Raw genomic sequence first — 56,747 nt, 5'->3', positions numbered from 1 at the left:
ATTGTGATTCGAGAAGAAGCCCAAGTGGTGCTTTTTGATCATGCCTTATCTCCTTCCCAAGAGCGAAATCTAGAAAGCGTTTTAAATTGTCGAGTACTTGATCGTACTGGGTTGATTCTTGACATCTTTGCCCAGCGTGCACGTACCCATGAGGGTAAGTTGCAGGTAGAGCTTGCTCAGCTACAACACATGTCAACACGACTGATTCGCGGTTGGACCCACCTTGAGCGCCAAAAAGGCGGTATTGGTATGCGTGGTCCGGGTGAAACTCAGTTAGAAACCGACCGTCGTTTGTTACGCGAGCGAATTAAATCGATCCAAAAACGTCTTGAGAAAGTAAACTCTCAACGAGATCAAAGTCGTCGTGCTCGTTCTCGATCGGACGTACCAACCATTTCTTTGGTAGGTTACACCAACGCCGGCAAGTCGACCTTGTTCAACCGTGCCACTGGGGCCGAAGTGTATGCGGCAGACCAACTGTTTGCGACCTTGGATCCAACCCTGCGTCGACTTGAGCTTGATGAGGTGGGCACCGTGGTGTTGGCCGATACGGTAGGGTTTATCCGTAAACTACCGCACCGTTTGGTAAAGGCTTTCCAGGCGACCTTAAAAGAGTCGGCGGAGTCGGACTTGCTGTTGCATGTTGTCGATGCGGCGGATATCAGTCGTGATGAAAACATTGCTGCGGTAGAAGATGTGTTGGAAGAAATCGGCGCCAATGAGTTGCCGACGTTAAAGGTATTTAACAAAATTGATGCTCTGCCAACGGCTGAACCGCGCATTGATCGTGACGAGCACGGGAACCCTGTGCGAGTTTGGTTGTCTGCTCGTGAAGGGATTGGTATTGAATTACTAGAGCAAGCCATTGCGGAATTGTTGTCCGAAGATATTGTCAAAGAAACCATTGTGGTGCCAGTCAATCAAGGTCGTTTCAGAGCGATGTTGTTTGAGCAGGGAGCTGTAAAAGGTGAAACTTACGATGAACTAGGGCAATCTGTGCTTGAATTATGCTTACCTCGTAAGGATTATTTACAGATTCTTGCTAGAGTGGGAATGTCTGAAGATCAAATTCAGGCAGCCTAAGTCACCGGATTATCATTACAAGAAAGTGGAGATGTAGTATGGCCTGGAATGAACCGGGTAATAACGACAACGACCCTTGGAATACGGATAAGAGCCGTAATAACAATGGGGGACGTGATCAAGAACCCAATAATGACCCTTGGGGCCGTCAAGGTCAAAATGGTGGTAAAGATCAAGCACCACCTGACTTGGATGAAGCCTTCAACAAGCTGATGGACATGCTTGGTGTTAAAAAGAAACGCGGTGGCAATGGTGGTTCCGGCTCAAATGGCGGTCCAGGTATGGGCGGTAAATTTAGCAGCGGTCTACTAGGTGTTGTCGTTGTAGGTTTGTTCGCGCTGTGGGCGGCGACGGGTATTTATCAGGTGGACCAACAGGAACGCGGTGTCGTGTTGCGTCTTGGTAAATTCCATGAAACCGTTATGCCAGGTCTGCACTGGAATCCACCGTTGATTGACTCTGTGACCCGAGTGAATGTGACTAAGGTGCGTTCACATGACCACAAGGCACTGATGTTGACGGTAGACGAAGCGATCGTTGAGGTGAGTGTGTCGGTGCAATATTTGATCGAAACACCGCGTGACTTTGTGATCAACGTTCGAGCTCCGGAAGATTCCTTAGCTCAAGCGGTAGAGAGTTCTCTACGTCACGTTGTCGGTACTACTGAGATGGACCAAATCTTGACGGAAGGTCGTGAGGTGTTGGCGGCAGATGTGAAAGAGCGTTTGCAGTCCTACATCAACAGTTACGGAACTGGTCTTCTGATTTCGAAAGTCAACGTTGAGAATACGCAGGCACCTAACCAAGTTCAGGAAGCATTTGACGATGTAATCAAGGCGAAAGAGGATGAGCAGCGTGTTCGTAACGAGGCAGAATCTTACGCTAACGGTATCATCCCAGAAGCTCGTGGTCGTGCGCAGCGTATTCGTGAGGAAGCGGAAGCTTACCGCTCTGAAATCGTAGCCCGAGCGCAAGGTCAAGCAGATCGTTTTGATCGCTTGTACCAAGAGTATGCTAAGGCTCCTGCAGTGACCAAACAGCGTTTGTACTTGGAAACAATTGAGACCATCTACAAAGACGCTAATAAAGTCATTATTGATACTAAAGACGGTAACAACATGATGTACCTACCGCTGGATCAAATTATGAAGCAGCGTCCAACATCTTCTAACACTAGCGGTATCAGCTCATCTTCGATCAGTTCATTGACTGATCAAGTGATTGCTGAGATCCGTAACCGTCAGTCGGCTAATTCGGTACGTGAGGGGAGAAACTAATGAAAAACCTATCTTTTGCGATTATGTTTATCGTATTGGCTGCGGTTTTAGTGGCTTCTCAAACCCTGTTCGTCGTCAAAGAGACTGAGCGTGCTGTGGTGCTGAAGTTCGGTGAGATTGTGCGCGATGATGTTAAGCCTGGTTTGCACTTTAAACTGCCGATCATGAACGATGTTAAGAAATTTGACGCGCGTATTTTGACCATGGATTCCCGCCCACAGCGTTACCTAACGCTAGAGAAAAAAGCGGTAATCGTGGACTCTTACGTGAAATGGAAGATTTCCAACGTTGCACGTTTCTACCAGTCTACTTCTGGTGATGAGTTTGTCGCTAACCGAGTGCTTTCTTCGCGTGTGGACACAGGTCTTCGTAACCAATTTGGTGAGCGTACCATGCACGAAGTGGTGTCTGGTGAGCGTGAAGAGCTAATGACGGAGTTGCGTGATCGTATTGACGGTGTGGCTCAATCTGAACTAGGTATTACGATCGTCGATATTCGTGTGAAGCGAATCGATCTGCCGCCAGATGTTAGTGAGTCGGTATACCAGCGTATGCGTACTGAGCGTGAGCGTGAAGCGCGTGAGCACCGTTCTAAAGGTCTTGAGTTGGCTGAGGGTATTCGTGCCGATGCGGATCGTCAGCGTGTTGTGCTAGAGGCGGAAGCCCAGCGTGATGCGGAAATGATTCGTGGTGATGGTGATGCTCAGGCGGCTGCTATCTATGCCGAAGCTTACCAACAAGATCCAGAATTCTTTGATTTTTACCGTAGCCTGCAGGCTTACCGAGAAAGCTTCGCCAACAGTGGTGATGTGTTTGTCTTGGATCCAGAGGGTGAATTCTTTAAGTACTTTAAAGAAACCAACTAAAGAGACGGTTTTTGGCTGACTTGTAGGTGGATATGCCTGTAAGTCAGCCGTATAATCGTGATAGAATCAGCAAAACCGGGTTAAGCCCGGTTTTTTAATGGTCAAAATATAGAGAGTCTATGCAGGAATTGTTGCATTCGCTTCTAGTCGGCTTCAGTTTGCTACTGATTGCTGAAGGGGTTTTACCATTTTTGAAGCCAAAGTTATGGCGCGAAATGATGGTAAGAGCGATCGCGAGTTCGGATAAAAACTTGCGAGTGCTTGGGGCGGTGAGTATGTTTCTTGGATTAATGCTCCTATTACTGGCCCGAAGCTAAGAGGATACAGTTTAATGACGCTAGCAGATCGCTGGTTGCTTCCAGATGGTGTTGATGAGGCCCTTCCGAAACAGGCCGCTAAAATTGAACATCTAAGAAGAACACTGCTTAATCTCCACGAAAGTTGGGGTTACCAATTGGTCATTCCCCCTCTAATCGAGTACCTAGATTCTTTACTCATTGGCGCAGGCTCTGATCTAGAGATCGAAACCTTTAAGGTAATTGATCAATTGACCGGCCGATTAATGGGAATTCGAGCAGACTTCACATCACAAGTGGCGCGCATTGATGCCCACTGTCTAAAAAATGATGGCGTACAGCGCCTAAGCTACTGTGGTAGTGTGCTCCGCACGACACCTGCAGGGCTAGATGGCACCCGCAGCCCAATTCAGTTAGGTGCGGAGCTTTACGGTCACAGCGGCATTGAGAGTGATCTTGAAATCCTGTCTCTAATGTTGGACACCTTAACGCAAGCTGGTTTAAACAAACTGGTGTTAGACGTTGGTCATATTGATGTTGTACGTGGTGTCATGGCAGCATCCGGTTTGTCGAGTGAGCAAGAAGCGAAGTTGGCCGACCTGTACCGTGCCAAAGGCTTGCCAGAGTTAGAAGCTTTCCTAGCGACGACAGACTTAGATGAGACGGCCAAGCAGTGGCTGTCAGCTTTGCCACGTCTATGTGGTGGGGTGGAAGTACTGGAGCGTGCCGAAGCGGCTCTATCAGGTGTGAGTGATTCTGTTTCCGCTGCTTTGGCACAAATTCGTGCCGTTGCCGAGGTGGTATCGACTCGTTTCACGTCAGTAGGCTTGCATTTTGACCTATCTGATATGGAGTCTTACAGCTACCACACTGGTTTGGTGTTCGCGGCCTATGTACCAGGTCATGGCAACGCGGTAGCTCGAGGTGGACGCTACAACTTCATCGGTGAAGTGTTTGGTCGTTCTCGCCCAGCTACAGGCTTTAGTACAGATGTTAAGACATTGGTATCTTTAGCAGATGTCACCGTCACTGAGCGTTCGAGTGTGTTGGCACCTGCTGCACATAATGATGCGCTTTGGCAGAAGATCTCCTCTTTGCGCCAAGAAGGTTACCGTGTCATTCAGCAGCTGGATGAGCACGCCAATGAATCAGATTTTGATTTCCAGTTAGTTGCCGAGGGCGATGACTGGAAGTTAGTAACAGTTAAATAATCGAATATCGGTTTAGAACAATCTTAAGCGAGACCATAAAATGGGTAAGAACGTTGTTATTCTAGGCACTCAATGGGGTGACGAAGGTAAAGGTAAGGTCGTTGACCTTCTAACAGAAGACGTAGCTGCGGTAGTACGTTTCCAAGGTGGTCACAACGCTGGCCACACATTGGTAATCGACGGTAAGAAGACCGTATTGCATTTGATTCCTTCTGGTATTCTTCGTGATGGTGTTCAGTGCATCATCGGTAACGGTGTTGTGTTGTCTCCTGCAGCATTGCAAAAAGAAGTGGCCGAGCTTGAAGAGCAAGGTGTGCCAGCTGTTGAGCGCCTAAAAGTGAGCCCAGCATGTCCTTTGATCCTGTCCTACCACATTGCTATGGACCAAGCTCGCGAAGTAGCGAAAGGTGATAAGAAGATCGGTACAACAGGTCGTGGTATCGGTCCTGCTTACGAAGACAAAGTAGCACGTCGTGCGATTCGTGTGGCGGACATCTTAGATAAAGAGCGCTTTGCAGAAAAACTAAAAGAAGTGTTGGCTTACTACAACTTCATGTTAGAAAACTTCTACAAAGTTGAGCCGGTATCGTTTGACGAAGTATACGAAGAAGGTCTGAAAATGGCTGAATTCCTACGTCCAATGGTGGCTGATACGATCAACCTACTGCACGATCTGCGTAAGGCAGGCAAGAACATCATGTTCGAAGGTGCACAAGGTTCACTACTAGACGTAGACCACGGTACTTACCCATACGTTACCTCTTCAAACACGACTGCCGGTGGTGCGCCAGCAGGTACAGGTTTTGGTCCTCTATACCTTGACTACGTACTAGGTATCACTAAAGCATACACCACTCGTGTCGGTGCCGGCCCATTCCCAACAGAGCTATTCTGTGATGATGGTCAGCGTCTAGGTGAGCGTGGTCACGAGTTCGGTGCGACAACGGGTCGTCAGCGTCGTTGTGGTTGGTTTGATGCGATGGTGCTGCGCCATGCGGTACAAATCAACTCGATTTCTGGTATCTGTCTAACAAAACTTGACGTACTAGACGGTTCTGAAGTGATCAAAGTATGTGTTGGTTACGAAGATGCAAACGGCAACCCAATGTCTGGCTCTATGGTTGATAGCGAGAGCTACGAGCAAGCGAAGCCAGTTTACGAAGAGCTGCCAGGTTGGTCTGAATCAACTGTTGGTGCGCCGAGCTTTGACGCGCTGCCAGCAAACGCTCAGGCTTACATCAAGTTCATCGAAGAGAAGATTGGTGTGCCAGTAGACATCATCTCTACCGGTCCTGATCGTAACGAAACCATCGTTCTTCGCGACCCATTCAAGTCGTAATTGATATTGAAATAAAAAAAAGCCGAGTCAATGACTCGGCTTTTTTGTGTCTCGCTTCAATTGGCTTCGCTAGCGAATAGAGTAAGGTGATTAGAATAAATCGATGTCGCCGTGTGTTACTTCGTTGGATTTTGCTAAGCCTGCCGCGACGATCTCTTCATAGAAGGTGACACGGTTTCGGCCGTTTTGCTTACTGTAATACAGTGCTTGATCCGCTTGGTCCATTAGCGTGACATGGAAGGTGTCTTTTTGGAACTCACACACACCGGCACTTAACGTAATCGGATCTAGGTTGTTCATAACGATGGACTGTACGTTGCTGAGCAGCTCATCGAGCATCTGCTTGCATTCTTCGCGGGTTAGATCGCGCATCATCACCACAAACTCTTCACCACCAAATCGGAACAGCATGTCGTCTTGACGGAAAGTCTGCTGCAGCACACGCGAGATATGGATCAAGACTTCATCACCGTATAGATGGCCAGCGCTATCGTTAATAAGCTTAAAGTTATCAATATCAATGATAGCGATCCAGTTCGCGCGATTGTCGTTCTCATCGGTAAAGGCGGTCCCTTGATACAGCTTAACAATCGATTCTTCGAATGTTTTGCGGTTCATTAGGCCCGTCAGTTCGTCTGTTTGTGCCTCGGCCAACAGGGAGCTGAAATTACTGTAGATACTGAGCATGCCCTTGATGATGTAGCTCTCAGAGCGGCTCGGTTTATTGTCCAATGTGATGATCAAGTACTGGTTTTGCTGGCGACTCTGTTGCAAAACGTGAAAAGAAGTATATTGATCGTCATGGGCTTTCATTAACTCATCAAGGTGCCAAGTATTGATATAGTCCAAAGACGCACGAGTACTTTCTGGTACACGAATGTCCTGATAGCGGTATTCGCATGACTCACTGTTGCTCAGTGATATCTCCATGGTCGGCTCGTCCTGGCCGTTCAAGGTAAGAATAGAAGTGCGAATAGGGTTTAGAATATCGCGGATGCTCTTAAGCAGGCTGAAAGCAAGCAGTTCCTTGTCGCGTTGCGAAGTAAAGTTTTCAATATGGTGCAGGATATTGTTGGAAATGCTCAAACCTGATCCCCTAGGTGTTTACATATGTTTCACTATGGCTCAAGTCATTATAAACCTTATGGATATGTATAGCGATATGGATCTAATGAACTCTCCTAATTCAGCTTATGCTGGCCTGCAGAGTATGGTAGAGTCCGCGCCCCAATCATATTTCTAAGAGGTCGCCCAAGTGTATTGTGGATTTGATTACGGTACGTCTAACTGTGCTTTAGGTATTTTACAAGATGGCAAGCCAGTGTTAGCGGAATTAGAGCAGAACCACCGTTATCTACCCTCAACTGTTTACGCATTGAGTCGCGATTTTATCACTGAGGCCGTCGCAAAAGGCTTGTCGGACTCAATGCGTGCCGAGTTTATTGAAAGCCGCAAAGGCGTTTTGAGTCGCGCACGTCGCTTCCGTGTCGAAGAAGATTACGAGGCGAATGATCAAGTCTTGTTTTATGGTCGTGAGGCCTTTGCCGAATATTATCAGTTTCCTGATGAGGGCTATTTTGTTAAATCGCCTAAATCCTTTTTAGGGGGCGCCGGGCTTCGAGCGGAGCATATACAGTTTTTCGAAGATGTGGTGGCGGTGATGATGATGAATGTTAAGCGTCGCTCAGAAAAACATTTTCAACAAGAAATGAAGCACACTGTGATTGGTCGTCCGGTTAACTTTCAAGGTATTAATGCCGAAGAGAGCAACCAGCAAGCATTGCAGATCCTAACCGTTGCGGCGCGTCGTGCGGGCTTTGAAAGTGTTGAATTTCAATACGAACCCATTGCGGCAGGTTTGGATTTCGAACGTAACCTCGAGCAAGATCAAACGGTACTAGTCGTTGATATCGGTGGTGGTACCAGTGACTGCGCCATGGTGCGTATGGGGCCAAGCTACCGTGATTGTCTCGATCGTAGCCACGACTTCTTGGCTTATACCGGTGAGCGAGTGGGTGGTAACGATCTGGATATTCAATTGGCAGGGCGTCAGATGATGCCGCTATTGGGTATGGGGGCAGAGCTGAAAACCGGTTTGCCGATGCCGACACAGTTGTACTGGAATGCGGTCACCACCAATGATGTCACGGCACAAGCCACCTTCAACAGTCTGGAAACCAAATTGCAGATGGATCACTTACGTTTGGATATGGTGCAACCATTGTTGATGGATCGTTTTAGAACCATGCGTGAACACAAGCATAACTTCCATATCGTCAAGGATGCGGAAGAGGCGAAGATTCAGTTGTCGGATGCGATGAAAATGCATGTGGATTTAAGTTATATCGAAGCGGGTTTACAATTGGATCTAGAGCGTGAGCAATTGGCACAAGCCATCATTCATCCAGTTGAGAAAATGATTAGCTTAATGCAGGCTGCTATTGATCAGGCGGGTGAGCGCCCTGATGTGATCTATATGACCGGAGGTTCGGCTAAATCGCCAGTGATTCAAGCGGCGGTACGAGAGCAGATCGGTGACATCCCGTTGCTCGATGGTGACCACTTCGGCAGTGTCGCAAGTGGTCTGACAGTATGGGCTGACCGAATCTTCCGTTAACCTGCAGTGATAGGATTAAGCGATGGGCAGTTCGCTTAATCCTTTCCAGCGTGCGTACAGCATGCCTAAACAAAATAAGCCCGCACCCAATATTGCCTCACTCATGCCAATTGGCCACAGCATCGGATGGAACCAGTGAGTCACCCCTGAGGTAAAGTAAAACAAGCTGATAAAGCACACCCCAATCGCGCCTTTGTAGCTGCCGTTGATGCTGCCCCAAAGTGACAGAGCCAGCGGTAATAGTATGGCGCTAAGCAGCACCAGCGGGTGGTTTAATTGAATGTCTGACAGCATAAGATGCCACCAAGCGATAACCACCATTAAAGCAAGATGATTGAGAATTAGAATAGGGCGGTAAGTGCTGCACAGGTTGCTGTAGTGTCGCTGCTCGGCTGTTGAGATGGAAAAACGTTTCGCCATAACTTGCTTCTGCTGAATGGTTCGCCAATGAAAGAGGGAGCTATAATACCTGCTAATAGCTCCCTCATCATTGATCTAGGTCGCATTGCTCTGAATTGCAGGGCTAAGCTTTCTTTAGCTTAGTTGCGAGTTCGGCAATGCGTTGACCTTGTGCTTCACACAAATTGATTTCTTCGTCACTCAGACCTGTGTATTGCGTATGGGGAGCAAAGTGCGTGACGCCATAAGGTGTGCCGCCAGTAGCGGTGGCGATCAGGTCACGGTTCTTATACGGCAGTCCAGCCCAAATCATGCCGTGATGCAACAGTGGGATCATCATGGATTGAATGGTCATTTCATGGCCGCCGTGCATAGTGCTGGCACTGGCAAAGCCGCAGGCGGGTTTGTCGGCCAGTTGGCCACTCATCCAGATTGGGCTGGTCTGATCTAGCATCAGCTTCACTGGCGCAGCCATGCTGCCAAAATAGGAGGGGGAGCCAATGGCAAGGCCATCACAGTTAACGAAATCATCCAGCTCGCAATAGGGGTAGCCATCATCAGGGATGGCTGCACTGGTTTGCTCGTGGCTAAAGGAGGCTTCCGCTAGCTGACGTACGACGACATTCGTGTTCGGAACACGCTGCGCTCCGCGCGCGATGTGTTTTGCCATGGCGGCGACAGAGCCGTGGCGCGAATAAAACACAACAAGGATATTGGTGGCGCTCATTAGAACAACTCAAGTACGGCTTCTGGTGGGCGACCGATCTTGGCTTGGTCGTTATGAATCACGATAGGGCGCTCAATTAGCTTAGGGTTATTAACCATGGCATCGATTAAGGCGTCTTCGTTTTGCTCTTGTTTAAGATTTAACTCTTTATAGATAGCTTCTTTGGTACGCATTAACTCGCGCGCAGAAGACATGTCTAGCTGTGCTAGCAGAGTTTTAATGGTGTCCGCTGTTGGTGGTGTTTGCAGGTATAAAATCACTTCAGGAGAAATGTTGTTTTGTTCAAGAAGTGCTAGGGTTTCGCGGGATTTAGAGCAGCGAGGGTTGTGATAAATAACAGTCATACTTGGCCTCAATAATGGATGTAATATAGCTGGAAGTATGGCGTCTTATGCTAACTAAGACGCAAATAAAAAAGCAGAATGAGGTCGGCTCATTCTGCTTTTTTAGGATTAGCTTACGCTAGTTTTTCTAGCAAGAAAGCCACGGCATCGGCGACAGCGATGTCTTCGCCTTCACCGGTTGCACGACTCTTGTATTCAAGCGTGCCTTCTTTCAAACCGCGGTCACCGACGACGATGCGGTGTGGGATGCCTAGTAGCTCACAGTCAGAGAATTTCACCCCTGGGCGCTCTTTACGATCATCCAGCATCACGTCTATGCCTTTCGCTTGCAGTTCAGTGTAAAGCACTTCACACGCTTCACGTACCGCTTCAGATTTTTCGTAGTTCATGCCGACGATGGCTAGTTCAAATGGTGCGATTGCTTGTGGCCACTTGATGCCTTGCTCATCGAAGTTTTGCTCAATCGCTGCAGCGACGACACGTGAAACACCGATACCGTAACAGCCCATGTGCATTACTTGCGCTTTGCCGTTTTCATCAAGCACGGTCGCTTTCATGGATTCTGAGTAGGTTTGACCTAGTTGGAAGATGTGACCTACTTCGATACCGCGCTTGATCACAATAGAGCCTTGACCGTCTGGAGAAGGGTCGCCTTCGACAACGTTACGGATATCGGCCACTTCGAACTCATCACAGTCACGTGCCCAGTTTAGGCCAGTCACGTGGTAATCGTCTTTGTTAGCACCCGCACAGAAGTCAGATAGTACGGCGGCAGAGCGGTCAACGACAACGCGAATGCCTGCGGCTTTCAGCCCTTGTGGGCCGATCGAACCTGGCTGACAGCCAATTTTGGCGATGATGTCAGTTTCGGAAGCGAACTCAAATGGTGCCACGGCGCCTTTGATCTTCTCAACTTTGATTTCGTTGATGTTGTGGTCACCACGCAGGACAAGGGCGATGATGTTTGGCTCGCCATCTTCGTCCACACCTTTAATCAACATAGTCTTGATGGTCTTTTCAACCGGAAGGTTTAGGAACTCTGCTACCGCTGCAATGGTTTTACAGTTCGGTGTGTAGACTTCTTTAAGTTCTTCGGTTGGTGCGTCAGCGGCTTGTTTCGCACAAAGAGCCTCAGCAAGTTCTACGTTGGCTGCGAAATCAGAGGAATCGCTGAAGGCGATGTCGTCTTCACCAGAATCCGCTAGTACGTGGAACTCGTGCGAGTAGGCGCCACCGATAGAGCCGGTGTCAGCTTGTACTGGACGGTAGTCTAGACCGATGCGGTCGAACACTTTGCAGTAGGCTGCGTGCATTGCATCGTAGGTTTCTTGTAGCGACTCAGTCGTTGCGTGGAACGAGTAAGCATCTTTCATCAAGAATTCGCGTGAGCGCATCACACCAAAGCGTGGACGAACTTCGTCACGGAATTTAGTTTGGATCTGGAACACATTAAGTGGCAGTTGTTTGTAGCTGCTTAGTTCGTTACGTGCGATGTCTGTGATCACTTCTTCGTGGGTTGGGCCTAGGCAGTAATCACGGTCATGGCGGTCTTTTAAGCGCAATAGCTCAGGACCGTATTTTTGCCAACGGCCTGTTTCTTCCCAAAGTTCTGCTGGCTGTACGCCTGGCATGATCACTTCAAGAGCGCCTGCCTTTTGCATTTCTTCACGAACGATGCCTTCTACTTTTTTAAGGACTTTTACGCCTGTTGGTAGCCAAGTGTACAGGCCTTTTGATACTTGACGGATCATACCGGCACGGATCATTAACTGGTGGCTGGCTACGACGGCATCTGATGGAGCGTCACGTAGGGTAGAAAAAAGATAGTTGCTTGCGCGCATAATAGGTCGTCTTTCTATAAATAAGTGATTAAATTAACCCGCAAAGCGGAATTCAATTTGGCCTTCGGTTTCAACATCTAAGGCGAAGATGCCGCCAGCTTGAGGGAATTGCTCAAGTTCGGCGTCTGTTTGTGCCGCACGGCAAGTGGATACGAATAGGGTTTTCATATCACTACCGCCAAAGGCCACCATGGTTGGGTACGTTGCCGGTACTGGGTACTCTGCAAGAATTTCCCCAGCAGGGCTGATCTTAACCACTCGTTGCCCTTGGTACAGAGCAGACCAGTAGTTGCCCTCGGCATCGACTGCTGCGCCATCTGGTCGGCCGTTGCCACGTGGGAACTCAATAAAAGTACGTTTATTGGTTGCCGCGCCCGTGGTCACATCGTAATCAAATTGGTAGACAATGTGGTTTGGTGTATCAGAGTAGTACATGGTTTTTTGGTCTGGTGAGAATGCCAAACCATTAGATGTCCATGCAGCCTGATCTAGTAAACGTTGTTCACTTTTTTCAAACTGATATAAGCCACCTAGGAAAGCGTCTTTTGGCGCGTACATGGTGCCCGCCAAGAAGCGTCCAGCGGGATCGCAGCGTCCGTCATTAAAACGGGTGGTTTTCTGATCGTAATCTGCTTGCCAGTAAGGCGTGAGCGGGGCATTTAAGTCTGAAAAGGTGTAGACACCGGAGCGAAAGGCTGCGATAAAACCGCCGTTTTCTGCTAAGGAAAAACAGCCGATTTCTTCGTCAAATTGGCGTACAGAATGGTCGCCAGAGACGGTGTTAAAGGCGTGCAATTCGAAAGAATCGATGTCAACAAAGTAAAGGGTCTGAGTTTGTTCATCCCAGCGAGGACACTCTGCGAGTTTGGCTTGTGCGTCTAGGACACAACGCATTTCCGTCATGGGAACTCCAAGTCGTAGGGTAGAATTAAAAATAGAATGCTATAGTGCTTATGTAAGGCCACAAAGTAAATAGGAAGTCAGTTACATGTTTGAATTAGATGCAGTTTTAGAAAGAGATTCGGTGTGGATCGGCGATTTTCCCCTTTGTCAGTTGCGCCTCATCAATAATCGCAAGGCACCATGGTTTATTTTGGTCCCTAAACGAGAGGAAGTGGAAGAGATCCATCACCTTGAACCGGAAGATCGGATGCAGCTGATGGCAGAAAGTTGCCTCGTTGCGGAAACCGTACAGGACATATTCTCTCCGGATAAATTAAATGTTGCCGCCATTGGTAATAAAGTACGCCAGTTACACCTACATCACGTGGCGCGTTTCGAGCAAGATGAGTGCTGGCCTGAGCCAGTCTGGGGGAAAATCTCTCAAGAGGCTTACTCAGACGAAGAGTTGGCCGGCATTTTGCAGAAAGTAACCAGTCTGCTTGCAGATGATTTAGTGTCAGCGTACAAAGAGTAGTCAGTTAGCTTCAGGCAAACGTTGAGTGGGTAGGGGCTTGAAGCGATTCATGGATGCAGTGGAAAAAGACAACAAAAGGGCGCCATAAGAATGAGTATCAGACGAAGAAAAAAAGCGATTGGCAAAGTGGTTAAGCTTCTGAACCTAGCAACGTCTACCAATTCAAGTGAATCGTCTATGGCGCTGCGCCATGCGGAGTCCATTATTTTTCAAAATGGCTTGTCGCAGGGTGAAATTCCAATGTATCAGCTGTGCGATCGCGCCATGCTGTTTAAAGTGAGTTGGAACGGCACCCCCCGACATGCCAAAGTTGAGCGCCCGACGGCCCATGCTGAGTCCTATGCACAGCGCCGTTTCAGTGAAAAGCCGACCGACAGTAGCCGCACTTACGCCAATGCTCGTACCATTCTTGATGACTTAGACGAAGAGTTTGCGCAAGCCGCTGAGCACTGTTCAGCTGACGGCGAAGCGTCTATGGGCTCATCGGAGGACATTCATGCCGAGGCCGCTTACTCTGGCCCAGACCAGACAGAAGAAGCGCCGGTTAAAGAACATGGCTCGCTCCAAGATGAAGGCGATACAGGGGACGATGTGGTAAGCGAAGCGCCATACGCGGACGATGAAGCGTTTAGTGAGACCATGGCGGAGCAAGAGGAATCGCCGTTCGCGGGCCCCGAGACAGAAGCCTGCAGTGAACAACCATCCACGGATTTTTCAGAGAACACCATGAACGCAGCCGACGAGAATCTGCAAACCAGCGAAGAGCGTGTATACAGCTACGATAACGTGATCAACGCGGCCAATGCGTTTCGCCCAACGGGAGAGCAATTCAAAGAAACGCTGCGTAATCAATATTCATCCAGTAACCCAGATGTACCTTTTGAGCAGGACTCCTACTGGAATAAGGTGCACAGCATGTTGGTCGATTTTGATGAGTCCGATGTGTTGGTGGAAATCGATGGCCTAGAAAGCCAGCTGGAGCTGGCGCAGCAAGCATTGCAGGCTAAGCGGAGTGAGCGCGCATCGGTTGAGCAGGAAGAATTGCGTGAGCGTACTGAGCGCGCGCGCATTGAACAGAGTTTTGAGGAAGCGATTGAGCGAGCATTTCAGGCTCGAGCTCGAGCCTATGAAGCGTGGGAATCAAAGCGTGCTCAGATGCGAGTCGATTCCATGCGTGCCGAGCAAGATGCGCAACAAGGTTATTCTGAGTTATCGGATCGTTTGCAAAACTGTAAAGAGCAATATGCGCAACATTTGCAGCTCAAGGAAGATTACCGTGCGGCGAAAATTATGCACGAACTGCGACGTCATCTAACTTTGGCGGCCCGTGGGGATGAGCAAGCGTCGGCCTCCTATGAAACGGTGATTAGTATCATGCAGGACAGTGGTTTGAGTCTGCGCGACCTAGAGTTTTCCGACATTCGCAATAAGAGTCTCTTTATCCGCTTGCTGGAGCGTGAGAGTGCGCTCATTGCAGACGTGCATCAGCGTGAGCTGTATACCGAAGAAATGTTGGATAAATTCTTAATGATGTCTCGCCAAGAGCAGCAGTCAAAACCTTCTGAGAACCCGATTGAGCGTGTTGAGCGCTTGCTAAAAAGCATTGAAGGGGTCGGCCACTTTGAAAGCCAGAAGGTCATCGAACAAGTGTTAAAGCTGATGGAACACCATCAAGTGAGTGTGCGCGACCTAGACTACGGCTGCATTAATAAATACTCGGTGTTTATCTGTCTGATTAATTGGGAGGCGGAGCAAATTCACTCTCTAACCGAGCGTGAGAAATTCACTTCCTCCATCTTAGAGGAGTATGTTCAGTACTCTGTTATGAATCCTCGATCTTCGCAAAAAGCCTAATCATCTGGCTTGGCAAGTTGAAAAAATTCACTAATGGGGCGGTTCGCAACGAATTTGCTCCATTGATATTGTGAATGTGCGGTATATTTACTGAAAATTTTGCTTTTGCCTTTTAAAGCCTCGGCGCATCTTTTAACATTCTGCTTCCCCATAAAAGCATAATTCTCAGCAGGAGAGGCGCATGAGCATTATTAAACAGGACGATCTGATCGATAGCGTTGCAGATTCCCTTCAGTTTATTTCTTACTATCATCCCCTAGATTTTGTTAAAGCTGTTCATGAAGCGTATGAGCGGGAAGAGAGTCAGGCAGCAAAAGACTCTATGGCTCAGATTCTGATCAACTCACGTATGTGTGCCGAAGGTAAGCGTCCAATCTGTCAGGACACGGGTATCGTAACTGTGTTTGTTAAAGTGGGTATGAATGTTCAGTGGGAAGGCTCAATGAGCGTCACGGACATGATCAACGAAGGTGTGCGCCGCGCTTATCTTCACCCTGACAACGTATTGCGTGCGTCGATTCTTGACGATCCTGCTGGTGCCCGTAAAAACACCAAAGACAACACGCCAGCCGTGATCCACATGGAGATCGTGCCAGGTGACACGGTGGAAGTGCACGTGGCCGCAAAAGGTGGCGGTTCTGAGAATAAATCTAAGCTAGCGATGCTAAACCCGTCTGACTCAATTGTAGAGTGGGTGAAGAAAACAGTGCCAACGATGGGGGCGGGCTGGTGTCCACCAGGTATGTTGGGTATCGGTATTGGCGGTACTGCTGAGAAAGCCATGGTGATGGCGAAAGAATCACTCATGGAGCCAATCGATGTTCATGAGCTAAAAGCTCGTGGCCCTCAAAACCGTGTCGAAGAGCTGCGTCTTGAAATCTTTGAAGCGGTAAACAATCTAGGCATTGGTGCCCAAGGTTTGGGTGGTCTAACGACAGTTCTTGATGTGAAAATCATGGATTACCCAACGCACGCAGCGTCTTTGCCGGTGGCAATGATCCCGAACTGTGCGGCAACACGTCACGCGCATTTTGTACTGGATGGTTCTGGTCCAGCGGATCTTGTGCCACCATCACTTGATGACTGGCCAGATATTACTTGGGAAGTAGGCGACAACGTTCGTCGTGTGAACCTAAACGAAGTAACGCCTGAAATGGTGAAAGAGTGGAAGCCTGGCGAAACGGTTCTGCTAAACGGCAAAATGCTAACTGGTCGTGATGCAGCGCATAAGAAGATGGTCGAGATGATGGCGAATGGCGAAGAGTTGCCAGTCGACCTTAAAGGCCGTTTTATTTACTACGTAGGTCCAGTAGATCCTGTGAAAGATGAAGCGGTAGGTCCTGCTGGTCCAACCACATCGACACGTATGGATAAATTTACCCACACCATGCTTGAGAAAACGGGTCTACTTGGCATGATCGGTAAAGCTGAACGTGGTCCAGTGGCAATCGAGGCGATCAAAGAGTTTGGTGCGGTCTACCTGATGGCAGTCGGCGGTGCGGCTTACCTTGTTTCTAAGGCGATCAAGAATGCCGAAGTGGTGGCTTTCCCTGAAATGGGGATGGAAGCAATCTACGAATTCGATGTGGTCGATATGCCGGTAACCGTTGCTGTTGATGCAGCTGGTACCTCAGTTCATTTGACTGGTCCTGCTGAGTGGAAAGCGAAAATCGAAGCGCAAGTTGTTGAAGTGAAGTAACTTTTACGCGACTTTGTTTCCTAAACGCCCTGTTGGCATTGTCAGCAGGGCGTTTTTTATTGCGCAAATAGTCAGCCCCATTGCAAAAATTGTCAGTTCTTTGAAAAGAGGGGTTTTTTTGTTCGCTTACTACCATACTATGAATCTGTCAAACAACTTTACAGTTTAAGGGTTGATTATGGTTAAGATGCTGTTAGCAGACGATGATGCTCGTCTATCGGATTTGGTGAAGGAATATTTTGACGGCGAAGGCTATGAGGTCACTCATGCTTGGAATGGTCAAGAAGCGCTGGATTACATGGAACAAGATCGCCCTGATATCGTTATTTTGGATGTCATGATGCCGGTACTGGATGGCTTTGAAACCTTGAAGCAGATTCGTAACAAGAGTGCCATTCCAGTGATCATGCTGACTGCCAAAGGCGACGATATTGATCGTATTCTAGGCTTGGAAATGGGCGCGGATGATTACTTGTCCAAGCCATTTAATCCGCGCGAATTGCTGGCTCGAATTAAGGCCATCTTGCGTCGCTCGTCACAGGAGCGTGAAGACGATCCGATGTCGGATTTGCACTTGTCGGATGTGTTGTTGCGCCGTCGTGATCGCACGGTTTACCTGCACAATGATGCGATTGAGTTGACCACGTCTGAGTATTCATTGCTGGAATGTATGATGATGGTGCCAGGGCAGGTGATGACCAAGCAAGAGCTGTCTGAAAAAGCCTTGGGTCGCAAGTTGACCATGTACGATCGCAGTTTGGATATGCATATTAGTAACCTGCGTAAGAAAGTGGGTAACTTTGAAAACGGCGAGCCGCGCATTAAAACGGTTCGAGGTGTCGGCTACATCTTTGTTGATGGAGCAGAAAACTAGGTGCGAGTCGCTGGTTGCCTGAGTCTATGAAAAATACCTTTTTACGAGTGTTCTTGGTTGTATTGTTTTCCAATATGGTGGTGGTGGCGATCGGTCTTGGGGTGGTCGATTTTGTCGAGGATCGCAATCAAGTCTCGGCTGACGTGCTCGGTGATATCGGTGTCAGCTTAGTTTCTACCTATGAGAAAAGTGGCACCAGTGCGTTGCAAGAGCAGGCTAGGCGTTTTGAAAAGCAGCTGCAAGGTAGCATTTTTATCTATCAAGAAAATGGGCGCCCACTGTTGCGCCCATTACCGCGTAATTTTCGTGATTCGACCAATTTAAGTGATCCTGTTGGGGCGGAAGAGGCGCAAGCCTCGGCAGATGCTCGTCGCAGCCAGTTTATCCAAGTGATTGGTGCCAGTAATACACAGTATCTGTTGGTCTTTAGGCCGCAGGACAAGAGTGATGCCATCAGTCCTTGGGCCATTGCTTTGCTGTCATTGCTCGGTTTGCTTGTCTCCAGTGGGATCTTGGCGTATTGGCTGATGGGCCCGCTGCTTAAGTTGCAAAAAATCACTCGTTCTTTTGGTCAGGGTGAGATGTCTGCCCGTGTCGATCACCGTCTGGTGCAGCGAAACGATGCGATCGGTAATCTGGCGCGTGAGTTCAATGAGATGGCGGGTCGTATTGAGACCTTGTTAAGTTCCAAAGAGCGCCTGTTGCGTGATGTGTCCCATGAATTGCGTACGCCTTTGGCGCGTATTGAAGTGGCCTTAACCATTGCTGAAGACAAGCATGGGCAGCCGGCACAGCAGAACTACCTAGTGCGTATCCGTAACGAATTGCATGAGTTAGATGAGCTGATTGGTCAGGTGTTGACCTTGTCGCGCCTAGAAGCCGCGTCTATGCAAAAAGGGACGATAGAGTTGCAGCCCTGGCTGACCGATATTGTCGATGATGTGCAATTTGAATCGCAGCTTAGGGGAATTGCCATCACCAAAACAGGGGATTTACCGAAAGCCTTGCATGGTGATCCGGTGCAGTTGCGCCATGCGGTGGAAAACGTATTGCGTAATGCCTGCTTTTACTCGGGTGAAGGTGGGGCGGTTGAAGTCAGCTCTTCGGAAGTGGATAAACAAGCCATCATTTCGATCAAAGATAATGGGCCTGGGGTGGCGGATGATATGTTGGAAAAGATCTTTCATGCATTCTTTCGTTCATCCTCTGCGCGGGAGTCTAACAGTGGCGGCTTTGGTGTAGGGCTGACCATCGCCAAGCGTATCGTGCAAGCGCACAATGGTGAGATACAGGCTTTTAATCGCCCAGAAGGGGGCTTGGAAGTGAGGTTTTGTCTGCCTTTGGCATGAATATTAGGGTGAAAGTGCTTTTTTGCTTGCAATTAGCGCTTCACCCTGTAGTATGCCCCACCGCAAGTTGGCCAGACAGTCGCCGCTTTGATTTTGTCAAAGGGGAGGAAAGTCCGGGCTTCGCAGGGTAAAGTGCCAGGTAACGCCTGGGGGGCGTGAGCCTACGGAAAGTGCAGCAGAAAATACACCGCCTAAGCAGTTTACTGCCGGTAAGGTTGAAATGGTGCGGTAAGAGCGCACCGCGCACCTGGTAACAGTGTGTGGCATGGTAAACCCCACTTGAAGCAAGACCAAATAGGAACTCATTGGTGTGACCCGCACTGAGTTCGGGTAGGTTGCTCGAGCTGTGCAGTGATGTACAGCCTAGATGAATGACTGTCCACGACAGAACCCGGCTTATCGGCCAACTTGCTCATTCTCCTCTCTGATTGACTCCCAATCTTCATGGTTTCGTAAGTTCTTCCCTGTGGACGCATAAATAATTCGCTTTTGGCGAATTTTTTTTTGTATTTTTTTAACTAATACTAAAATAAGTGTTAAATTGTGGGAGAAAGTGTCGATAAGTGGGATATGGGCATGTTTAGAGGAATTCATCAGGTCAGTGTGGATGCTAAGGGACGTTTGTCTCTGCCGGCACGCTTACGCGATGAGTTTCTGCAATACGATGACGCAGGTGTGGTGATCACCATTGATCCGCAGGCCCGTTGTTTGTTGCTCTACCCTCTGTCTGAGTGGGAGCAAATCCAAGAAAAATTAGACCGCCTACCATCTTTTCAGCCGCAAGCCAGAAGGCTGCAGCGTTTATTGGTAGGTCATGCGACCGATTTGGAGTTTGATAGCGCAGGGCGCTTGTTGTTGCCGGCTCCGCTACGTGAATACGCCAAGATCGACCGCAAATCGACCCTGTTAGGTCAGGGTAAAAAACTCGAAATTTGGGGCTTGGAAGAGTGGGAATCTCAACGTGAGGAGTACCTGTCCGAAGTCAGCCTAGATAACTTAGAACTCGATACATTAATGGATATCTCTCTATGACAGATGCAACGCCAGAACATATCAGTGTCATGCTGAACGAATCGGTCGATATGTTGGTGACCGATCCGGCTGGGACCTACGTGGATGGAACGTTTGGTCGCGGTGGGCACACACGATTGGTGTTGTCACGCCTAACAACGGGCACCATGTTGGGCTTTGATAAAGACCCTGTGGCGATTGGCCACGGTAAAGCACTTGAGCAAGAAGACGCGCGTTTTACCATTGTACAAGACAGTTTCGCCAACATGGCAGAACATATCCCTAGTGTGTTTGGTGTCGACAAGGTTGATGGCGTGATGATGGATCTAGGGGTGTCATCACCACAGTTGGACGATGCTAGCCGCGGTTTTAGTTTTATGAATGATGGCCCGCTAGATATGCGTATGAACCCCAATGCGGGCATGAGTGCTGCGGATTGGATCGCGGTCGCGGCGGAAAAAGAAATCGCCGATGTCATGTATCAATATGGTGAAGAACGCTATTCGCGACGTATTGCCCGCGCGATTGTGGAATACCGCAACCACACACCGATTACCACGACCAAACAGTTGGCCAAAATTGTCGCCGAAGCGCACCCCAATTGGGAAAAGGGAAAAAACCCGGCTACCCGAGCCTTCCAAGGTATTCGCATCCATATCAATAACGAGTTGGGTGACTTAGAAACCGGCCTAGAGGCGGCGACTAAGGCTTTGAAAGTCGGTGGCCGCTTAGTGGTGATCAGCTTCCACTCTTTGGAAGACCGCATTGTGAAGCAGTTTATGAAGAAGATGTGCAAAGGGCCGGATTTGCCGCGCCACTTGCCGATTCAAAATGCGCACTTGGACATTCACTTCAAAACCGTTGGTAAAGCGATCAAGCCTTCCAAAGGAGAGGTGAGTGATAACGTTCGTTCACGCAGTGCTGTGTTGCGTGTGATGGAGCGCATCAGTGAATAACCAGGCTCCCCGCCTGGTGCCATTCGCCGCGGCTTTACTATTGCTCGGCGTGATGGCGATTGTGTTGGTTATTCAGGTGTTCGACTTTCGTCGTGATTTCGCCTATCTACAACAGTTAAAGAAAGATGAAGTGAACTATGAGGTGGTTTGGGGGCAGCTATTGCTGGAGCAAAGCGCCCTGACCCAACCAAGTCGATTGGAACAAGCAGCAATAAGGGATTTAAATATGCGTGCTCCGACCCCGGAAGAATTGGTCATTGTGAAGCCATGAACACAAACGAACGTAGTTTTTCACCCAGTCGCTGGCGCCTGTACTTAGTGTACAGTATTGCTTTCATTTTGTTCGCTGTTGCCGCGGGACGCTTGTTCTACCTCACGGTACTCGATAAAGAGTTTTTGCAGAACCAAGGGGAGATGCGTGCAGTGCGCACCGAGTCGATTCCGGCGACTCGTGGCATGATTTTGGATCGCAATGGTGAGCCATTGGCGGTCAGCACGCCCACTTGGACAGTGATTGCTAACCCGAGAGACCTTTGGGGGTTGTCGGAAGACCCAGTTAACCTAGCCAAGCCAATCGGCGAGCGAAAAATACCGGAGCAGGAGATTGCCCGTTTAGCGGAAGCCATGGGGGTTGGATCTGCGCTGTTGAAAGAGCGCTTTGAGATCAACCGCAACAAAGGTTTCATGTACCTAAAGCGTCAAATTCCACCCCATGAAGCCGAAGCCATTCTTGATGCTGATGTCGTGGGTGTTAGCAAAATTAAAGAGTACAAGCGCTTCTATCCAGCCGGAGAAGTGACCTCTCAGGTGGTAGGTTTTACCAATATCGATGACAAAGGCCAAGAAGGTCTTGAGCTCGCCTACGATCAAGCTCTGCAAGGTAAGCCTGGTAAGTTCTCTTACATGAAAGACCTAAAGGGCAACATCATTCGTACCCTAGGTCAGGAAGTGCCAGAGCAAGCGGGTGAAAACATCGAGCTGAGTATCGATATGCGTTTGCAGTATCTTGCTTATCGTGAACTGAAAGCGGTGGTGACTGAGCAACGCGCCAGTTCCGCCTCAGCGGTAATCTTGGATGTGCGCACCGGTGAAATTTTAGCCATGGTGAATCAACCGTCCTTTAACCCGAATGATCGTTCTGACCTTGAGCCTGAAGAACTGCGTAACCGCGCCGTGATCGATTTATTTGAGCCGGGTTCTACTATGAAACCCTTCTCTGTGACGGCCGCGATGCGCTCGGGTCAATACAACACCGAGTCGATTATAGACACCAACCCTGGTTATTTGCGCTTTGGTCGTTACACCATTCGAGATTTTCGAAACTATGGTGAGATCGATCTAGAGACGGTGCTGGTGAAGTCAAGTAACGTCGCCACCTCACGCATTGCCTTATCCTTGCCTCAAGACACCATCTGGAACATGTTCTATGAGTTGGGCATCGGTTCACCTGTGGGTCTAGGCTTTCCGGGGGAAACCACTGGTAAGCTGCCAATGCATCCAAAATGGCACCCATCGGAAATTGCGACCTTGTCCTATGGTTATGGTCTAGCGGTCTCGACGTTGCAATTGGCACAGGCCTACATGGTCTTAGCAAACCATGGCTACAAGGTGCCTGTGACCCTGTTCAAGCAAGACATTCCACCTCAGGGTGAGCAAGTCATTCCGGCCGATATCGCGCGCGATGTGGTGCATATGCTACAGGCGGTGGTAACGGAAGGCTCTGGCAAGAAAGCTCAAATTCCAGGCTATAACGTAGCGGGTAAAACCGGTACGGTGCACAAAGTCGGTGAAGGTGGTTATGCATACGACCAATATATTTCGTTGTTTGCTGGGGTGGTGCCCGCTACGAACCCGCGTTTGGCCATGGTGGTCATGGTCAACGATCCGAAAGGACGTAAGTACTACGGCGGTGAGGTGTCAGCGCCAGTGTTTTCGCGTGTCATGGAAGGTGCATTGACGACATTGAATATTCCGCCTGATCGTCCGGAAGGATTGCGTGAAGTGCGTCTAGAAGAAACCAATAAGGCGCCTTATCGAATCGTACAAGGAAACTAATATGTTCAGCTTCGAGCAGCTTCTACAATGGCTACATCTCGAGAATCGTTGGAAAATTGAGCAAGGTGAGTATCGGTCTTTAGAGACCGATTCTCGTTTAGTGGACGCTGAAACCGTTTTTATAGCGCTGCCAGGCGTATCCAGTAATGGTTGGGATTATCTCGAGCAAGTGGCCGAAAAAGGCTGTCGAGTCGCCATTGTGCCGCAGGGGCTTGGGTTGCACAGCGACCGTATGGTGTTGCTAGAGGTGGCTCACATTGAGTTGGTGTTAGCGCAATTGGCGCGTCAGATTTACGGTCCAGTGCCAGAGCATATCGTCGCGGTGACGGGCACCAACGGTAAGTCCAGTATCTGTTATTACATTGCCCAGCTGGCGCAGGCGTTGGGGCTGAAAAGCGCCATGATAGGTACCTTTGGTATTGGTGTATTGGGAAACCTACAAGACGCCAAGCAGACTACCCCTGATCTCCTCACATTACACAAACTTTTGTCTTCTTTTGCGCAGCAGGGTGTTGCCTTGGTGGCTTTCGAGGCCTCTTCCCATGCGTTAGATCAACAACGCCTCGCTGGTGTGCCAGTGTCAACGGCGGTTTTCTCAAACCTTACTCGCGATCATCTTGATTATCATGGCTCAATGGAGAATTATGCGTGCGCCAAGCGACGCTTATTTGAATTTGACGCATTACAGCGCGCCATTGTTTGTGCCGATTCCGATTATGCCGACTTTATGGTGGCGCATACGCAAGCCCCTGTATGGCGCTATTCGGCGCTAGAGTCGCAGGCAGCGGATTTTGCTGTGCTGGAGAAATCCTTTGAACAAACGGGTGTGCGGCTAACGATACAAGTATTGGGGCAGGAATTTGCGGTATTTTTGCCGCTGCTTGGTGAGTTTAATGTACAAAATGCCTTGGCCGCATTAGCGGCAGTGTTGTCCTCGGTGGACGAGCCTGCCAGAGCGGTACAGGCGTTGTCATCCCTGCAAGGCGCGCCTGGTAGGATGGAAGCCTGTAAGCGGCCTGAAGCGCCTTTAGTGCTGGTCGATTATGCGCACACCTCTGATGCCTTAGAGGTGGCGTTAAAAGCCATCCACGCTCATGCCAGTGGCCGTGTTATTTGTGTGTTTGGTTGCGGTGGTGATCGTGACACCGGCAAACGTCCTATGATGCTGGCTGTGGCACAGCAGCATGCCGATTATGTCTGGTTGACATCGGACAATCCGCGAACGGAGTCACCGCAAAGCATCATTAAGGATGCTTTAGCGGCTTTGGATGACACCTTGGCTGAGGTGCGAGTAGAAGTGGATCGCCATCAGGCGATTGCACAAGCCGTTGCCATGGCAAGACCTGAAGATATTGTCTTAATTGCTGGTAAAGGGCATGAGACGTACCAAGAAGTAAACGGTGTTCGACACCACTTTGATGATCGAGAGGATGCGCGAGAAGCGCTAAAGGCCTATGTTGCACAAGCTTAAACTGTCTGACATCGCTAAAGAAGTGGGTGGTCGATTAGTCGGCCAAGACCAACTGGTGTCAGATGTTTCAACCGATTCTCGCGAAGCCCTGGAGCAGAAACTGTTTGTGGCGCTGGTAGGCGAGCGTTTTAATGGCCATCAATTTGCAGAGCAAGTGATGCAGCAAGGTGCCGTAGCGGTCTTAGTCAGTGAGCCTGTTGCAATCGAACCCCGTATCGAAGTTGCGGACACTACGCAAGCTTATGCGCAGATCGGTCGCATGATGCGACGCTTATTTAATAGGCCGGTAGTGGCCATCACTGGCAGTAATGGTAAAACCAGTGTCAAAGATTGGTTGGCCAGAGTGTTGTCAGAACACGGCCAGGTGCTGAAAACCCAAAGCAATCTTAATAATCAAATAGGCGTACCCAAAACGCTGTTGAATTTATCTGTTGCAGATCAATACGCGGTGATCGAAGCGGGTACCAGCTTTCCAGGAGAGATTGAAAAGTTAGGGCAAACCATTGAGGCGGATGTGGTGGTATTGACCAATGCCAGTGGCAGTCACTTGCTTGGCTTTGGTTCTATCCATGGTGTTGCTGTTGAGAAAGGCATGTTATTTGAAACGGCCAAAGCAGACGCCACAGTCGTGTTAAATGCCGATGATGCCTCCTATGGCTATTGGTTAGAGCGTGTGGGCAATCGTGCAGTCCGTTCGTTCTCCTTCACTGATCCTATGGCAAGCCTATATGCGAGTGATGTGCAAGAGTCTGTCTCAGGTTCCACAACCACCTTGCAGTATCAAGGGCAGACTTATTGCCTAGTGCTCGATCGCCCGGGGAAACATCATATCGCCAATGCCATGGCGGTTGCTCTAGCGATGACCGCTTTGGGTTTTGCGATGATCGATGTGATAGCCCAGTTAAAGCATCCTGAACAGGTGCCGGGGCGCATGGAAGTGCTGGCGTCAAAAAGAGAAGCCGTGGTCATTAATGATTGTTACAATGCTAGCCCAAAATCTGTCGAAGCGGCCATGGATGTGTTGGCGTTGTATGCACAACAGACAAAATGGATGGTACTTGGCGCATTGGGCGAATTGGGGGATCAAGAGGCGGCGATTCATTACGGTCTTGGTCAATACGCGGCCAAGTTAGGCCTTGAGCATTTGATTACCATTGGTCCCATTGCGGCCGAAGCCGCGCACGGATTTACCGCCATACAAACGTCTGGGCAACAAGCGCACCCTTGCCAGACGAAGGATGACGCGTTGGCACTGTTGGCCACGCTCAATTCAGAACATGTCATTTTGGTGAAAGGTTCTCGTTCAGCCAAAATGGAAGATATAGTTAACGCTCTGAAAAATTAGGAATTAGCCTAACCATGCTACTGCTTTTAACGGCCTACCTTAGTAAATATTTTACTTTCTTTACGGTGTTCAACTACCTGTCGCTGCGGGCGATTTTGGGTGTGTTGACGGCACTTTTTATCTCCCTGTTAATCGGTGGCAAAGTGATTCGTTTGCTGCAGCGCCTGCAAATTGGTCAGGCAGTACGCGATGACGGCCCACAATCGCATCTAAGTAAAGCGGGTACACCGACCATGGGCGGTGTGATGATTTTATTTTCTATCGCCATCAGTACGCTACTGTGGGGCGATTTGACCAACCCATATGTCTGGGTAACCTTGCTGACCATGATTGCCTTTGGTGCTGTCGGTTGGGTGGATGACTATCGTAAGGTAGTGGAAAAGAACTCTCGTGGTTTGCCAGCAAAATGGAAGTACTTTTGGCAAAGCGTGTTTGGTCTGTCGGCGGCCATTTATCTATATACCTTGGCGTCGACTCCGGCCGAAACAGAGTTGCTGATTCCGTTATTCAAAGATGCCGCGATTCCATTGGGTATGTTCTTTGTGGTGTTTACCTACTTCGTGATTGTCGGCACCAGTAATGCGGTCAATCTGACCGATGGTCTGGATGGTTTGGCGATTTTGCCAACCGTATTAGTCGGTGGTGCACTGGGTCTGTTTGCGTACCTAACCGGTAACGTCAAGTTTGCTGACTACTTATTGATTCCTTATGTGCAGGGCACCGGTGAGTTGATCGTGTTCTGTTCGGCCTTGGTTGGCGCGGGCTTGGGTTTCTTATGGTTTAACACTTACCCAGCCCAAGTCTTTATGGGAGATGTGGGAGCACTGGCATTAGGTGCTGCATTGGGCGTGATTGCGGTCATTGTACGCCAAGAGTTGGTACTGTTTATTATGGGCGGTGTGTTTGTGATGGAGACAGTGTCCGTGATCTTGCAGGTGGCGTCTTATAAGTTGACCAAGCGTCGTATTTTCCGCATGGCACCGATTCACCATCACTTTGAGTTAAAAGGCTGGGCCGAGCCAAAGGTTATTGTCCGTTTTTGGATCATTACCGTATGTTTGGTTCTGATTGGTTTGGCGACACTTAAGGTTAGGTAATCCATCATGTCTTTGATTTCTTCAGATCGTGTGCGTGCGGTAGTAGGTTTAGGGGTGAGTGGCGTGTCCACGGCGACGTTCTTGGCCAAACAAGGCTTGGACTTCTTTGTTGTCGATTCCCGTGATAATCCACCTGGACTGGATCAGGTAAAGCAACTTTGTCCCGAAGAACGCATTTTTACGGGGTCTCTTGAGGTGCTCAGAACCTTGGGGGTGACCGAGCTGTTTGTCAGCCCTGGTATTGCCTTGGCCGCCCCGATTTTGAAGGAACTGGCGCAAGCTGGTGTGCAGATGCGTGGTGATATTGACCTCTTCTGTGATTACGCCAATGCGCCATTTATTGCCATTACCGGCTCCAACGCGAAGAGCACCGTCACCACCTTGGTCAACGAATTGTTGCTGGCGCTAGGTAAACGTTCTATTGCGGGCGGCAATCTAGGTTTGCCAGCACTGGATTGTCTTGCTGATGGCATGGATTACTATGTCTTGGAGTTGTCCAGCTTCCAGCTTGAAACAACCCATGCTCTGAAGGCAGATGTGGCGTGTTTGCTCAACGTCTCAGAAGATCATATGGATCGTTATGACGATCTGTATGGTTACCAACGTGCCAAGCAGCGCATCTACCGCGGTTGTAAAGCAGCGGTATGCAACAAGCAAGATATCCTAACGGCCCCTTTGCTGGCCCAGGATACCCCCGTGCGAGCCTTTACCAAGGGCAGCCCTGATCTGAAAGAATTTGGCTTATTAAAAGACGCTGAGGGTGTTTGGCTTTGTAAGGGGGTGAAACGCCTTTTTAATAGCCAAGACATTAAGCTAAAAGGTGAGCACAACTACGCTAATATTTTGGCAGCGCTGGCGGTTCTAGACGTGTTGGCGCTACCTATTGATGCCCCGGAAGTGGCCACTGTATTGGCGACCTTTGCTGGCTTACCTCATCGCTGTGAGACGGTACGTGAACAGGATGGCGTTACCTACATCAATGACTCAAAAGGTACCAATGTTGGGGCGACCTTAGCGGCATTAGAAGGGCTTGGGAATAAGCAGGCGAAGACCATTCATTTATTGGCCGGTGGTGTGGGCAAGGGCGCTGATTTCTCTCCTTTGGCGCCAGCCTTAGCAAAATTCGTCAAGCATCTTTATGTTTTTGGTAAAGATGCGAGCAAGATCATCGACATTGTCCCGCAAGGCACGTCATACTCCGAGCATGTTACGCTGGATGAGCTGATGGAAGTTGTAAAATCTCAAGTAAAACAAGGTGATATCGTATTGTTTTCACCTGCTTGTGCGAGTTTCGATCAGTATAAGAATTTCGAAGCGCGTGGCGATCACTTTGTCGAGTTGGTCAATAAACTATGAATATCCGCGCGATTCTAGAGCCCATTTCGTATAAAGAATTTCGTCAAATTGACCCAATGTTTATGGCGTCCGTGGCGTGTGTACTAGTGCTTGGAATCGTGATGGTGTCCAGTGCTTCGATTTTCCTTTCGGAAACCAAGTATGGGCACCCGTTTTATTTTATGGCGCGGCAAACGGCCTATTTGATCATCGGCTTGATCTTTGGCTACTTCATGATGTCGATTCCCACTGAGACGTTGCATAAGTGGGGCGTACCTTTAATGATGTTTTCACTGTTGCTGTTAATACTGGTGTTAGTGCCCGGTATCGGTAAAACCGTCAATGGTAGTCGGCGCTGGATTAATTTGGTGGTCTTTAACTTACAGGCCTCCGAGGTTGCTAAGGTCTGCATGGTGGTTTATGTGTCAGGCTATCTGGTGCGGCGCGCCGATCGTGTGCGACAACAGTTGATAGGTTCGGGGATGCCGATGGTGGTGTCCTTTTTGTTTTTAATCTGTTTGCTACTGGAGCCGGATTTTGGTGCTTCGGTGGTATTGATCGGTACCGTGATTGCCTTATTGTTTATTGCCGGGGCACCGATTTATCAATTTATTGGTCTGGTGATTGCGGTCATCGGGGCCTTAGGTGTGGTGGCGATTTCGGAAAGCTATCGTGTCAAACGTCTCATGAACTTTGTTGACCCTTGGGCCGATCCCTACAACGAAGGGTACCAGCTATCGCAGGCTTTGATCGCTTACGGTCGCGGTGAATGGTTTGGCCTAGGGCTTGGCAATAGTGTGCAGAAATTGGCCTACCTGCCGGAGGCCCATACGGATTTTGTATTCTCGATCTGGGTCGAGGAGACCGGTATGTTTGGTGGCATGTTGTTATTGGCCGTGTTTGCAGTAATGTTGTCGCGCGTCTTTAAAATTGGCCAAACAGCGATGCGCCAAGAGCGTTTCTTTCAAGGTTACATGTGCTTTGGTTTTGCCATCTTGATTTTGGCTCAGGTGATTATCAACGTAGGTGTGAACACGGGCTTCCTGCCGACTAAGGGTTTAACGCTGCCTTTGATCAGTTACGGCGGGAGTAGTTTAATTATTACTTTGGCCAGCTTGTTCGTGGTAGGGCGTGTGGATCTTGAAAACCGTCGCTTACAACCTATTGAAGATGAAGAAGAGAAATCTGCCGCTGGGCGCAAAGCCAAAGCAGTCACAGATGTAGGGGAAGTGTAAGGTGTCAAAGCCGAAAAAAGTAATGCTGATGGCGGGCGGAACCGGCGGACATATTTATCCCGCGCTGGCGTGCGCTGAAAAATTTGCGCAACTGGGTATGGATGTCTGCTGGATGGGCTCTGCCGGCGGTATGGAAGAAACCTTAGTCGCTCAGCATGATATCCCACTGCACACAGTATCGATCAAAGGGGTGCGTGGTAAAGGGGCGTTAGGGTTGTTGTTGGCGCCGTGGCGTATTGCCCACTCTATTGGTCAGGCGGTGGCGATTATGCGTCGCGAAAAACCGGATTTAGTGCTCGGTATGGGTGGCTTTGTCGCTGGTCCTGGTGGGGTGGCAGCCAAATTATTGGGGGTGCCGCTGGCCATTCATGAGCAAAACGCTGTCGCGGGCACGACCAATACATTATTAGCCAAGATTGCCAAGCTCAAACTGCAGGCGTTTGAAGGGGCGTTGCCAAACGGTTTAACCGTCGGAAACCCAGTACGGGGGGCAATTTTATCCCAGAAAACTCGAGCGCTGCGCGATGAACCATCTAGACCGCTGCGCTTATTGGTAGTGGGGGGCAGTCTTGGTGCCAAAGCGATTAATGATGTGGTGCCACAACTGTTGGCTCAGTGGCAGCATGGCACACGTTTAGATGTTTGGCATCAAACTGGGGCCAAAAACCATCAAACGGTACAAGCAGATTACGAGCAGTTAGGTGTGTCGGCTCGTATTGATGCTTACATTGATGACATGAGTCAGGCGTATTATTGGGCGGATGTGGTGTTATGCCGCGCTGGGGCGATGACCGTGAGCGAGCTGGCGATTGCCGGCTTGCCGTCTATTTTGGTGCCGTACCCGCACGCGATTGATGATCATCAGACCGCTAACGCTCGCTCTTTATCACAGGTGGGGGCCGCCTATTTGATGCCTCAGCCTGAACTGAATCTGGCCAGTTTAGAACAATGTCTTGTCCAGTTGGCAGACGATACAAATAAATTACGAACAATGGCTGAGCAAGCAAAACTGGCTGCTCATCCTGACGCCACCCAGACGGTGGTTTCTCAGTGTATAAGGTTAATGAAGAAATGATGGAAGCTAAATTTCGCTACGATATCCCGACCATGCGCCGTATTCAAAATATCCATTTTATTGGTGTGGGTGGTGTCGGAATGTCGGGTATTGCTGAGGTGTTGTGTAACCAAGGTTACAATGTCAGTGGATCGGACATGAAAGCTTCCGCAACGACCGAGCGTTTGGCGCAATTGGGTGTTGAAATCTTTATTGGTCACCAAGAAGACAATGTGAAAAATGCCCACGTGATTGTGGTGTCGAGTGCAATCGACAAGAGCAATCCTGAAATCAAATGGGGCAAAGAAAACCGCATTCCAATCGTACGTCGTGCGGAAATGTTGGCAGAGCTAATGCGTTACCGTCATGGTATCGCGGTGGCGGGTACCCATGGTAAAACCACCACGACAAGCTTGATGGCGTCTATTTTGGCTGCCACAGACGAATCGCCAACCTTTGTGATTGGTGGTCGCTTGACCAGTGCCGGCGCCAATGCGCAGCTTGGCAGCAGTAAGTACCTGGTCGCGGAAGCGGATGAAAGTGATGCCTCCTTCCTGCATTTACAGCCGCAAACTGTGATTGTTACCAATATCGATGAAGATCATATGGACACCTATAACGGTGACTTCGAGCAAGTGAAGCGTACCTTTATTGAGTTCATTCATAACCTGCCGTTTTACGGTTTGGCGGTGCTGTGTGTCGACGATGAAAACGTGCGTGAGATCATGCCTGAGTTGAGTCGACCAGTACTGACGTATGGGATTGATCATGAGGCGGACTTCTACGCTACGGACATTTCGCAAAAAGGCCGTTTCTGTGAGTTCTTAGCGCACCGCCCTGAAGGGGAGCCGTTGCGTATTCGTCTGCCAATGCCTGGCCGTCACAACATTTTGAATGCCTTGGCGACCATTGCTGTGGCCACCGATTTAGGGGTGGACGCCAGTGCCATTCAAGCAGGCTTGATGGGCTTTGAAGGGGTGGGTCGTCGCTTCCAAGAGCAAGGCGATTTGAGCTTGCCGGAAGGTGGCAATGTCATGTTTATCGATGACTATGGTCATCACCCAAGCGAAGTGAACGCGACTATTAAATCTATCCGTGCGGGTTGGCCAGAGAAACGCTTAGTGATGGTGTATCAGCCGCACCGTTACTCACGTACTCGTGACCTGTATGAGGACTTTGTAAAAGTCTTATCGGAAGTCGATGTGTTGCTGTTGTTGGATGTGTATGCCGCTGGGGAAGTCGCCATTAATGGTGCTGACAGTAAGTCTATGTGTGGCAGTATCCGTCAACGTGGCGCGGTGGATCCCGTGCATGTCAGCAGTGAGGATGATTTGCGTTCGATCTTGGCAAATGTTTTACGCCCGAATGACTTGCTGATCACTCAAGGAGCTGGTGATATTGGGGCAATTTCGAAAAAGCTAGCGGCAGAGGGTATTTAATATGACAGCGTTGAAAGATAAAACCGTTGCCGTTATCTATGGTGGGCGCTCTGCGGAACGCGATGTGTCACTTGAAAGTGGCACACGCGTCGCTCAAGCCCTGGCCAATAAAGGTTACCAAGTGGTGAAAGTGGACTTGTACGGCGAAGGGGCTCAGCAAGATCCGGTGAAGCAGCTAATGGAAGCCAACTTCGATATGGCGTTCATTGCCCTGCACGGTGGTGAAGGGGAAGACGGTCGTGTGCAAGCCTTGTTGGACATGTTAGAGAAACCTTACACCGGCAGCTTGCCGTTGGCATCAGGGTTTGCCATGGACAAAGCGCTGACCAAGCGTTATTGGCAGGGGATTGGTATTCCGACGCCAAACTACTTGTGCTTTAGTGAAGCCCCAAACGTGGCGCAGATTAATGATGAAATGAACTACCCACTGATCATCAAACCATCTCGTGAGGGCTCCACCATTGGCATCAGCAAGGTGAATGATCCATCTGAGTTGGAGCAAGCGTTGCTGGATGCGAAGCGCTATGACTCAGATATCTTGGTTGAGGAGTTTGTGTCTGGTCCTGAGTTCACGGTGGCGATCATTGATGATGTGGCGTACGCGCCCATCGGTTTGAAACCGGCCCAAGGCCATGCTCTATATGACTATGAGGCAAAGTACCTCGCTGACGACACCGAGTATTTGTTGCCATGTGGTTTGTCAGAAGATTTGGGACTGGAAATTCAAGCCTTGGCGCTGGACGCATACCGCTCTCTTAACTGTCGCGGTTGGGGGCGAGTGGACATCATGCAAACAGCAGAAGGGCAGTTTACGGTGTTAGAGGTGAATACCTCGCCAGGTATGACGTCCCATAGTTTGGTGCCGATGGCGGCTGCTTATGCTGGCATAGGCTATGACGATTTAGTAGATGCGATCCTTGTCAAGGCTTGGCAAGACGCACTAGAGGCCCAATAATCCAATGCGCACGGCAGCGTTACTGGGCGCAATTTTGCTGATTTTATTTGCCTTGTTTCAGGATAATCCTGATCAAGTGGCCTCTGACGTGCCAATGTTCGATATTCGTAAGGTTGAGGTGGTAGGTGATTTAACGTATGCCGATCGAGCCGCCTTACAGCGAAGCTACAATCAGTTGCTCGGGCGTGGTTTGTTTAATGAGCCAATGGCTGCACTGAAATACATTGGTGAACAGCCTGCTTGGGTGGAGTCAGCAAAGATACGTCGCGTCTGGCCGCATACCTTGCGTATCGAGGTGCATGAACATAAGCCGGTGGCTTTTTGGAATAATGGGAAAGTCATTACCGCAGATGGGAAAATTATTGCGCCCGCAACAAGACCGAACTTGCCGCTAACGCGGTTGTCTGGGCCTGCGGATACGGAAGCGGCGGTACTTGATCAGTTTACCCTGATCAGCCAGTTATTATCTACCACCTCACTTCGTGTGGCTGGATTAGAGTTGGAGGACCGTGGCGCATGGAATATCTCGTTTGCAAATGGTGTGAGTGTAAAACTCGGTCGTGATGCGGTTTTAGAGCGATTACAGCGGTTTGTAGCAGTGTATAAAAGTGATTTATCGGGTAGAATAGATCGAATTGCCTCGGTCGATGCCCGCTATCCTCATGGGGTAGCGGTGAAATGGAAAGCAGAACAGTAAAAGTTGGTCTGATTGTTGCTTTTTTAAGCAATAATGTATTGGTTGTAGGAAGCTAGGATTTTTATGATTGTTGGATTAGACGTTGGCACTTCAAAAATTACCTGTGTAGTCGGGGAAAAGAGTGTTGACGGTGTAATGGAAGTGGTTGGTGTTGGCACGCATGCTGCGAAAGGCATGAAGCGTGGTGTCGTCATTAATATCGAGTCCACTGTGCAGTCTATCCAGCGAGCAGTAGAAGAAGCTGAACTGATGGCAGGCTGCAATATACACTCGGTTTACGTGAGTGTGGCAGGCAGTCATATTCGCAGTCAGAACTCTCACGGTATCGTGGCAGTAAAAGATGGCGAAGTTCAGGTTGAAGATATTGAGCGGGTTATAGATGCTGCCCAAGCGGTGCCGATTTCATCGGACCAGCGCTTGCTGCATGTGCTGCCGCAAGAGTTCAATATTGACTCTCAAGAAGGGATTCGTGATCCACTAGGCATGTCTGGTGTTCGTCTAGAAGCGAATGTGCACCTTATTTCTGGTGCCGCCAATGCAGTGATGAATGTTGAGAAATGCATTCGTCGTTGCGGCCTTGAAGTGGATGGCGTAATTCTGTCACAGCTGGCTTCAAGCCAAGTGTGTTTGAGTGAAGATGAAAAAGATTTGGGTGTCTGTCTGGTCGATATCGGCGCAGGAACATCTGACATTGCTGTCTGGCTGGACGGTGCCATGCACCATACAGCGGTAGTGCCAGTTGCCGGAGATCAGGTGACCAATGATATTTCAATGGCGTTACGTACGCCGACGCTGCACGCTGAAAACATTAAAATCAAGTACGCTTGTGCGATGTCGAGTTTAGCGTCTGCTGATCAGCGCATCGAAGTGCCGAGTGTTGGTGATCGTAAGCCAAGATCAATCTCTCGCCATGCGTTAGCCGAAGTCGTTGAGGCGCGTTATGAAGAGATTTACAAGATGGTGTTGGATGAGTTGAATCGTAGCGGCTATGCCGAGCGTATTCCGGCTGGCATCGTCATTACTGGTGGCACTTCCTTGATGGAGGGTGCTGAAGCCTTAGCAGAGCGTATCTTTGATATGCCAGTTCGAATAGCGTCTCCGCACCTTTCTAATGGGGTGGCAGAGATGGTGGATAATCCAAGTTATTCAACCAGCGTAGGTTTGTTAGAATACGCCGGAGCAGGTGTGCCGGTTCCTGATGTAGCAGAGTCGTTTGCTCAGGAAAAAGCACCAAAGAAAAAGTTTCTGCCCGAAGTGGCGAGCGGTGAAACCAAGCCTGCTTTCAGTCCAGCGAAGGCGTGGCACAAGGTAAAAGACTGGTTTCAGAGTTATATTTAGTCAGGAATGACAGCAGAATTATAGGAGCTTAAAGCCCATGTCCATGAACGTATTTGATTTAGCCGAAGAAAACTTATCAGACAATGCTGTCATCAAGGTAGTTGGTGTAGGTGGCGGCGGCGGTAACGCTGTTAAGCATATGCTTGAAAGCAACCTGGACGGTGTTGAATTTATTTGTGCCAACACAGATTCAAAAGCACTGATCGGCTTGGATTCTGGCATCACATTGCAGTTGGGTACGACAGTTACTAAAGGCTTAGGTGCCGGTGCCAACCCAAACATTGGTCGCGATTCAGCACTTGAAGATCAAGAGAAAATTACTGAACTGCTGACCGGTGCGGACATGGTGTTCATTACCGCTGGTATGGGCGGTGGTACGGGTACAGGTGCGGCGCCTGTGATCGCTAAAGTAGCGCGCGAACTAGGCATCTTGACGGTTGCAGTAGTGACCAAGCCGTTCCCATTCGAGGGGCGTCGCCGTGCAAAAGTGGCAGACGAGGGTATCAAAGAGTTACGTGATAATGTGGACTCATTGATTACTGTGCCAAACGAGCGTTTGTTGCCAGTGCTAGGTAAAAATATCTCTCTTCTAAAGGCTTTTGGTGAGGCCAACAATGTCTTGCTAAACGCGGTGCAAGGTATTACTGACTTGATCATGCGCCCAGGCCTAATCAACGTCGACTTTGCCGACGTGCAAACGGTTATGAAAGAGATGGGTATGGCGATGATGGGCTCAGGCTCAGCAACGGGTGAAGATCGTGCTCGTGTTGCGGCAGAAGCAGCGATTCACAATCCATTGCTAGAAGACATTAACCTAAAAGGTGCACGTGGTGTGCTGGTTAACATCACCGCCAACGATGAAGTTGGTCTATCTGAATTTACCGAAGTGGGTAACATCATCGAAGAATACGCATCGGAAGACGCAACTGTGGTGATCGGTTGTGCGATCGATCCAAGTGTGGGTGAAGAGATGCGTGTGACGGTGGTCGCAACAGGTCTTGAAGGTAAAGGTGGCGCGGCGCAAATGCAGTCTGCTGTTGGTGCATCGGTATCGACGACAGCGACTTCTGCAACAGCGGCCCCAGCTTCTGCTCCGGCAGCGGCACCAGCAGCTGAGCCTGTGCAAGTTAATGTTGTAGCATCACAGCCAGAGGCGGTTAAGCCAGCGGCTGAAGCGACGATCAACAAACCTGCTGAAACAAAAGTAAATGATTCCTCGGCTTCGACTGGTACAAGTCAGAGTGCGGATGACAAGCTATCATACTTGGATATTCCTGCGTTCTTGCGTCGTCAAGCAGACTAATAAGTTGATTTGCGCAAAAAGTGCGCAGCTTTGGGGATCTTAATTGTATAAAACGACACTTGTTGGTATCATTCCGGCAAATTTTAACTGTCATCATATTGTAGGAATATAATGGTACGTCAGCGCACGCTTAAAAACATTATTCGCGCTACCGGAGTGGGTTTGCACTCTGGCGAGAAGGTTTATCTAACGCTCAAGCCAGCACCGGTTAACACTGGTATTGTGTTTGTGCGTACGGATTTAGAGCCACCTGTGGAAATTCTTGGTTCGGCTCAGTCTGTTGGCGCTACCAATTTCGCAACGGCTCTACGCACTGGTGAAGTAACGGTGAGTACAGTAGAGCACCTTTTGTCAGCGATGGCTGGTTTGGGTGTTGATAACTGTTATGTTGAATTGAGTTCAAGTGAAGTGCCATTAATGGATGGCAGTGCAAGCCCCTTCGTATTCTTGCTGCAATCAGCAGGCATCGAAGAGCAAAATGCCGCGAAAAAATTCATTCGTATTAAAAAGCTAATCCGTGTTGAGGATGGTGATAAATACGCATCGCTTGAGCCGTTCAATGGTTTCCGTTTGTCGTTCACTATCGACTTCCAGCATCCAGCGATCGACGAAGAAGTTCAGTTTACGTCAGTAGATTTCTCGACCACAACGTTTGTGAAAGAGATTTCTCGTGCTCGTACATTCGGCTTCATGAAAGATATTGAATACTTTAAAAACAATAACCTAGCACGTGGTGCAAACATGGAAAACGCCGTAGTTCTTGATGACTACCGTGTTTTGAATGATGAAGGTTTGCGTTACCGTGACGAGTTGGTGCGTCATAAAGTCTTGGATGCGATTGGTGATTTATACCTACTAGGTCACAGCGTGATTGGTGAATACAAAGCCTTTAAATCGGGTCACGGTTTGAATAACAAACTGCTTCTCGAGCTACTGCAAAATCAAGAAGCTTGGGAATATGTCACCTTCGAAGAAGATGAAGGCTTGAACCCGATTTCGTTTACGGAGTCGGCGGCAATAGCCTAGTTCTTAGACAGATTTACAAAAAGCCAGACATATGTCTGGCTTTTTTCGTTATAAGGGCTTGATAATTCATGTTTCATAGCTATTTACCATGTTAGACTCTAAATTATTCTAATTCTAAGTTGTGTTGAAAAATGTTTGGAACAGTCATTAAAAAAATTGTCGGTACTAAAAACGACCGAGAAGTAAAGCGTTACAAGAAAGTCGTCTCTCAAATCAACAAGTTAGAAGAGACCTTTAAGGGATTAACCGATGATGATTTGATGGCCAAGTCTAGTGAGTTTCGGGAGCGTCTGGCCAAGGGTGAGTCACTGGACTCTCTTTTGCCAGAAGCTTTTGCGACCGTTCGTGAAGCCAGTAGCCGTGTCATGGGCATGCGTCATTTTGACGTGCAAATGATTGGTGGCATGGTGTTGCACGATGGTCGTATTGCTGAGATGCGTACCGGTGAAGGTAAAACCCTAGTGGCGACATTGGCGGTGTACCTTAATGCCTTGGCGGGTAAAGGTGTGCATGTCGTTACCGTGAACGATTATCTTGCTCGTCGTGATGCGAACTGGATGCGTCCTCTTTATGAGTTCTTGGATATGAGTGTGGGTGTGGTCCACGCCGGTCAAGAGCGAGAAGAGAAGCGTGCGGCTTATCAGTCCGACATTACTTACGGTACCAACAATGAATTTGGTTTTGATTACCTGCGAGACAACATGGTGTTCCGTATGGAAGACCGTATGCAGCGTGAACTGGCGTTCGCGGTAGTCGACGAGGTGGACTCAATCCTGATCGATGAGGCGCGTACGCCTTTGATCATCTCTGGTGCGGTGGAAGATAGTTCAGAGCAATACCGTAAGATTAACCAGCTGGCGCCCCTTCTTATTAAACAAGAAGAAGAGGGTGAAGAAGTTGGTCACTATACCTTTGATGAAGCACAGCGTAATGTAGAGCTGACCGAAGATGGTCACCAATTTGTTGAAGCTTGGCTAGTCGAGCAAGATATGCTGGAAGAAGGTGATAGCCTTTATGCGGCGGCCAACTTGCAGTTGCTGCATCATGTCTATGCTTGTCTGCGTGCGCACGTCGTATTCCAGAAAAACATCGATTATGTTGTTCAAGGCGATCAAGTGGTGATTGTTGATGAGCATACCGGACGTACCATGCCTGGCCGTCGCTGGTCAGAAGGTATTCACCAAGCGGTGGAAGCCAAAGAGGGCGTTAAGATTCAGGCAGAAAGCCAAACGCTTGCCTCAACCACTTTCCAGAACTACTTCCGTTTGTACGACAAACTGTCGGGTATGACGGGTACAGCTGATACTGAAGCCTTCGAATTCCAACAAATCTACGCGCTTTCTGTCATTGTTATTCCTACGAATAAACCGGTGCAACGTAAAGACTTCAATGATTTGATCTTTATGACCACGGAAGAGAAGTTTGAGGCGATTGTCAAAGACATCGAAGAGAATGTTCAGGCGGGTCGACCAGTATTGGTGGGTACCGCATCGATTGAATACTCAGAACTGTTGTCTGGCTTCCTTGATAAGAAAGGTGTGAAGCACAATGTATTGAACGCCAAGCAACACGAGCGCGAGGCGGACATTGTCGCCGAAGCGGGTCGTCCTGGCGCGGTCACCATCGCCACCAACATGGCGGGTCGTGGTACCGATATCGTGTTGGGTGGTAACTTGCAGGTTGAGTTGTCACAGTTACCGGAAGAGGTGACGGAAGCACAAAAAGACGCGCTTAAAGCAGATTGGCAAGCACGTCATGAAGCAGTGCTAACAGCTGGTGGTTTGCACATCATTGGTACTGAGCGTCATGAATCACGTCGTATCGATAACCAGTTGCGTGGTCGTGCGGGTCGTCAAGGTGACGTCGGTTCGTCGCGTTTCTATCTGTCTCTTGAAGATAACCTAATGCGTATCTTTATGTCTGATCGTATCAAGAAGATGATGCAGGCGTTGGGTATGGAGAAAGGTGAAGCGATTGAGCATAAGATGGTGTCCAATGCCATTGAAAAAGCGCAGCGCAAGGTCGAGGGTCGCAACTTTGATATTCGTAAGCAATTGCTTGAATACGATGATGTTGCGAACGATCAGCGTCAGGTGATCTACCGTCAGCGCTACGACATGATGGCTTCTAATGATCTGTCGACAGCGATTCAGTCGATGCGTGAAGATGTTGTCTCTGGTTTAATCGATGAGTACATTCCACCACAGAGTATCTTTGATCAGTGGGATCTTGAAGGATTAGAGGAGCGCATCCGTAATGAATTTGGTCTAGAGTTACCGATTCAGGCTTGGGTTGCAGAAGATAAGAAACTGTACGAAGAGCCACTGCGTGAGAAAATCCTGCAGGCTTTCATTGATGACTACGAAGCAAAAGAAGCCATCGCCGGTGCAGAAGGTCTACGCAACTTCGAGAAGCAAGTGTTGCTGCAGGTGCTGGATACGCTTTGGAAAGAGCATTTGCAAACTATGGACATGCTGCGCCAAGGTATTCACTTACGTGGCTATGCCCAGAAAAACCCGAAACAGGAATACAAGCGTGAAGCGTTTGAACTGTTCCAAAACCTTCTGAATCAAATTAAATTTGAAGTGATTCAGGTAGTAACACGCGTGAAAGTGCAGTCTGCTGAAGAAGCAGAAAAGATTGAAGCGGCACGTCGTGAGCAAGAAGCTAAAACCACCATGACAACGAATGTTGCGGATGCTGATGCGAGCCAGTCAAATGGTGCTGCGCCAGCGGGTGATGTGCCACGAGTCGGCCGTAATGAGCCATGTCCTTGTGGTTCGGGTAAGAAATACAAGCAGTGTCACGGTAGTTTAGTTTAGTCATTTAGTTTAGAGCGAGAGGCCAATATGGCAGTAGGATTAGGTTCTTTTCCTGTAATTCCTTCAATTCCCGGCGTGCGTTTTGCCGCAATGGAGGCAGGTGTTAAAAAAGCAAACAAAAAAGACGTAGTTGTCTTTGAGTTGGCAGAAGGTTCTGCGGTAGCAGGTGTCTTCACGCAAAACCAGTTTTGCGCAGCGCCTGTTCGAGTTTGTCGAGAGCATCTTGCGAAAGCTAAACCGCGCTATCTCGTGATCAATACCGGTAATGCCAATGCGGGTACTGGCAAATCCGGTATGCAGAATGCTCTGCATACTTGTGAAACCCTTGCTAACTTAACTGGCGTTGCGCTAGAGCAAGTATTGCCATTTTCTACTGGTGTCATCGGTGAGCCGCTTCCTGTGGCGAAAATCACTAAGGTATTACCGGATGCGTTGGCTTCTTTGACCTCTGAAGGTTGGCAAAATGTTGGTCTTGGTATCATGACCACGGATACCCTGCCAAAAGGTGCTTACCGTCAAATTGAGCTGTCGGGTGAAACCATTACTATTGGTGGTATCTCGAAAGGCGCGGGCATGATTCGTCCAAATATGGCCACCATGCTGGGGTATGTCTTTACCGATGCGGCTGTGGATCAAATGGCGCTGCAATCTTTGCTAAAGCAAACCACAGATCAGAGCTTTAACCGTATTACCATCGATAGTGATACGTCGACCAACGATTCTTGTGTCGCCGTGGCAACGGGTCAGGCGGCAAACGCTGTGATCACAGACTTCAGCGAAGGCGATGGTGCGAAATTCGCGGCGGCGTTCCTTGAGGTGATGCAAGAGCTTGCTCATGCCATCGTGCGTGATGGCGAGGGTGCAACGAAATTTGTCACGGTGGAAGTGAAGGGCGCGAAAGTGCAGTCGGATGCCACCAAGACGGCTTTTGAAATTGCGCATTCGCCATTGGTGAAAACGGCGCTGTTTGCATCGGACCCTAACTGGGGACGTATTTTGGCGGTCGTGGGCCGTGCCGGTGTCGAAAATCTAAACGTTGATACGGTTTCATTGACGATTAATGGTTGTGAGATTGCTCGCGAGGGTGGTCGTTCACCTGAATACAATGAAGAAGCAGGTCAGGCAGCCATGAACCCTGAAGAGATTCATATTGTCGTGGATCTTGGTGCGGGCGATGCGTCGGATACTGTTTGGACCACAGATTTCTCGCACGAATACGTCACTATCAATGCTGAGTACCGCACCTAATGGTTATCAGTGTTGCGGCGGGTATTATTATGCGTGATGAACAAGTGTTCATTGCGCTGCGCTCACAAGATAAGCATCAAGGCGGATGCTGGGAGTTTCCTGGCGGTAAGGTCGAACAAGAGGAAGCGCCAAGTGCAGCTTTGGCTCGTGAGTTGGCAGAAGAGTGTGGGATTCAGGTACAAGAGTCCACGCCGTTTCAGCTGATTCGCCATGATTACTCAGATAAGTCGGTAGAACTTCACTTTTTTAAAGTGACAGATTTTGCTGGAGAGCCGCACGGTAAAGAAGGGCAGGAAGTGGCTTGGGTGCCGCTTTCTGAGTTAGCGCATTATACATTCCCTGAGGCCAATGTGCCGATTGTGGAAGCACTGCTTAAGCGCTAATTGTCAGCTTTGAGAGATTAAAAAAAACGGCCTTTATGGCCGTTTTTTTTAATCCAAAATATTGTGCAGCAGTACTCTTAATGTTTCGGGGTCAAATACCTTGTCGCAAATGGCGTCGACGCCTTCTTGAGTGATGTTGGCAAGCTGAGGCTGGTCGGCATTAGAGGCCACCATCAAAATAGGAATGTGCGAAAGATGCTCGGTCATGCGAATGGTGTGGCTAAATTCGATGCCATCCATTTCCGGCATATTGTAATCGGTGATGACTAGGTCGTAGCTTTCGTCATTCATCAGCGTTAGTGCGTCGGAGCCATTGGCGGCCAAGTCGATATTGAGAATGCCCATGCTTTCTAGGACGCGGCGTATGTGTTTCTGAGCTAAGCGGCTGTCGTCAACAATCAATACCTGCATCTCATGAGGGTCCATCAGCTCTAAGTCGATCTCTTGTTCCATGCTGAGGTCAAGGGTAGCATTGATTGCCCGTTGCAAATCTTTATGCGCAAAGGGTTTAGGGAGTATGGCGATGACGCCGGCTTGGCGTAATGTTTCCAGCATGTCGCGATTGCGCTCACTGGAGACCAGCATAAAGTGGATATGCTCAGTTTCAGGGTGTTTTTTAATCAGGGTGATCAGGGTCTCTGCCGTACCATCTGGCAAGTACATGGAAGAGATGACTAAGTCAGGCTCATTCTCTTTGATGGCGTATATGGCCGACTTAATGGAGTCGGCAAACGCTAAATGACGTACTCCGGTCTCTTCGAGTGCCTTTTGAATGATCTTTTGTTGCGTGGAAGACGGCTCTACTAGCAGAATCGACAGCTCTTCCGAAGATGGCATTAGCTCCATACTACCCTCTGTTGCTAAACAAGTTATACTAACCGAATGTATCACAGCTTTTTCTGTGTGTATTTACAATGTGTCAATAAAAGAGGTTTTAAATGGCGACAGCAAGTGCCTGCCATATCTTGGTGAAAACCAAGCAAGAGGCGGAACAGTTAAAGTCGAAACTGGATGATGGTGCTGACTTTCATCAGCTGGCGAAGAAGTTTTCCACATGCCCGTCAGGCAAGAAGGGTGGCGACCTAGGGGAGTTTCGTAAAGGTGATATGGTGGCACCCTTTGATAAGGCGGTATTTACTGGGCCTTTATTAAAGATTCAGGGGCCAATTAAAACCAAGTTTGGTTTTCATCTAATCAAAGTGCTATATCGTTCTTAATAAGGAAGTCGCAGTATGAATATTACTGAATTGTCATCACAATACTTTGTGTCGCCTCAGATTGAAGTGTCTGATCTGGTTTCTTTGAAAGCGCAAGGCTTTGACGTCATTGTCAATAATCGCCCTGATGGTGAAGCGGAAGATCAGCCTAGCAGTGCTGACATTCAGGCCGCCGCCGAGCAGGCAGGATTGCGTTATGTTTACAATCCGGTTGATTTGAAGACGCTGTCACAAAAAGAAGTGTTGGCTCAGGATGAATTGATTAAAGCAGATGAAAAGGTCTTTGCTTTCTGTCGTACGGGTACTCGTTCATCGGTATTGTGGGTGCTGGCCAATCAGAAAGATGAGATGTCCTTTGTTTCTTTGGTGGCAGAAGTGATGAAGAAAGGGTTCGATTTGGGGCGCTGTTTGCCTGCCATGGAGCGCTTGAAAAAAGCCTAATCTGATTTTTCTTTATGAAGCCCGCTGATAGCGGGCTTTTTTGTGGCAATTAGTAACAAGTTAGTCGATTATCATATAGGTCAACCGAGTTTATTTTAGTAAACTTGTGGAGCGTAAAGGAGAAAAATGCAGATGGTAAGTCGACCCTCGTTAGAAACTGCTACCGCTTCAGACCCCGATCATTTCGTCGAGCCCTTAGAGCTTGGTAAGCGTGTAAAAGAAATTCGCCTGACAAAAGGCTGGACCTTAGAAGAGGTGAGTAAGCGCACGGGTATCGCGCGCTCAACCCTGTCCAAGATAGAGAACGATCAAGTGTCGCCAAGTTTTGCCATTGTGCAAAAGTTGATTGCGGGTTTGGGTATGGATCTACCGCAGCTGTTTGTTGAAACGCAAGAGCATTCCATTGCTGGGCGTCGTGATATCACTCGCTCTGGGTATGGGGAGTCACACCCGACCGCAACTTATGAGCATGAATTATTAAGCTTCTCTATCAGTCGTAAGAAAATGGTGCCGTTTAAAACGATCGTGCGTGCGCGAAGCTTTTCTGAATTTAAAGAGTGGGTGCGGCATGATGGTGAAGAATTTCTCTTGGTTTTATCGGGCAGCGTGATATTTTATTCTGAGTTCTATGAACCGGTAGAGCTGAATGAGGGTGACAGTGTGTATTACGATGCGGCGATGGGTCACATCGTGGTGTCGCATTCTTCTGATGATGCACAAATCTTGTGGGTAGTTGCCCGCTAATATTCGTGGAAAAAGAACAAATTTTTAAAGGGGTGTTATGCCTAACTCATGGGACGTAGAGAGCTGGCGTCAAAAAACGGCTTTACAGCAACCAGAATACCCAGATGCCAAGGCACTGGCTGGAGTAGAACAAACATTGTCTAGTATGCCGCCATTGGTGTTTGCGGGTGAAGCGCGTCAATTGCGTGCCGACCTAGCAGAAGTGGCCAAAGGTAATGCGTTTTTACTACAGGGCGGTGATTGTGCTGAGAGCTTTGCTGAGTTTTCGGCGAATAACATTCGAGATACCTTTAAAGTCTTGCTGCAAATGGCGGTAGTCATGACCTACGCGGGCAAATGCCCAGTGGTAAAAGTGGGTCGTATGGCGGGACAGTTTGCCAAACCGCGTTCTTCAGGTAGCGAAACCGTGAATGGCATTGAATTGCCGAGCTACCGTGGCGATATCATCAATGGTATCGAATTCAATGAAGGGGCGCGTGTACCGGATCCTGAGCGCTTGGTGAAAGTGTACAACCAAAGTGCGGCAACCATGAACTTGCTACGTGCCTTTTCGCAGGGGGGCTTTGCCGACCTGCATCAGGTGCATCGCTGGAACTTAGATTTTATCAGTGCTAGTCCAGCAGGTGAGCGCTACCAAGCTATCGCAGATAAGATCGATGATGCGTTGCAGTTTATGGAGGCATGTGGTCTAGGTGCAGGCACGTCTCAATTCCGTGAAACCTCATTCTATACTTCCCATGAGGCGCTTTTGCTTCCTTATGAGCAAGCTCTAACGCGTCAAGATAGCTTGACGGGGAAATGGTACGACTGTTCTGCGCATATGTTGTGGATTGGTGATCGTACGCGTCAACTTGATGGGGCGCATGTGGAGTTCTTACGTGGTGTTCATAACCCGATTGGTGTGAAAGCTGGCCCAACAATGGACCCTGAAGACCTGCTGCGTCTGTGCGATACCTTGAACCCAAATAACGAAGAAGGGCGCTTGAATGTCATTGTTCGTATGGGCGCGGATAAGGTAGCTGACGGTATGCCAAACCTGATTCGTGCGATTGAGCGTGAAGGTAAGAAAGTGGTTTGGAGCAGCGATCCGATGCACGGTAATACAGTCAAAGCCAGTACCGGTTACAAGACTCGTAAAGTGGACGATGTGCTACGTGAAGTGCAGCAGTTCTTTGAGGTGCATAAAGCGGAAGGAACTTACCCAGGTGGCGTGCACTTTGAAATGACGGGTCAAAATGTGACTGAGTGTGTCGGCGGTGCATTCCAGGTAACCGAAGCGGATCTTGCTGATCGCTACCATACTCACTGTGACCCACGCTTAAATGCGGACCAGTCTTTAGAGTTGGCATTTATGATTGCTGAGACCTTAAAGAAAGCGCGCGCTTAAGCGTTTAAGGGGTCGTCATAAAAAAAAGCCCCTTGGCGATGTGCTCGCCAAGGGGCTTTTTAATGTGGGGCTAACTTGCCTTAGCCTTTACGGCGACGGAAGGCAGAGGTTGCTGATTTAGCGGTCATGTCCAGTTTGGCCATGATCATTGCCATCTCATCTGCTTGTTCAGCTTGCTGTTTGCGCAGTTCTTCAGTGCGCTCAGCTTTTGCTTGTTTCTCAGCTTCACGTAGCATTTTTTGGATATTGCTAGCGCTACGAGTAGTAGGCTTTTTCGCGCTGCTGGCGGTGTTGGTAGTGCTGGCGCTGCGCTTAATTGTAGAAGGCTTAGTTGGGTCTTCGAGTTCACCCGTTGCAGGGCTGTCTAAGCGATCTTCGCCAATCAGTTCACCAAAGAAAGAGGACGCCGTTGGTTTCGGTGCGTCTTTTTTCGGTAATTCTACTTTTGGCATTTCAGCGGCTTTTTTAGCCGTTGCTGCAGCCTTACGCGCAGTCGGCTTTTTCACGGGCTCGGCAGTAGAGTTGCCGTTCGTGTCAAACATGGCCTTTTTGCCAAGATCAAAAGATTTCGCTTTTGATGTTGTTTGACCGATTTTGTAGCCGCGCAGGCTTTCTGCGTTGTAAATAACGATGTAGTCTTGCTCTAGTTCGTAAAGCTCTTCTTTATCGCTTGTCTCGAACAGTTCTTCTACTGTGAATGCGTCAACGCCGTGCGTGCGAATCTCTTCATACAGTGGGTAGTCTAAATCTTCGTTCGATGCTTCGACGTATTGTTCAAAGCGCTGAAAACCACTGTTAAAAGAGGTGCCGACGTAGTGCTTTCCAGTGACATTATTTGTGATTTTAAAAACAACCAAAATCCCTGCCTCTTGAATTTCTTACAGTCAAATGCAAAGCATAGCCAACCTCGCCTATTTGGGAGGCGATGTCTGGCGCTTGCAAAAATTAATGAGTTTTAAAGTTTGAAAACGAGATTTAAGCCGTCTCGTACGTGGAGGTGGACATTCTCCACTCTCGGATCTTGAGCGATACGCTGATTCATTGCATCCACTGCTATATCGCTATTCTCTACGGGAGAGAGTACTCGTCCTTGCCAGATAGAGTTGTCGATTATGATGAGGCCGCCACTGCGGACCAGTGGTACTACCGCTTCATAATAATTGAGATAGTTGCGTTTATCGGCATCGATAAAAACAAAATCAAGCGGCCCTTCGAGTGTTTGGATGGTGTCCAAAGCGGGACCGAAAATGGGGGTGATCTTACTCCCGAACGGGCTTAGATCGAAAAATTTCTGCGCAAATTCAATCGCGCGGGGGTTGGTTTCACAGCAAATTAATTTGCCGTCTTCAGGCATGCCTTCTGCAATCGAAAGTGCAGAATAGCCTGTGAACATACCGATCTCTAAAGCATTCTTAGGCTGGTGGATCTTAGCTAGCAACTTTAACGTGCGACCAATCGTGCGCCCCGATAACTTGTTCGGGTAGCCCATGTCGGTGTAAGTCTTTTCGACTAACTCCAACAAAAGGTCTGGCTCTGCTTGAGTCGTCTCAACGCAGTAGTTGTCAATTGCTTCGTGATCCATAGGGCCTAAATATCTTGGAGGGGTTGTTGTGAAACGAGCGCCATTTTACCTGCTTGCTGGGGAATGTCTATGGCTGAAAAGCACAAAAAAAGGTTGATTTTTGTGATGGGTGATGCCTGTTTTGTGGCAACTGTGAATATCTGCATCTAAGGTCGCAAAATGCTCAAAGAAGTGTTAGGTTATAGCGCTTAAATTTCCATGTGCTCTTACGTATGGAGCACCACTGACTCCGATAGGGGAAACAAATGCCAGTAATTACTTTACCAGATGGAAGCCAGCGTTCGTTTGCTGAGCCCGTTACATTAATGCAAGTGGCTGAGGACATTGGTCCTGGTCTAGCGAAAGCTACCGTTGCAGGGAAGATCAACGGCCGTTTGGTCGATGCCTGCGAAGTTATCAGTGAAGATTCAGAAGTGAGCTTGGTAACGGGACGTGATGAGGAAGGTCTTGAGATCATTCGTCACTCATTTGCCCACCTGGTAGGTCACGCCGTAAAACAACTGTTCCCAACTGCCAAAATGGCAATTGGTCCAGTCATTAATGAAGGCTTTTATTACGATATTGCTTACGAGCGTCCTTTTACGCCAGAAGACATGGCGGCAATTGAAAAGCGCATCGGTGAGCTTATCAAGAAAGATTATGACGTTATCAAAAAGGTGACGCCAGTCGATCAGGCCCGTGCTCAATTCCTAGAGCGCGGTGAAGATTACAAAGTTCAGTTGATCGACGATATGGACGAGTCTGTTACAGAAGTAGGCTTGTACCACCATGAAGAATACATGGACATGTGTCGTGGTCCGCACGTACCGAACACGCGTGTGATGCGTCACTTTAAATTGATGAAATTGGCCGGTGCATACTGGCGTGGTGATTCAAGCAATGAACAGCTGCAGCGTATCTATGGTACGGCTTGGTCTGATAAGAAAGATCTAAAAGCTTACCTAACACGTATTGAAGAAGCTGAAAAGCGCGATCACCGCAAATTAGGCAAAAAGCTGGACTTGTTCCACGTTCAAGAAGAAGCACCTGGCATGGTGTTCTGGCATCCTAAAGGCTGGAAACTGTATCAAACAGTGGAACAGTACATGCGCCAGAAGCAGCTTGAAAACGGTTACCAAGAGGTGAAAACACCGCAAATCGTGGACCGTGTATTGTGGGAGAAGTCTGGTCACTGGGGTAAGTATCATGAAAACATGTTTACTACTCATTCAGAAAACCGCGACTACGCCGTAAAACCGATGAACTGTCCTTGTCACGTACAAGTGTACAACCAAGGTTTGAAGAGTTACCGTGATCTGCCATACCGTATGGCGGAGTTCGGCTCATGTCACCGTAATGAACCGTCTGGTGCCTTGCACGGTATCATGCGTGTGCGTAACTTCGTACAGGACGATGGCCATATTTTTGTGACTGAGGATCAGATTCAGTCAGAAGTATCGGCATTCATTGAATTGTTGCACGAAGTGTATGCGGATTTTGGCTTCGATCAAATTATTTACCGCCTATCGACTCGTCCAGAGCAGCGTGTAGGTGCGGATGAAGTTTGGGATAAAGCGGAAAAAGCATTGTCTGATGCATTGGATAATGCTCAGCTGGATTGGGAAGAACTTCCTGGTGAAGGTGCTTTCTACGGTCCTAAAGTAGAGTTTTCTTTGAAAGATGCCATTGGCCGTGTATGGCAATGTGGTACTATTCAAGTAGACTTCTCTATGCCAACACGCTTAGGTGCACAATACGTGTCAGAAGACGGTTCGCGTCAGACACCTGTTATGTTGCACCGTGCGATCGTTGGTTCCCTTGAGCGATTCCTAGGTATTTTGATCGAAGAGACGGAAGGTGCGTTCCCTGTTTGGTTAGCGCCAGAGCAGGTTGTCGTGATGAATATCACGGATCGCCAAGCCGAATACTGTGCGAATTTGGAGAAATCTCTAAATTCTAAGGGCTTCCGTGCAAAACTTGACTTGAGAAACGAGAAGATCGGGTTTAAAATTCGCGAGCATACTTTGCAACGAGTTCCATATTTGGTCGTTGTCGGTGATAAAGAAGTTGAAAACCAGCAAGTTGCTGTGCGTACTCGTACCGGTGACGATCTTGGTGTGATGAGTATTCAAGAATTTGAGGAATTGCTTCAAAACGATATCTCACGCCGTAGTCGTAAATAACAAATGGAGATAGAGCTATAAAAGGTAATATGAATCGTGGACGTGCTGCAGCTAAGCAACGTCCTCAAATCAACGAAAACATTCGAGCTACCGAAGTGCGCCTTATCGGTGCTGATGGTGATCAAATTGGTGTTGTTTCGATTGAAGAAGCACTAGCAGCAGCCCGCGAGGCTTCTCTAGATCTAGTGCAGATTGCTGATTCAGATCCGATTGTTTGCAAAATCATGGACTACGGTAAGCATATCTTCGAACAGAAGAAAGCTAAGGCTGCTCAGAAGAAGAATGCGAAGCAAATCCAAGTAAAAGAAATGAAATTCCGTCCAGGGACGGAGGAAGGGGATTATCAGGTAAAACTCCGCAACCTGATACGTTTCCTTGAAGGAGGGGATAAGGCCAAGGTTTCGTTACGTTACCGCGGTCGTGAAATGGCCCATCAGGAGCTAGGCATGCAACTTATGCACCGAGTCGCTAACGACTTGGAAGAGTATGGTGTTGTAGAGCAAGCTGCGAAAATGGAAGGTCGTCAATTGACTATGGTGCTGGCCCCTAAAAAGAAGAAGTAATAAAAGTCTCTAAGTGATTAGATCTTGTTATTACATTTAACATTAACGAATGCGAGAGTGGTTTTACCATGCCAAAAATTAAATCTAACAGTAGTGCTCTAAAGCGCTTCAAACGTACCGCTAACGGTTTTAAGCATAAGCAGTCTTTCACTAGTCACATCCTGACTAAAAAGTCTACTAAGCGTAAGCGTCAACTTCGTTCAATGCAGCAGATCAAATCTTGCGATAAGCCATTGATCGTTCGCATGCTTCCATACGCTTAATCGATATTTTCAGTCAACAACTAGTTAAAGGGTTTATATTATGCCTCGCGTAAAACGTGGTGTTCAGGCTCGTCGCCGTCACAAAAAGATTTTAAAGCAAGCTAAAGGTTACTACGGTGCTCGTAGCCGTGTATTTCGTGTAGCGAAACAAGCGGTTATCAAAGCAGGTCAATACGCTTACCGTGACCGTCGTCAGCGCAAACGTCAATTCCGTGCTCTATGGATTGCTCGTATCAACGCGGCGTCTCGTGTTAACGGTCTATCTTACAGCCGCTTCATTGCTGGTCTGAAGAAAGCTTCTATTGAAATCGACCGTAAAGTATTGGCTGACTTGGCAGTTTACGAAAAAGAAGTTTTTGCTGCGATCGTTGAAAAAGCGAAAGCAAGCTTGGCTTAATTGAGACGTAGTGCCTAGAGTGAGTCCGCACGTAATGTGTCCTTCACTCAAGCAGTCTTTGATAGGGGAAGAGCCAACGCTCTTCCCCTATTTTATTTTTTGGAGTGTGAAATGGAGAACCTAAACCAGATTCTTGCTGACGCCTTAGCTGCGGTAGCTGCATCTGAAAACGAGGCCGGTCTTGATGAGGTGCGCGTTCAGTACCTTGGTAAGAAAGGTGCTCTAACGTCGCTTCTTAAGCAACTTGGTAACGTTGCGCCAGAGGATCGTCCTAAATTCGGTCAGTTGGTAAACGAAGCAAAAGAGCAAGTGCAAGCAAAAATGACTGAGCGTAAGACTGCTTTGGCAGCGGCGGCATTGAATGCAAAACTTGCCAACGAAACCATCGATATTTCTTTGTCTGGTAAAGGCCAAGAAATCGGCGGCTTACACCCAGTTACTCGTACTATGGAACGAATTGAAACCTTCTTCCGTGGTATCGGTTTTGACGTAGCATCGGGCCCTGAAATCGAAGACGATTACCATAACTTCGAAGCGCTTAACATTCCTGCGCACCACCCGGCTCGAGCTATGCAAGACACCTTCTACTTTAATCCGAATACGGTGCTTCGTACGCACACTTCTCCAGTGCAAGTGCGTACCATGGAAAATAATCAGCCGCCGATTCGTATTATCTGTCCGGGCCGTGTTTACCGCAGTGACTCGGACCAAACCCACACACCTATGTTCCACCAAGTGGAAGGTCTGTTGATCGACGAAAATATTTCTTTCGCGGATCTGAAGGGTATTTTGCAACAGTTCCTAAACGTCTTCTTTGAGGATGATCTTAAAGTACGTTTCCGTCCTAGTTACTTCCCATTCACTGAACCGTCAATCGAAGTGGATATTATGCGTACTAACAGCAAAGGCGAAGAGTCTTGGTTGGAAGTATTGGGTTGTGGCATGGTGCATCCGAAAGTGTTGGAAATGTCTGGTATTGATCCAGAGAAATACACTGGTTTTGCCTTTGGTATGGGTGTCGAGCGTTTCGCGATGTTGCGTTACAAAGTAGACGACCTACGTATGTTCTTCGAAAACGATCTTCGTTTCCTAACGCAATTCAAGTAAGGACCAAGGCTAACTATGAAATTCAGTGAAAATTGGCTAAGAGAGTGGGTCAATCCAGAGGTCACAAGCGATGAGCTAGTGGCTCAAGTGACATTGGCTGGTCTAGAAGTGGATGAAGTGGAAGCGGCGGCAGGTGAGTTTACTGGCGTTGTTGTCGGTGAAATCCTAGCAGCAGAACCGCACCCAAACGCTGACAAACTGCAAGTATGTACTGTTTCTGATGGTGCTGAGCAGTTCCAAGTGGTTTGTGGTGCGCCAAACGCTCGTCCAGGCATTAAAATTCCATTTGCTAAAATTGGCGCTGTATTAGGCGGCGATTTTAAAATCAAAAAAGCGAAGCTACGCCAAGTAGAGTCGTTCGGTATGTTGTGTTCAGCGTCTGAGCTAGAAATCAGCGATGAAAACGATGGCATCCTAGAGCTTGCGGCAGATGCGCCAGTGGGTGCAGATATCCGTGAATACCTAAACCTAAACGACAGCATCATTGATGTGGATCTAACGCCAAACCGTGCTGACTGTCTAAGCATTGCTGGCCTTGCTCGCGAAGTGGGTGTGATCAATAAAGTGGATGTGACGCCTGTCGCCATTGAAGCGCAAGCGGTTAGTATCGACGACTCATTCCCGATTCGTGTTGAGGCGACAGAAGGCTGTCCACGCTACCTTGGTCGTGTGATCAAAGGTGTGAACGTGAAAGCAGAGTCACCACTATGGATGGTTGAAAAACTACGTCGTAGCGGTATTCGTTCGATTGATCCAATTGTCGACATCACTAACTATGTGATGATCGAGCTGGGTCAGCCAATGCACTCCTTTGACCTAAACAACCTGTCTGGCTCTATCGTGGTTCGTATGGCGGAAGAGGGCGAGAAGCTATTGTTGCTTGACGGTCAAGAGATTGCCCTGCGTTCAGATACCATGGTGATTGCGGATGAGCAAAAAGCGCTAGCGATGGCCGGTGTGATGGGTGGTGAGCACTCTGGTGTGAACGCTGAAACACAAACGATCTTCCTAGAAAGTGCTTTCTTTGCACCACTTGCATTAGCGGGTAAGGCGCGCTCTTACGGCTTGCATACGGATTCATCACACCGTTTCGAACGTGGTGTGGACGCAACGCTTGCTGCGAAAGCAATGGAGCGTGCGACGCAATTGATCCTTGAGATTGCTGGTGGCGAAGTTGGTCCAGTCAACGAAGCGGTCACGCAGGCGAACCTGCCAAAAGCGAGTCACGTGACGCTGCGTCGCCAGAAGCTGGATCAATACCTAGCAACATCGCTAGACAAAGACCTAGTAACAGACATCTTGTCCCGTCTTGGCCTAGAAATGGTTGAAGTGACTGATGAAAAATGGGTAACTGTTGCGCCGTCACATCGTTTTGATATCGAGATCGAAGCAGACTTGATCGAAGAAGTGGCACGTATCTACGGTTACGACAACCTACCTTCTTCTATGCCGACGGCGGCAGTGAACTTTACATCTGCGTCAGAAAGCAAAGCGCCGATTCAGTCACTGCGTGCAACACTAGTGTCTCAGGGTTACCAGGAAGCCGTGACTTACAGCTTTATTGATCCGGTGATGAGCAAGCAGTTCTTCCCTGCGATTGATCCAGTGCCACTAGAAAACCCGATTTCTGGTGACATGGGTGTGATGCGTCCAAGTTTGCTGCCTGGTCTTGTAAAGGTGTACCTACACAACCAAAACCGTCAGCAATCACGCGTACGTATCTTCGAAACCGGTAGCCGCTTTGTCGGTGATGTAAACAAGCTAGATGAGCTGGATCAAAAGCATCAAGTAGCAGGTCTAATTGCTGGTTCGCGTTACCCTGAAGGTTGGTACCACAACAATGAAAAAGTGGACTTCTACGACCTGAAAGCACATGTGGAAGCACTGTTTGATTTGAACCAAGGTGCTCAGCCTGAATTCGAGCGTGCGGACGAAACCTACTTGCACCCTGGCCGTTCAGCCTACGTGCTAGTGAACGGTGAGCGTGTTGGTGTGATTGGTGAGCTGCACCCACAACTAGCAAAACAACTTGGTACCAACCAAGCGGTTTACGTGTTTGAAATCGATTTGAACACAGTGCTAGGTGCGAAGCTGCCTGAATACCAGCGTGTTTCTAAGTTCCCAGAAGTGCGTCGTGACTTGGCATTGCTAGTGGATCGTGCAACGCCGGTAAATGAACTTGAGAAAGTCATCACAGCGAATGCGGGTGAAGCTTTCCAAAAAGTCGCTGTTTTCGACGTTTATCAGGGCCAAGGCATTGATGAATCTAAAAAAAGTGTCGCATTGGGCTTGACGTGGCAGCATCCTTCACACACTCTTAGTGATGAAGAAGTAAACAGCGCTGTGGAAGCAGTGACTGGTGCACTTGCTGAGAAACTCGGAGCAGTTATTCGGGGGTAATGATATGGCGTCCTTGACGAAAGCAGATATAGCGGAAAACTTAGTTGATTCTCTTGGTCTAAGCAAAAAAGATGCGAAAGACCTTGTTGAGAGTTTTTTTGACACGGTCAGAGAAACGCTTGTAGAAAGAGAGCAGGTGAAGTTATCAGGGTTTGGTAACTTTGAAGTGCGCGAAAAAAGCCAGCGTCCTGGGCGTAACCCGAAGACTGGGGAAGAAATCCCCATTACGGCGCGAACCGTTGTAACCTTTAAGCCAGGGCAGAAGCTTAAGTCCAAAGTTGAGAGTTACATGGAAGAATAAGCGCTGATAGTGCTCACTAAAAACCGCCAGAGGCCTCCCTTCGGCGGTTTTTTTATACCTGCTAAAGCCGTGTAGGATCAGGCCATGATCCGTTGCCAAGGTAAAAATATTACCGAGTAGGGCAACACAAACTTAAGGCTTTTTCGCCGTATGTTTATTTGGCTGGTTACGGTGTGAGAAATTGAAGGCGCTTCTGAAAGCCTTGTGATCACTAGGATTGCCGTCGATTGATCAATTTTTGTATATATATAAAGTAGTTAGCGATACAAAGGTGGGGAGAGATTATTTTGATTTAATGTAAAAAAATCAAAAAAAAGCCTTCCCTTTTCGATTCGTTATAGTAATATACGCACCCGCTGACAGGGGCAGCGCTCTAGTTAGTAACGGGGCGTAGCGCAGCCTGGTAGCGCACTAGCATGGGGTGCTAGTGGTCGCAGGTTCAAATCCTGCCGTCCCGACCAGACAATTTGATTTGCCGCTATAGCTCAGTTGGTAGAGCACCTGACTTGTAATCAGGGGGTCCCGAGTTCGACTCTTGGTGGCGGCACCATATAAAGTTTGGTTGATACAATTTGTAAAAGCGTTTAAGCCGCTATAGCTCAGTTGGTAGAGCACCTGACTTGTAATCAGGGGGTCCCGAGTTCGACTCTTGGTGGCGGCACCACTTAAACACTTTGGCAAGATTTGCCGCTATAGCTCAGTTGGTAGAGCACCTGACTTGTAATCAGGGGGTCCCGAGTTCGACTCTTGGTGGCGGCACCATTTAAAATTTGTTAGTAAAAGCGTTTATGCCGCTATAGCTCAGTTGGTAGAGCACCTGACTTGTAATCAGGGGGTCCCGAGTTCGACTCTTGGTGGCGGCACCATCAAATTGATGTGAAAACGGTTTTGCCGCTATAGCTCAGTTGGTAGAGCACCTGACTTGTAATCAGGGGGTCCCGAGTTCGACTCTTGGTGGCGGCACCACATCAAATTGATAGTCAAAACGGTTTATGCCGCTATAGCTCAGTTGGTAGAGCACCTGACTTGTAATCAGGGGGTCCCGAGTTCGACTCTTGGTGGCGGCACCACCTAAATTGACAGCTTAAACGTATTTATGCCGCTATAGCTCAGTTGGTAGAGCACCTGACTTGTAATCAGGGGGTCCCGAGTTCGACTCTTGGTGGCGGCACCATTACTGCAAATGATAATGGGTGTGTAGCTCAGTTGGGAGAGCGTCGCCCTTACAAGGCGAATGTCGGGAGTTCGAACCTCTCCACACCCACCACTTATAGGAGAGTGGCTAAACACCTACGACAATATGGAGCGGTAGTTCAGTTGGTTAGAATACCTGCCTGTCACGCAGGGGGTCGCGGGTTCGAGTCCCGTCCGTTCCGCCACTTACTTTGATAAGTGACCATCGCAAGATGGGTGTGTAGCTCAGTTGGGAGAGCGTCGCCCTTACAAGGCGAATGTCGGGAGTTCGAACCTCTCCACACCCACCACTTATAGAGCAGTGGCTAAACAATCTATGACAACGGAGTGGTAGTTCAGTTGGTTAGAATACCTGCCTGTCACGCAGGGGGTCGCGGGTTCGAGTCCCGTCCATTCCGCCACTTACTTTTAATGAGAAGTAAGTCGGTCAGCAGTACCATCATTATGATGGGTGTGTAGCTCAGTTGGGAGAGCGTCGCCCTTACAAGGCGAATGTCGGGAGTTCGAACCTCTCCACACCCACCACTTATAGAACAGTGGCTAAACAATCTATGACAACGGAGTGGTAGTTCAGTTGGTTAGAATACCTGCCTGTCACGCAGGGGGTCGCGGGTTCGAGTCCCGTCCATTCCGCCACTTACTTTTAATGAGAAGTAAGTCGGTCAGCAGTACCATCATTATGATGGGTGTGTAGCTCAGTTGGGAGAGCGTCGCCCTTACAAGGCGAATGTCGGGAGTTCGAACCTCTCCACACCCACCACTTATAGAACAGTGGCTAAACAATCTATGACAACGGAGTGGTAGTTCAGTTGGTTAGAATACCTGCCTGTCACGCAGGGGGTCGCGGGTTCGAGTCCCGTCCATTCCGCCACTTACTTTTAATGAGAAGTAAGTCGGTCAGCAGTACCATCATTATGATGGGTGTGTAGCTCAGTTGGGAGAGCGTCGCCCTTACAAGGCGAATGTCGGGAGTTCGAACCTCTCCACACCCACCACTTATAGAACAGTGGCTAAACAATCTATGAC

General features: G+C 48.7%; 51 protein-coding genes, 17 tRNA genes and 1 other RNA gene (1 of these 69 running past the window's edge). 60 read left to right on the top strand and 9 right to left on the bottom strand.

Features of this window, described 5'->3' with window-relative positions:
- The 6 genes from hflX to MAQ5080_RS12210 form a co-directional block, all read left to right on the top strand.
- Positions 1–1,083, top strand: partial view of a ribosome rescue GTPase HflX gene (gene hflX / locus MAQ5080_RS12235; protein WP_067210684.1) — the 3' portion only. 207 nt of this gene lie to the left of the window's left edge; only the last 1,083 of its 1,290 coding nucleotides appear in the window; its start codon lies beyond the left edge, outside the window; it ends in the stop codon at positions 1,081–1,083.
- Positions 1,084–1,121: 38 nt separating this feature from the next.
- Positions 1,122–2,360, top strand: coding sequence for an FtsH protease activity modulator HflK (gene hflK, locus MAQ5080_RS12230; protein WP_067210681.1), 1,239 nt, complete (start codon positions 1,122–1,124; stop codon positions 2,358–2,360).
- Positions 2,360–3,226, top strand: coding sequence for a protease modulator HflC (gene hflC, locus MAQ5080_RS12225; protein ID WP_067210679.1), 867 nt, complete (start codon positions 2,360–2,362; stop codon positions 3,224–3,226). The genes hflK and hflC overlap by 1 nt, the downstream gene beginning before the upstream one ends.
- Before the next feature lie 119 nt (positions 3,227–3,345).
- Positions 3,346–3,543, top strand: coding sequence for a DUF2065 domain-containing protein (locus MAQ5080_RS12220; RefSeq protein ID WP_067210676.1), 198 nt, complete (start codon positions 3,346–3,348; stop codon positions 3,541–3,543).
- A 14-nt stretch (positions 3,544–3,557) separates the two neighbouring features.
- The gene (locus MAQ5080_RS12215) at positions 3,558–4,733 is read left to right on the top strand and encodes an ATP phosphoribosyltransferase regulatory subunit (RefSeq protein WP_067210674.1); all 1,176 of its coding nucleotides are present in this window, start codon (positions 3,558–3,560) and stop codon (positions 4,731–4,733) included.
- A gap of 40 nt (positions 4,734–4,773) precedes the next feature.
- A complete protein-coding gene (locus tag MAQ5080_RS12210) occupies positions 4,774–6,072 on the top strand; it encodes an adenylosuccinate synthase (RefSeq protein WP_067210671.1) in 1,299 nt (432 codons plus the stop codon).
- A 90-nt stretch (positions 6,073–6,162) separates the two neighbouring features.
- Here the strand turns inward: MAQ5080_RS12210 and MAQ5080_RS12205 are convergent, their stop codons facing one another.
- Entirely contained in the window at positions 6,163–7,158 is a 996-nt protein-coding gene (locus tag MAQ5080_RS12205; RefSeq protein ID WP_067210667.1) for a GGDEF domain-containing protein, read from the bottom strand.
- A 169-nt stretch (positions 7,159–7,327) separates the two neighbouring features.
- Here MAQ5080_RS12205 and yegD point away from each other — a divergent pair, with 169 nt between their 5' ends.
- The gene (yegD, locus tag MAQ5080_RS12200) at positions 7,328–8,689 is read left to right on the top strand and encodes a molecular chaperone (RefSeq protein ID WP_067210664.1); all 1,362 of its coding nucleotides are present in this window, start codon (positions 7,328–7,330) and stop codon (positions 8,687–8,689) included.
- 15 nt (positions 8,690–8,704) lie between these two features.
- Here the strand turns inward: yegD and MAQ5080_RS12195 are convergent, their stop codons facing one another.
- From MAQ5080_RS12195 to MAQ5080_RS12175, 5 genes are all read right to left on the bottom strand, one after another.
- Entirely contained in the window at positions 8,705–9,109 is a 405-nt protein-coding gene (locus MAQ5080_RS12195) for a DUF2069 domain-containing protein (protein ID WP_067210661.1), read from the bottom strand.
- Positions 9,110–9,212: 103 nt separating this feature from the next.
- Positions 9,213–9,815: an NAD(P)H:quinone oxidoreductase gene (gene wrbA, locus MAQ5080_RS12190; protein ID WP_067210657.1), complete on the bottom strand. Its 603-nt coding sequence runs from the start codon at positions 9,813–9,815 to the stop codon at positions 9,213–9,215.
- Positions 9,815–10,159, bottom strand: a complete 345-nt coding sequence (gene arsC / locus MAQ5080_RS12185) for an arsenate reductase (glutaredoxin) (RefSeq protein WP_067210655.1) — start codon at positions 10,157–10,159, stop codon at positions 9,815–9,817. The genes wrbA and arsC overlap by 1 nt, the downstream gene beginning before the upstream one ends.
- A 113-nt stretch (positions 10,160–10,272) precedes the next feature.
- Positions 10,273–12,000: a proline--tRNA ligase gene (locus tag MAQ5080_RS12180; protein ID WP_067210652.1), complete on the bottom strand. Its 1,728-nt coding sequence runs from the start codon at positions 11,998–12,000 to the stop codon at positions 10,273–10,275.
- Between the two features lie 33 nt (positions 12,001–12,033).
- Positions 12,034–12,903: an SMP-30/gluconolactonase/LRE family protein gene (locus MAQ5080_RS12175; RefSeq protein ID WP_067210649.1), complete on the bottom strand. Its 870-nt coding sequence runs from the start codon at positions 12,901–12,903 to the stop codon at positions 12,034–12,036.
- An 85-nt stretch (positions 12,904–12,988) separates the two neighbouring features.
- Between MAQ5080_RS12175 and MAQ5080_RS12170 the strand changes: the two genes are divergently transcribed.
- The 25 genes from MAQ5080_RS12170 to mutT all read left to right on the top strand — a co-directional run bounded on the left by MAQ5080_RS12170 (position 12,989) and on the right by mutT (position 41,963).
- Positions 12,989–13,417: an HIT domain-containing protein gene (locus MAQ5080_RS12170; protein ID WP_067210646.1), complete on the top strand. Its 429-nt coding sequence runs from the start codon at positions 12,989–12,991 to the stop codon at positions 13,415–13,417.
- Positions 13,418–13,507: 90 nt separating this feature from the next.
- Positions 13,508–15,271 (top strand): DUF2786 domain-containing protein, encoded by a 1,764-nt coding sequence (locus tag MAQ5080_RS12165; protein ID WP_067210643.1) that lies wholly within the window; start codon positions 13,508–13,510, stop codon positions 15,269–15,271.
- Positions 15,272–15,452: 181 nt separating this feature from the next.
- On the top strand, positions 15,453–16,970 hold the full coding sequence (locus MAQ5080_RS12160) for a fumarate hydratase (protein ID WP_067210639.1): 1,518 nt from the start codon (positions 15,453–15,455) through the stop codon (positions 16,968–16,970).
- Positions 16,971–17,148: 178 nt separating this feature from the next.
- Positions 17,149–17,844 (top strand): response regulator transcription factor, encoded by a 696-nt coding sequence (locus tag MAQ5080_RS12155; protein ID WP_067210635.1) that lies wholly within the window; start codon positions 17,149–17,151, stop codon positions 17,842–17,844.
- A gap of 26 nt (positions 17,845–17,870) precedes the next feature.
- A complete protein-coding gene (locus tag MAQ5080_RS12150; protein ID WP_067210632.1) occupies positions 17,871–19,193 on the top strand; it encodes a HAMP domain-containing sensor histidine kinase in 1,323 nt (440 codons plus the stop codon).
- Positions 19,194–19,256: 63 nt separating this feature from the next.
- Positions 19,257–19,608, top strand: an RNA gene (rnpB, locus tag MAQ5080_RS12145) — RNase P RNA component class A.
- A 161-nt stretch (positions 19,609–19,769) separates the two neighbouring features.
- A complete protein-coding gene (mraZ, locus tag MAQ5080_RS12140) occupies positions 19,770–20,225 on the top strand; it encodes a division/cell wall cluster transcriptional repressor MraZ (protein WP_067210843.1) in 456 nt (151 codons plus the stop codon).
- The gene (gene rsmH / locus MAQ5080_RS12135; protein WP_067210628.1) at positions 20,222–21,160 is read left to right on the top strand and encodes a 16S rRNA (cytosine(1402)-N(4))-methyltransferase RsmH; all 939 of its coding nucleotides are present in this window, start codon (positions 20,222–20,224) and stop codon (positions 21,158–21,160) included. The genes mraZ and rsmH overlap by 4 nt, the downstream gene beginning before the upstream one ends.
- On the top strand, positions 21,153–21,431 hold the full coding sequence (gene ftsL / locus MAQ5080_RS12130; protein ID WP_067210625.1) for a cell division protein FtsL: 279 nt from the start codon (positions 21,153–21,155) through the stop codon (positions 21,429–21,431). Before rsmH ends, ftsL begins: the two co-directional genes overlap by 8 nt.
- The gene (locus tag MAQ5080_RS12125) at positions 21,428–23,215 is read left to right on the top strand and encodes a peptidoglycan D,D-transpeptidase FtsI family protein (protein WP_067210621.1); all 1,788 of its coding nucleotides are present in this window, start codon (positions 21,428–21,430) and stop codon (positions 23,213–23,215) included. The genes ftsL and MAQ5080_RS12125 overlap by 4 nt, the downstream gene beginning before the upstream one ends.
- Position 23,216: 1 nt before the next feature.
- The gene (locus MAQ5080_RS12120) at positions 23,217–24,686 is read left to right on the top strand and encodes a UDP-N-acetylmuramoyl-L-alanyl-D-glutamate--2,6-diaminopimelate ligase (protein WP_067210617.1); all 1,470 of its coding nucleotides are present in this window, start codon (positions 23,217–23,219) and stop codon (positions 24,684–24,686) included.
- A complete protein-coding gene (locus MAQ5080_RS12115; protein ID WP_067210614.1) occupies positions 24,670–26,031 on the top strand; it encodes a UDP-N-acetylmuramoyl-tripeptide--D-alanyl-D-alanine ligase in 1,362 nt (453 codons plus the stop codon). The genes MAQ5080_RS12120 and MAQ5080_RS12115 overlap by 17 nt, the downstream gene beginning before the upstream one ends.
- A gap of 14 nt (positions 26,032–26,045) precedes the next feature.
- Positions 26,046–27,128 (top strand): phospho-N-acetylmuramoyl-pentapeptide-transferase, encoded by a 1,083-nt coding sequence (mraY, locus tag MAQ5080_RS12110; protein ID WP_067210611.1) that lies wholly within the window; start codon positions 26,046–26,048, stop codon positions 27,126–27,128.
- Between the two features lie 6 nt (positions 27,129–27,134).
- Positions 27,135–28,484, top strand: coding sequence for a UDP-N-acetylmuramoyl-L-alanine--D-glutamate ligase (gene murD / locus MAQ5080_RS12105; RefSeq protein ID WP_067210608.1), 1,350 nt, complete (start codon positions 27,135–27,137; stop codon positions 28,482–28,484).
- Positions 28,481–29,698, top strand: a complete 1,218-nt coding sequence (gene ftsW / locus MAQ5080_RS12100; RefSeq protein ID WP_067210605.1) for a putative lipid II flippase FtsW — start codon at positions 28,481–28,483, stop codon at positions 29,696–29,698. Before murD ends, ftsW begins: the two co-directional genes overlap by 4 nt.
- Before the next feature lies 1 nt (position 29,699).
- On the top strand, positions 29,700–30,773 hold the full coding sequence (gene murG / locus MAQ5080_RS12095; protein WP_082861097.1) for an undecaprenyldiphospho-muramoylpentapeptide beta-N-acetylglucosaminyltransferase: 1,074 nt from the start codon (positions 29,700–29,702) through the stop codon (positions 30,771–30,773).
- Positions 30,770–32,191, top strand: coding sequence for a UDP-N-acetylmuramate--L-alanine ligase (gene murC / locus MAQ5080_RS12090; protein ID WP_067210602.1), 1,422 nt, complete (start codon positions 30,770–30,772; stop codon positions 32,189–32,191). The genes murG and murC overlap by 4 nt, the downstream gene beginning before the upstream one ends.
- Before the next feature lies 1 nt (position 32,192).
- A complete protein-coding gene (locus MAQ5080_RS12085; protein ID WP_197464615.1) occupies positions 32,193–33,146 on the top strand; it encodes a D-alanine--D-alanine ligase in 954 nt (317 codons plus the stop codon).
- A 4-nt stretch (positions 33,147–33,150) separates the two neighbouring features.
- Complete coding sequence (locus MAQ5080_RS12080; RefSeq protein WP_067210599.1) at positions 33,151–33,843, top strand: cell division protein FtsQ/DivIB; 693 nt, start codon at positions 33,151–33,153, stop codon at positions 33,841–33,843.
- A gap of 63 nt (positions 33,844–33,906) precedes the next feature.
- The gene (gene ftsA, locus MAQ5080_RS12075) at positions 33,907–35,181 is read left to right on the top strand and encodes a cell division protein FtsA (protein ID WP_067210596.1); all 1,275 of its coding nucleotides are present in this window, start codon (positions 33,907–33,909) and stop codon (positions 35,179–35,181) included.
- Between the two features lie 43 nt (positions 35,182–35,224).
- Entirely contained in the window at positions 35,225–36,484 is a 1,260-nt protein-coding gene (ftsZ, locus tag MAQ5080_RS12070) for a cell division protein FtsZ (protein WP_067210834.1), read from the top strand.
- A 111-nt stretch (positions 36,485–36,595) separates the two neighbouring features.
- Complete coding sequence (gene lpxC, locus MAQ5080_RS12065) at positions 36,596–37,510, top strand: UDP-3-O-acyl-N-acetylglucosamine deacetylase (RefSeq protein ID WP_067210592.1); 915 nt, start codon at positions 36,596–36,598, stop codon at positions 37,508–37,510.
- A 131-nt stretch (positions 37,511–37,641) separates the two neighbouring features.
- Positions 37,642–40,332: a preprotein translocase subunit SecA gene (gene secA, locus MAQ5080_RS12060; protein WP_067210589.1), complete on the top strand. Its 2,691-nt coding sequence runs from the start codon at positions 37,642–37,644 to the stop codon at positions 40,330–40,332.
- A gap of 27 nt (positions 40,333–40,359) precedes the next feature.
- Entirely contained in the window at positions 40,360–41,580 is a 1,221-nt protein-coding gene (gene argJ, locus MAQ5080_RS12055; protein WP_067210585.1) for a bifunctional glutamate N-acetyltransferase/amino-acid acetyltransferase ArgJ, read from the top strand.
- Positions 41,580–41,963, top strand: a complete 384-nt coding sequence (mutT, locus tag MAQ5080_RS12050) for an 8-oxo-dGTP diphosphatase MutT (RefSeq protein WP_067210582.1) — start codon at positions 41,580–41,582, stop codon at positions 41,961–41,963. Before argJ ends, mutT begins: the two co-directional genes overlap by 1 nt.
- Positions 41,964–42,011: 48 nt before the next feature.
- On the opposite strand, the gene MAQ5080_RS17675 is transcribed toward mutT, so the two are convergent.
- The gene (locus tag MAQ5080_RS17675) at positions 42,012–42,809 is read right to left on the bottom strand and encodes a response regulator transcription factor (RefSeq protein ID WP_067210578.1); all 798 of its coding nucleotides are present in this window, start codon (positions 42,807–42,809) and stop codon (positions 42,012–42,014) included.
- Positions 42,810–42,901: 92 nt separating this feature from the next.
- Between MAQ5080_RS17675 and MAQ5080_RS12040 the strand changes: the two genes are divergently transcribed.
- From MAQ5080_RS12040 to MAQ5080_RS12025, 4 genes are all read left to right on the top strand, one after another.
- Complete coding sequence (locus MAQ5080_RS12040; RefSeq protein WP_067210574.1) at positions 42,902–43,180, top strand: peptidylprolyl isomerase; 279 nt, start codon at positions 42,902–42,904, stop codon at positions 43,178–43,180.
- Between the two features lie 15 nt (positions 43,181–43,195).
- On the top strand, positions 43,196–43,621 hold the full coding sequence (locus MAQ5080_RS12035; protein ID WP_067210570.1) for a protein tyrosine phosphatase family protein: 426 nt from the start codon (positions 43,196–43,198) through the stop codon (positions 43,619–43,621).
- A gap of 132 nt (positions 43,622–43,753) precedes the next feature.
- Positions 43,754–44,365 carry a helix-turn-helix domain-containing protein gene (locus tag MAQ5080_RS12030; RefSeq protein WP_067210831.1) on the top strand — a complete coding sequence of 204 codons (612 nt, stop codon included), beginning with the start codon at positions 43,754–43,756 and terminating at the stop codon, positions 44,363–44,365.
- A gap of 37 nt (positions 44,366–44,402) precedes the next feature.
- Positions 44,403–45,752: a class II 3-deoxy-7-phosphoheptulonate synthase gene (locus tag MAQ5080_RS12025; RefSeq protein ID WP_067210567.1), complete on the top strand. Its 1,350-nt coding sequence runs from the start codon at positions 44,403–44,405 to the stop codon at positions 45,750–45,752.
- Between the two features lie 80 nt (positions 45,753–45,832).
- On the opposite strand, the gene MAQ5080_RS12020 is transcribed toward MAQ5080_RS12025, so the two are convergent.
- Together MAQ5080_RS12020 and MAQ5080_RS12015 are read right to left on the bottom strand one after the other, a co-directional pair.
- Positions 45,833–46,609: a GIY-YIG nuclease family protein gene (locus MAQ5080_RS12020; protein WP_067210564.1), complete on the bottom strand. Its 777-nt coding sequence runs from the start codon at positions 46,607–46,609 to the stop codon at positions 45,833–45,835.
- Between the two features lie 98 nt (positions 46,610–46,707).
- The gene (locus tag MAQ5080_RS12015) at positions 46,708–47,334 is read right to left on the bottom strand and encodes an O-methyltransferase (protein WP_067210561.1); all 627 of its coding nucleotides are present in this window, start codon (positions 47,332–47,334) and stop codon (positions 46,708–46,710) included.
- A 245-nt stretch (positions 47,335–47,579) separates the two neighbouring features.
- Here MAQ5080_RS12015 and thrS point away from each other — a divergent pair, with 245 nt between their 5' ends.
- The 24 genes from thrS to MAQ5080_RS11900 all read left to right on the top strand — a co-directional run bounded on the left by thrS (position 47,580) and on the right by MAQ5080_RS11900 (position 56,716).
- Positions 47,580–49,496: a threonine--tRNA ligase gene (gene thrS, locus MAQ5080_RS12010; protein ID WP_067210558.1), complete on the top strand. Its 1,917-nt coding sequence runs from the start codon at positions 47,580–47,582 to the stop codon at positions 49,494–49,496.
- Between the two features lie 29 nt (positions 49,497–49,525).
- Positions 49,526–50,059, top strand: coding sequence for a translation initiation factor IF-3 (gene infC / locus MAQ5080_RS12005; protein ID WP_067210554.1), 534 nt, complete (start codon positions 49,526–49,528; stop codon positions 50,057–50,059).
- Between the two features lie 68 nt (positions 50,060–50,127).
- Positions 50,128–50,322 carry a 50S ribosomal protein L35 gene (rpmI, locus tag MAQ5080_RS17275; RefSeq protein WP_067210550.1) on the top strand — a complete coding sequence of 65 codons (195 nt, stop codon included), beginning with the start codon at positions 50,128–50,130 and terminating at the stop codon, positions 50,320–50,322.
- A gap of 40 nt (positions 50,323–50,362) precedes the next feature.
- A complete protein-coding gene (gene rplT / locus MAQ5080_RS12000; RefSeq protein ID WP_067210547.1) occupies positions 50,363–50,719 on the top strand; it encodes a 50S ribosomal protein L20 in 357 nt (118 codons plus the stop codon).
- Positions 50,720–50,830: 111 nt separating this feature from the next.
- Positions 50,831–51,826: a phenylalanine--tRNA ligase subunit alpha gene (pheS, locus tag MAQ5080_RS11995; protein ID WP_067210543.1), complete on the top strand. Its 996-nt coding sequence runs from the start codon at positions 50,831–50,833 to the stop codon at positions 51,824–51,826.
- A 15-nt stretch (positions 51,827–51,841) separates the two neighbouring features.
- Positions 51,842–54,226, top strand: coding sequence for a phenylalanine--tRNA ligase subunit beta (gene pheT, locus MAQ5080_RS11990; protein WP_067210540.1), 2,385 nt, complete (start codon positions 51,842–51,844; stop codon positions 54,224–54,226).
- Between the two features lie 4 nt (positions 54,227–54,230).
- Entirely contained in the window at positions 54,231–54,527 is a 297-nt protein-coding gene (locus tag MAQ5080_RS11985) for an integration host factor subunit alpha (protein WP_067210537.1), read from the top strand.
- Between the two features lie 384 nt (positions 54,528–54,911).
- A tRNA-Pro gene (locus tag MAQ5080_RS11980) sits at positions 54,912–54,988 on the top strand.
- A 13-nt stretch (positions 54,989–55,001) separates the two neighbouring features.
- Positions 55,002–55,077 (top strand) — tRNA-Thr (locus MAQ5080_RS11975).
- A gap of 38 nt (positions 55,078–55,115) precedes the next feature.
- A tRNA-Thr gene (locus tag MAQ5080_RS11970) sits at positions 55,116–55,191 on the top strand.
- A gap of 22 nt (positions 55,192–55,213) precedes the next feature.
- A tRNA-Thr gene (locus MAQ5080_RS11965) sits at positions 55,214–55,289 on the top strand.
- Between the two features lie 28 nt (positions 55,290–55,317).
- Positions 55,318–55,393: transfer RNA gene (locus tag MAQ5080_RS11960), tRNA-Thr, on the top strand.
- 24 nt (positions 55,394–55,417) lie between these two features.
- A tRNA-Thr gene (locus MAQ5080_RS11955) sits at positions 55,418–55,493 on the top strand.
- A 28-nt stretch (positions 55,494–55,521) separates the two neighbouring features.
- Positions 55,522–55,597 (top strand) — tRNA-Thr (locus MAQ5080_RS11950).
- A gap of 28 nt (positions 55,598–55,625) precedes the next feature.
- Positions 55,626–55,701: transfer RNA gene (locus MAQ5080_RS11945), tRNA-Thr, on the top strand.
- A gap of 17 nt (positions 55,702–55,718) precedes the next feature.
- Positions 55,719–55,794, top strand: a tRNA-Val gene (locus tag MAQ5080_RS11940).
- A 35-nt stretch (positions 55,795–55,829) separates the two neighbouring features.
- Positions 55,830–55,906, top strand: a tRNA-Asp gene (locus tag MAQ5080_RS11935).
- A 29-nt stretch (positions 55,907–55,935) separates the two neighbouring features.
- Positions 55,936–56,011, top strand: a tRNA-Val gene (locus tag MAQ5080_RS11930).
- A 34-nt stretch (positions 56,012–56,045) separates the two neighbouring features.
- Positions 56,046–56,122 (top strand) — tRNA-Asp (locus MAQ5080_RS11925).
- A gap of 48 nt (positions 56,123–56,170) precedes the next feature.
- Positions 56,171–56,246: transfer RNA gene (locus tag MAQ5080_RS11920), tRNA-Val, on the top strand.
- A 34-nt stretch (positions 56,247–56,280) separates the two neighbouring features.
- Positions 56,281–56,357, top strand: a tRNA-Asp gene (locus MAQ5080_RS11915).
- A 48-nt stretch (positions 56,358–56,405) separates the two neighbouring features.
- A tRNA-Val gene (locus tag MAQ5080_RS11910) sits at positions 56,406–56,481 on the top strand.
- A gap of 34 nt (positions 56,482–56,515) precedes the next feature.
- Positions 56,516–56,592, top strand: a tRNA-Asp gene (locus tag MAQ5080_RS11905).
- Between the two features lie 48 nt (positions 56,593–56,640).
- Positions 56,641–56,716 (top strand) — tRNA-Val (locus MAQ5080_RS11900).
- Positions 56,717–56,747: the final 31 nt, after the last annotated feature.

Origin of the sequence: Marinomonas aquimarina (assembly GCF_900089755.1) — a bacterium.
Classification (GTDB): domain Bacteria; phylum Pseudomonadota; class Gammaproteobacteria; order Pseudomonadales; family Marinomonadaceae; genus Marinomonas; species Marinomonas aquimarina.
This window is presented reverse-complemented; position numbering and strand designations above follow the sequence as displayed.

Excerpts from the sequence above, each read along its gene's own strand:
- arsC (WP_067210655.1), bottom strand. The coding sequence starts at position 10,159 with ATGACTGTTATTTATCACAACCCTCGCTGCTCTAAATCCCGCGAAACC.
- MAQ5080_RS12085 (WP_197464615.1), top strand. The coding sequence starts at position 32,193 with ATGACAGCGTTGAAAGATAAAACCGTTGCCGTTATCTATGGTGGGCGC.
- MAQ5080_RS12080 (WP_067210599.1), top strand. The coding sequence starts at position 33,151 with ATGCGCACGGCAGCGTTACTGGGCGCAATTTTGCTGATTTTATTTGCC.
- MAQ5080_RS12210 (WP_067210671.1), top strand. The coding sequence starts at position 4,774 with ATGGGTAAGAACGTTGTTATTCTAGGCACTCAATGGGGTGACGAAGGT.
- murC (WP_067210602.1), top strand. The coding sequence starts at position 30,770 with ATGATGGAAGCTAAATTTCGCTACGATATCCCGACCATGCGCCGTATT.
- MAQ5080_RS12025 (WP_067210567.1), top strand. The coding sequence starts at position 44,403 with ATGCCTAACTCATGGGACGTAGAGAGCTGGCGTCAAAAAACGGCTTTA.
- MAQ5080_RS12115 (WP_067210614.1), top strand. The coding sequence starts at position 24,670 with ATGTTGCACAAGCTTAAACTGTCTGACATCGCTAAAGAAGTGGGTGGT.
- rpmI (WP_067210550.1), top strand. The coding sequence starts at position 50,128 with ATGCCAAAAATTAAATCTAACAGTAGTGCTCTAAAGCGCTTCAAACGT.
- mraZ (WP_067210843.1), top strand. The coding sequence starts at position 19,770 with ATGTTTAGAGGAATTCATCAGGTCAGTGTGGATGCTAAGGGACGTTTG.
- ftsA (WP_067210596.1), top strand. The coding sequence starts at position 33,907 with ATGATTGTTGGATTAGACGTTGGCACTTCAAAAATTACCTGTGTAGTC.
- MAQ5080_RS12125 (WP_067210621.1), top strand. The coding sequence starts at position 21,428 with ATGAACACAAACGAACGTAGTTTTTCACCCAGTCGCTGGCGCCTGTAC.
- infC (WP_067210554.1), top strand. The coding sequence starts at position 49,526 with ATGAATCGTGGACGTGCTGCAGCTAAGCAACGTCCTCAAATCAACGAA.
- rsmH (WP_067210628.1), top strand. The coding sequence starts at position 20,222 with ATGACAGATGCAACGCCAGAACATATCAGTGTCATGCTGAACGAATCG.
- MAQ5080_RS12160 (WP_067210639.1), top strand. The coding sequence starts at position 15,453 with ATGAGCATTATTAAACAGGACGATCTGATCGATAGCGTTGCAGATTCC.
- mutT (WP_067210582.1), top strand. The coding sequence starts at position 41,580 with ATGGTTATCAGTGTTGCGGCGGGTATTATTATGCGTGATGAACAAGTG.
- MAQ5080_RS17675 (WP_067210578.1), bottom strand. The coding sequence starts at position 42,809 with ATGGAGCTAATGCCATCTTCGGAAGAGCTGTCGATTCTGCTAGTAGAG.
- MAQ5080_RS12015 (WP_067210561.1), bottom strand. The coding sequence starts at position 47,334 with ATGGATCACGAAGCAATTGACAACTACTGCGTTGAGACGACTCAAGCA.
- argJ (WP_067210585.1), top strand. The coding sequence starts at position 40,360 with ATGGCAGTAGGATTAGGTTCTTTTCCTGTAATTCCTTCAATTCCCGGC.
- MAQ5080_RS12215 (WP_067210674.1), top strand. The coding sequence starts at position 3,558 with ATGACGCTAGCAGATCGCTGGTTGCTTCCAGATGGTGTTGATGAGGCC.
- hflC (WP_067210679.1), top strand. The coding sequence starts at position 2,360 with ATGAAAAACCTATCTTTTGCGATTATGTTTATCGTATTGGCTGCGGTT.
- murD (WP_067210608.1), top strand. The coding sequence starts at position 27,135 with ATGTCTTTGATTTCTTCAGATCGTGTGCGTGCGGTAGTAGGTTTAGGG.
- MAQ5080_RS12030 (WP_067210831.1), top strand. The coding sequence starts at position 43,754 with ATGGTAAGTCGACCCTCGTTAGAAACTGCTACCGCTTCAGACCCCGAT.
- MAQ5080_RS12120 (WP_067210617.1), top strand. The coding sequence starts at position 23,217 with ATGTTCAGCTTCGAGCAGCTTCTACAATGGCTACATCTCGAGAATCGT.
- hflK (WP_067210681.1), top strand. The coding sequence starts at position 1,122 with ATGGCCTGGAATGAACCGGGTAATAACGACAACGACCCTTGGAATACG.
- MAQ5080_RS12220 (WP_067210676.1), top strand. The coding sequence starts at position 3,346 with ATGCAGGAATTGTTGCATTCGCTTCTAGTCGGCTTCAGTTTGCTACTG.
- thrS (WP_067210558.1), top strand. The coding sequence starts at position 47,580 with ATGCCAGTAATTACTTTACCAGATGGAAGCCAGCGTTCGTTTGCTGAG.
- ftsZ (WP_067210834.1), top strand. The coding sequence starts at position 35,225 with ATGAACGTATTTGATTTAGCCGAAGAAAACTTATCAGACAATGCTGTC.
- MAQ5080_RS12170 (WP_067210646.1), top strand. The coding sequence starts at position 12,989 with ATGTTTGAATTAGATGCAGTTTTAGAAAGAGATTCGGTGTGGATCGGC.
- secA (WP_067210589.1), top strand. The coding sequence starts at position 37,642 with ATGTTTGGAACAGTCATTAAAAAAATTGTCGGTACTAAAAACGACCGA.
- rplT (WP_067210547.1), top strand. The coding sequence starts at position 50,363 with ATGCCTCGCGTAAAACGTGGTGTTCAGGCTCGTCGCCGTCACAAAAAG.
- MAQ5080_RS12150 (WP_067210632.1), top strand. The coding sequence starts at position 17,871 with ATGAAAAATACCTTTTTACGAGTGTTCTTGGTTGTATTGTTTTCCAAT.
- MAQ5080_RS12155 (WP_067210635.1), top strand. The coding sequence starts at position 17,149 with ATGGTTAAGATGCTGTTAGCAGACGATGATGCTCGTCTATCGGATTTG.
- MAQ5080_RS11985 (WP_067210537.1), top strand. The coding sequence starts at position 54,231 with ATGGCGTCCTTGACGAAAGCAGATATAGCGGAAAACTTAGTTGATTCT.
- mraY (WP_067210611.1), top strand. The coding sequence starts at position 26,046 with ATGCTACTGCTTTTAACGGCCTACCTTAGTAAATATTTTACTTTCTTT.
- MAQ5080_RS12165 (WP_067210643.1), top strand. The coding sequence starts at position 13,508 with ATGAGTATCAGACGAAGAAAAAAAGCGATTGGCAAAGTGGTTAAGCTT.
- MAQ5080_RS12040 (WP_067210574.1), top strand. The coding sequence starts at position 42,902 with ATGGCGACAGCAAGTGCCTGCCATATCTTGGTGAAAACCAAGCAAGAG.
- ftsW (WP_067210605.1), top strand. The coding sequence starts at position 28,481 with ATGAATATCCGCGCGATTCTAGAGCCCATTTCGTATAAAGAATTTCGT.
- wrbA (WP_067210657.1), bottom strand. The coding sequence starts at position 9,815 with ATGAGCGCCACCAATATCCTTGTTGTGTTTTATTCGCGCCACGGCTCT.
- MAQ5080_RS12035 (WP_067210570.1), top strand. The coding sequence starts at position 43,196 with ATGAATATTACTGAATTGTCATCACAATACTTTGTGTCGCCTCAGATT.
- MAQ5080_RS12195 (WP_067210661.1), bottom strand. The coding sequence starts at position 9,109 with ATGGCGAAACGTTTTTCCATCTCAACAGCCGAGCAGCGACACTACAGC.
- lpxC (WP_067210592.1), top strand. The coding sequence starts at position 36,596 with ATGGTACGTCAGCGCACGCTTAAAAACATTATTCGCGCTACCGGAGTG.
- MAQ5080_RS12180 (WP_067210652.1), bottom strand. The coding sequence starts at position 12,000 with ATGCGCGCAAGCAACTATCTTTTTTCTACCCTACGTGACGCTCCATCA.
- pheT (WP_067210540.1), top strand. The coding sequence starts at position 51,842 with ATGAAATTCAGTGAAAATTGGCTAAGAGAGTGGGTCAATCCAGAGGTC.
- pheS (WP_067210543.1), top strand. The coding sequence starts at position 50,831 with ATGGAGAACCTAAACCAGATTCTTGCTGACGCCTTAGCTGCGGTAGCT.
- MAQ5080_RS12175 (WP_067210649.1), bottom strand. The coding sequence starts at position 12,903 with ATGACGGAAATGCGTTGTGTCCTAGACGCACAAGCCAAACTCGCAGAG.